This window comes from Frankia sp. CgJB1 (assembly GCF_977947065.1).
The window spans coordinates 1-43,732 of record NZ_CDWTNB010000015.1; the positions used below are offsets into that span (position 1 = coordinate 1).

45 protein-coding genes, 1 tRNA gene and 1 pseudogene are annotated in these 43,732 nt (G+C 70.9%); 22 read left to right on the top strand and 25 right to left on the bottom strand.

What is annotated here, in order from left to right:
* Both AC08OT_RS03395 and AC08OT_RS03400 read right to left on the bottom strand, forming a co-directional pair.
* On the bottom strand, positions 1–478 hold a 478-nt coding region (locus AC08OT_RS03395; RefSeq protein ID WP_476602524.1), incomplete at its 3' end, for a GAF domain-containing protein.
* A gap of 113 nt (positions 479–591) precedes the next feature.
* A complete protein-coding gene (locus AC08OT_RS03400; protein WP_476591593.1) occupies positions 592–831 on the bottom strand; it encodes a mycoredoxin in 240 nt (79 codons plus the stop codon).
* A 94-nt stretch (positions 832–925) separates the two neighbouring features.
* On the opposite strand from AC08OT_RS03400, the gene AC08OT_RS03405 reads away from it, so the two are divergent.
* From AC08OT_RS03405 to AC08OT_RS03420, 4 genes are all read left to right on the top strand, one after another.
* Positions 926–3,139 (top strand): ATP-dependent DNA helicase UvrD2, encoded by a 2,214-nt coding sequence (locus tag AC08OT_RS03405; protein ID WP_476591594.1) that lies wholly within the window; start codon positions 926–928, stop codon positions 3,137–3,139.
* A 151-nt stretch (positions 3,140–3,290) separates the two neighbouring features.
* Positions 3,291–3,554 (top strand): hypothetical protein, encoded by a 264-nt coding sequence (locus AC08OT_RS03410; RefSeq protein ID WP_476591595.1) that lies wholly within the window; start codon positions 3,291–3,293, stop codon positions 3,552–3,554.
* 110 nt (positions 3,555–3,664) lie between these two features.
* Positions 3,665–3,955, top strand: a complete 291-nt coding sequence (locus tag AC08OT_RS03415) for a WhiB family transcriptional regulator (protein ID WP_476591596.1) — start codon at positions 3,665–3,667, stop codon at positions 3,953–3,955.
* Positions 3,956–4,103: 148 nt separating this feature from the next.
* Positions 4,104–5,678, top strand: a complete 1,575-nt coding sequence (locus AC08OT_RS03420; RefSeq protein ID WP_476591597.1) for an alkaline phosphatase family protein — start codon at positions 4,104–4,106, stop codon at positions 5,676–5,678.
* Positions 5,679–5,685: 7 nt separating this feature from the next.
* Here the strand turns inward: AC08OT_RS03420 and AC08OT_RS03425 are convergent, their stop codons facing one another.
* The 3 genes from AC08OT_RS03425 to AC08OT_RS03435 all read right to left on the bottom strand — a co-directional run bounded on the left by AC08OT_RS03425 (position 5,686) and on the right by AC08OT_RS03435 (position 10,184).
* Positions 5,686–7,281 (bottom strand): ABC1 kinase family protein, encoded by a 1,596-nt coding sequence (locus AC08OT_RS03425; protein ID WP_476591598.1) that lies wholly within the window; start codon positions 7,279–7,281, stop codon positions 5,686–5,688.
* A gap of 318 nt (positions 7,282–7,599) precedes the next feature.
* Positions 7,600–8,640 (bottom strand): ThiF family adenylyltransferase, encoded by a 1,041-nt coding sequence (locus AC08OT_RS03430; RefSeq protein ID WP_476591599.1) that lies wholly within the window; start codon positions 8,638–8,640, stop codon positions 7,600–7,602.
* Between the two features lie 176 nt (positions 8,641–8,816).
* Positions 8,817–10,184 (bottom strand): zinc-dependent metalloprotease, encoded by a 1,368-nt coding sequence (locus AC08OT_RS03435; protein WP_476591600.1) that lies wholly within the window; start codon positions 10,182–10,184, stop codon positions 8,817–8,819.
* 237 nt (positions 10,185–10,421) lie between these two features.
* Here AC08OT_RS03435 and AC08OT_RS03440 point away from each other — a divergent pair, with 237 nt between their 5' ends.
* From AC08OT_RS03440 to AC08OT_RS03450, 3 genes are all read left to right on the top strand, one after another.
* Positions 10,422–10,835, top strand: a complete 414-nt coding sequence (locus AC08OT_RS03440; RefSeq protein WP_476591601.1) for a molybdenum cofactor biosynthesis protein MoaE — start codon at positions 10,422–10,424, stop codon at positions 10,833–10,835.
* A 61-nt stretch (positions 10,836–10,896) separates the two neighbouring features.
* Complete coding sequence (locus tag AC08OT_RS03445; protein ID WP_462188354.1) at positions 10,897–11,172, top strand: hypothetical protein; 276 nt, start codon at positions 10,897–10,899, stop codon at positions 11,170–11,172.
* A 296-nt stretch (positions 11,173–11,468) separates the two neighbouring features.
* On the top strand, positions 11,469–12,506 hold the full coding sequence (locus AC08OT_RS03450; protein WP_476591602.1) for a YlbL family protein: 1,038 nt from the start codon (positions 11,469–11,471) through the stop codon (positions 12,504–12,506).
* A 129-nt stretch (positions 12,507–12,635) separates the two neighbouring features.
* On the opposite strand, the gene AC08OT_RS03455 is transcribed toward AC08OT_RS03450, so the two are convergent.
* Complete coding sequence (locus AC08OT_RS03455) at positions 12,636–13,142, bottom strand: PPA1309 family protein (protein ID WP_011438157.1); 507 nt, start codon at positions 13,140–13,142, stop codon at positions 12,636–12,638.
* Positions 13,143–13,235: 93 nt separating this feature from the next.
* Here AC08OT_RS03455 and AC08OT_RS03460 point away from each other — a divergent pair, with 93 nt between their 5' ends.
* Both AC08OT_RS03460 and AC08OT_RS03465 read left to right on the top strand, forming a co-directional pair.
* Positions 13,236–16,289 (top strand): UPF0182 family membrane protein, encoded by a 3,054-nt coding sequence (locus tag AC08OT_RS03460; RefSeq protein ID WP_476591603.1) that lies wholly within the window; start codon positions 13,236–13,238, stop codon positions 16,287–16,289.
* 77 nt (positions 16,290–16,366) lie between these two features.
* Positions 16,367–16,443 (top strand) — tRNA-Met (locus AC08OT_RS03465).
* A gap of 279 nt (positions 16,444–16,722) precedes the next feature.
* Here the strand turns inward: AC08OT_RS03465 and AC08OT_RS03470 are convergent.
* Together AC08OT_RS03470 and AC08OT_RS03475 are read right to left on the bottom strand one after the other, a co-directional pair.
* Positions 16,723–17,109, bottom strand: coding sequence for a DUF6907 domain-containing protein (locus AC08OT_RS03470; RefSeq protein WP_476591604.1), 387 nt, complete (start codon positions 17,107–17,109; stop codon positions 16,723–16,725).
* A gap of 117 nt (positions 17,110–17,226) precedes the next feature.
* The gene (locus AC08OT_RS03475; protein ID WP_476591605.1) at positions 17,227–17,715 is read right to left on the bottom strand and encodes an Lrp/AsnC family transcriptional regulator; all 489 of its coding nucleotides are present in this window, start codon (positions 17,713–17,715) and stop codon (positions 17,227–17,229) included.
* A 192-nt stretch (positions 17,716–17,907) separates the two neighbouring features.
* Between AC08OT_RS03475 and AC08OT_RS03480 the strand changes: the two genes are divergently transcribed.
* From AC08OT_RS03480 to AC08OT_RS03495, 4 genes are all read left to right on the top strand, one after another.
* Positions 17,908–19,314, top strand: a complete 1,407-nt coding sequence (locus AC08OT_RS03480) for an aspartate aminotransferase family protein (protein WP_476591606.1) — start codon at positions 17,908–17,910, stop codon at positions 19,312–19,314.
* A gap of 32 nt (positions 19,315–19,346) precedes the next feature.
* Complete coding sequence (locus AC08OT_RS03485) at positions 19,347–20,777, top strand: gamma-aminobutyraldehyde dehydrogenase (protein ID WP_476591607.1); 1,431 nt, start codon at positions 19,347–19,349, stop codon at positions 20,775–20,777.
* A 249-nt stretch (positions 20,778–21,026) separates the two neighbouring features.
* Complete coding sequence (locus AC08OT_RS03490) at positions 21,027–22,070, top strand: alpha/beta fold hydrolase (RefSeq protein ID WP_476591608.1); 1,044 nt, start codon at positions 21,027–21,029, stop codon at positions 22,068–22,070.
* A 418-nt stretch (positions 22,071–22,488) separates the two neighbouring features.
* Positions 22,489–22,686, top strand: a complete 198-nt coding sequence (locus AC08OT_RS03495; protein ID WP_476591609.1) for a hypothetical protein — start codon at positions 22,489–22,491, stop codon at positions 22,684–22,686.
* 309 nt (positions 22,687–22,995) lie between these two features.
* Here the strand turns inward: AC08OT_RS03495 and AC08OT_RS03500 are convergent, their stop codons facing one another.
* From AC08OT_RS03500 to aroA, 4 genes are all read right to left on the bottom strand, one after another.
* A complete protein-coding gene (locus tag AC08OT_RS03500) occupies positions 22,996–23,712 on the bottom strand; it encodes a glycerophosphodiester phosphodiesterase (protein ID WP_476591610.1) in 717 nt (238 codons plus the stop codon).
* The gene (hisN, locus tag AC08OT_RS03505) at positions 23,709–24,554 is read right to left on the bottom strand and encodes a histidinol-phosphatase (RefSeq protein WP_476591611.1); all 846 of its coding nucleotides are present in this window, start codon (positions 24,552–24,554) and stop codon (positions 23,709–23,711) included. The genes AC08OT_RS03500 and hisN overlap by 4 nt, the downstream gene beginning before the upstream one ends.
* Positions 24,555–24,655: 101 nt before the next feature.
* Positions 24,656–25,642 (bottom strand): ribosome small subunit-dependent GTPase A, encoded by a 987-nt coding sequence (gene rsgA, locus AC08OT_RS03510; protein ID WP_476591612.1) that lies wholly within the window; start codon positions 25,640–25,642, stop codon positions 24,656–24,658.
* Positions 25,643–25,717: 75 nt separating this feature from the next.
* On the bottom strand, positions 25,718–27,049 hold the full coding sequence (gene aroA / locus AC08OT_RS03515; protein WP_476591626.1) for a 3-phosphoshikimate 1-carboxyvinyltransferase: 1,332 nt from the start codon (positions 27,047–27,049) through the stop codon (positions 25,718–25,720).
* A 121-nt stretch (positions 27,050–27,170) separates the two neighbouring features.
* Here aroA and AC08OT_RS03520 point away from each other — a divergent pair, with 121 nt between their 5' ends.
* On the top strand, positions 27,171–28,436 hold the full coding sequence (locus AC08OT_RS03520; RefSeq protein ID WP_476591613.1) for an amidase: 1,266 nt from the start codon (positions 27,171–27,173) through the stop codon (positions 28,434–28,436).
* Here the strand turns inward: AC08OT_RS03520 and AC08OT_RS03525 are convergent.
* Complete coding sequence (locus tag AC08OT_RS03525) at positions 28,433–29,221, bottom strand: methyltransferase domain-containing protein (RefSeq protein WP_476591614.1); 789 nt, start codon at positions 29,219–29,221, stop codon at positions 28,433–28,435. The two genes, AC08OT_RS03520 and AC08OT_RS03525, sit on opposite strands and share 4 nt — an antisense overlap.
* A 185-nt stretch (positions 29,222–29,406) precedes the next feature.
* Between AC08OT_RS03525 and AC08OT_RS03530 the strand changes: the two genes are divergently transcribed.
* From AC08OT_RS03530 to rsrA, 3 genes are all read left to right on the top strand, one after another.
* Entirely contained in the window at positions 29,407–30,036 is a 630-nt protein-coding gene (locus AC08OT_RS03530; RefSeq protein WP_476591615.1) for an alpha/beta hydrolase family protein, read from the top strand.
* A 62-nt stretch (positions 30,037–30,098) separates the two neighbouring features.
* Positions 30,099–30,905, top strand: coding sequence for a sigma-70 family RNA polymerase sigma factor (locus AC08OT_RS03535; RefSeq protein WP_476591616.1), 807 nt, complete (start codon positions 30,099–30,101; stop codon positions 30,903–30,905).
* Positions 30,902–31,186, top strand: a complete 285-nt coding sequence (gene rsrA, locus AC08OT_RS03540) for a mycothiol system anti-sigma-R factor (RefSeq protein ID WP_011438142.1) — start codon at positions 30,902–30,904, stop codon at positions 31,184–31,186. The genes AC08OT_RS03535 and rsrA overlap by 4 nt, the downstream gene beginning before the upstream one ends.
* 66 nt (positions 31,187–31,252) lie before the next feature.
* Here the strand turns inward: rsrA and AC08OT_RS03545 are convergent, their stop codons facing one another.
* The 4 genes and pseudogenes from AC08OT_RS03545 to AC08OT_RS03560 form a co-directional block, all read right to left on the bottom strand.
* Entirely contained in the window at positions 31,253–31,327 is a 75-nt protein-coding gene (locus AC08OT_RS03545; protein ID WP_369807823.1) for a 50S ribosomal protein bL37, read from the bottom strand.
* The gene (locus tag AC08OT_RS03550) at positions 31,327–31,575 is read right to left on the bottom strand and encodes a hypothetical protein (protein WP_476591628.1); all 249 of its coding nucleotides are present in this window, start codon (positions 31,573–31,575) and stop codon (positions 31,327–31,329) included. The genes AC08OT_RS03545 and AC08OT_RS03550 overlap by 1 nt, the downstream gene beginning before the upstream one ends.
* A gap of 21 nt (positions 31,576–31,596) precedes the next feature.
* Positions 31,597–31,644: pseudogene (locus AC08OT_RS03555) on the bottom strand (hypothetical protein); the annotation flags it as partial.
* Positions 31,628–32,053 (bottom strand): DUF5317 family protein, encoded by a 426-nt coding sequence (locus AC08OT_RS03560; protein ID WP_476591617.1) that lies wholly within the window; start codon positions 32,051–32,053, stop codon positions 31,628–31,630. The pseudogene AC08OT_RS03555 and the gene AC08OT_RS03560, both read right to left, overlap by 17 nt.
* 157 nt (positions 32,054–32,210) lie before the next feature.
* Between AC08OT_RS03560 and AC08OT_RS03565 the strand changes: the two genes are divergently transcribed.
* Complete coding sequence (locus AC08OT_RS03565) at positions 32,211–32,441, top strand: biotin/lipoyl-binding carrier protein (protein WP_462186220.1); 231 nt, start codon at positions 32,211–32,213, stop codon at positions 32,439–32,441.
* Positions 32,442–32,509: 68 nt separating this feature from the next.
* Positions 32,510–32,992 (top strand): biotin synthase auxiliary protein BsaP, encoded by a 483-nt coding sequence (gene bsaP / locus AC08OT_RS03570; protein WP_476602525.1) that lies wholly within the window; start codon positions 32,510–32,512, stop codon positions 32,990–32,992.
* A 19-nt stretch (positions 32,993–33,011) separates the two neighbouring features.
* Here the strand turns inward: bsaP and bioB are convergent, their stop codons facing one another.
* From bioB to AC08OT_RS03585, 3 genes are all read right to left on the bottom strand, one after another.
* Entirely contained in the window at positions 33,012–34,082 is a 1,071-nt protein-coding gene (gene bioB / locus AC08OT_RS03575) for a biotin synthase BioB (protein WP_476602526.1), read from the bottom strand.
* 176 nt (positions 34,083–34,258) lie between these two features.
* Positions 34,259–34,975 (bottom strand): dethiobiotin synthase, encoded by a 717-nt coding sequence (gene bioD / locus AC08OT_RS03580; RefSeq protein WP_476591619.1) that lies wholly within the window; start codon positions 34,973–34,975, stop codon positions 34,259–34,261.
* A 13-nt stretch (positions 34,976–34,988) separates the two neighbouring features.
* Complete coding sequence (locus tag AC08OT_RS03585) at positions 34,989–36,155, bottom strand: 8-amino-7-oxononanoate synthase (RefSeq protein WP_476591620.1); 1,167 nt, start codon at positions 36,153–36,155, stop codon at positions 34,989–34,991.
* Between the two features lie 100 nt (positions 36,156–36,255).
* Between AC08OT_RS03585 and AC08OT_RS03590 the strand changes: the two genes are divergently transcribed.
* Entirely contained in the window at positions 36,256–37,719 is a 1,464-nt protein-coding gene (locus AC08OT_RS03590) for a sensor histidine kinase (RefSeq protein WP_476602527.1), read from the top strand.
* 427 nt (positions 37,720–38,146) lie between these two features.
* Here AC08OT_RS03590 and AC08OT_RS03595 read toward each other — a convergent pair whose 3' ends face one another.
* On the bottom strand, positions 38,147–38,395 hold the full coding sequence (locus AC08OT_RS03595; protein WP_011438134.1) for a WhiB family transcriptional regulator: 249 nt from the start codon (positions 38,393–38,395) through the stop codon (positions 38,147–38,149).
* A 558-nt stretch (positions 38,396–38,953) separates the two neighbouring features.
* Between AC08OT_RS03595 and AC08OT_RS03600 the strand changes: the two genes are divergently transcribed.
* Positions 38,954–39,727, top strand: coding sequence for a glycerophosphodiester phosphodiesterase (locus AC08OT_RS03600; protein WP_476591621.1), 774 nt, complete (start codon positions 38,954–38,956; stop codon positions 39,725–39,727).
* Between the two features lie 27 nt (positions 39,728–39,754).
* Here the strand turns inward: AC08OT_RS03600 and AC08OT_RS03605 are convergent, their stop codons facing one another.
* On the bottom strand, positions 39,755–40,732 hold the full coding sequence (locus AC08OT_RS03605; protein ID WP_476591622.1) for a diacylglycerol/lipid kinase family protein: 978 nt from the start codon (positions 40,730–40,732) through the stop codon (positions 39,755–39,757).
* A 188-nt stretch (positions 40,733–40,920) separates the two neighbouring features.
* Here AC08OT_RS03605 and AC08OT_RS03610 point away from each other — a divergent pair, with 188 nt between their 5' ends.
* Positions 40,921–41,382, top strand: a complete 462-nt coding sequence (locus tag AC08OT_RS03610) for a hypothetical protein (RefSeq protein ID WP_462186224.1) — start codon at positions 40,921–40,923, stop codon at positions 41,380–41,382.
* A 9-nt stretch (positions 41,383–41,391) separates the two neighbouring features.
* Here the strand turns inward: AC08OT_RS03610 and AC08OT_RS03615 are convergent, their stop codons facing one another.
* The 3 genes from AC08OT_RS03615 to AC08OT_RS03625 form a co-directional block, all read right to left on the bottom strand.
* Positions 41,392–42,408 carry an RNA polymerase sigma factor SigF gene (locus AC08OT_RS03615; RefSeq protein ID WP_476591623.1) on the bottom strand — a complete coding sequence of 339 codons (1,017 nt, stop codon included), beginning with the start codon at positions 42,406–42,408 and terminating at the stop codon, positions 41,392–41,394.
* Positions 42,405–42,941 (bottom strand): ATP-binding protein, encoded by a 537-nt coding sequence (locus tag AC08OT_RS03620; protein ID WP_476591624.1) that lies wholly within the window; start codon positions 42,939–42,941, stop codon positions 42,405–42,407. The genes AC08OT_RS03615 and AC08OT_RS03620 overlap by 4 nt, the downstream gene beginning before the upstream one ends.
* Positions 42,942–43,235: 294 nt before the next feature.
* Positions 43,236–43,732: N-acetyltransferase family protein (locus AC08OT_RS03625; protein WP_476591625.1), on the bottom strand; the 497-nt coding region annotated here is incomplete at its 5' end.

A 43,732-nucleotide genomic window follows, 5' to 3' on the forward strand; every position in this document is an offset into this window, starting at 1 on the left:
GCCGGGGACCGTTCGCGGAGACCGTCGGCTGGCTCTGCACGGGAACGTCCCCGGTGGCCGCGAGTGCATCGGCCACCCCGCGCAGCAGGGCCAGGATGTCGGCCGATACGATCACCTTGCTGCGGTCCAGGCCGACGAGGAGGCCCACCAGCCGACCGTCCGCGCGGACCACCGGCATCGTGACATGACTGCGTATCCCGAGCTGGCGGTATTCGGCCGTGTCGGATCCGGCGTGCGTCGGGCCGAGACCGGACCCCGTGGCGGGCGTGCCGTCGAGCACGCGGGCGACCAGGCTGTCCCCCCGGGGGTAGTGCGTTCCCTCGTCGAGACCAGCGGAGGGACCTGTCACCCGGAGATAGCTCGCGGTCGTCGTCGATACCACGACGAAACAGGCCGTCTCCATCCGGTGAAGGGCACTGGCGGCCCGCAGCGCGGCATCGACGGTGCTCCACGCCTGTTCTGAAGGTGCTGACGACACAGGCCGAACTCTCCCACAAACTTCACGGGCAGTGACGGACACCGTCCCACGAGCCGGCCGCGTGTGCAGTGGGAAGGTAAGAACCCCCGAGATGTCGTTGCTCTACGTATCCGTTATGCGGCAGAAGTGACCTTCTCTGTGACTTGGCGAAGGCTTGGGTTCGTCATCACAGTGCCATCGGCAAAGAGCACGGTCGGTACGGTCGCGTTCCCGTTGTTCGCATCGCGGACACGTTGCTCTGCTGTCGGGTCCTGCTCGATATCAACGGTCGTGTACTCGACGCCGGCATGGTCGAGTTGGCGCTTCAGCCGAACACAGTAGCCACACCAGGAAGTCGTGTAGATCGTGAGCACGAAAGGGCCTCCAAGCCGCTGGTGACACAACGGTTCATGTAACCCCACCGCGGCGCTGTCGGTTCCCGCCGCGCGGCGGGGACTACCGTATCGGATGATGTCCGGACCGCCTGCCTTCGCCGCCCAGGCCGCCCGTGTGCGGTCGGGCAACGATCTGCTCGCCGCGCTCGATCCCGAACAGCGGGTCGCGGCCGGAGCTCCGCTCGGACCGGTCTGCATCCTCGCCGGCGCCGGTACGGGTAAGACACGCACCATCACCCATCGAGTCGCGCACATGGTCGCTCAGGGGGGGGCCGGGCCGGGTCAGATCCTGGCGGTGACCTTCACAGCCAGGGCCGCGGGAGAGCTGCGCGGCCGGTTGCGGGCCATGAGTGTTGATGGAGTGCAGGCCAGGACGTTCCATTCCGCGGCTCTCAAGCAACTGTTGTACTTCTGGCCGCCGGTCGCCGGGGTCGCGCTGCCCAGGGTGGAGAAGAGCAAGATCCCGTACGTGGTGCGGGCGGCCGCCCGCCTGCACCTGCGGCCGGACCGGGCCGAGCTGCGCGACCTCACCTCGGAGGTCGAGTGGGCGAAGGCGACGCTTGTGGGCCCGGCGGACTACGCCCGGATGGCGGCGGCGAGCGGGCGGGAGACCGCCACCCCCCCCGAGACGGTCGCCCGGCTCTACGCCGCGTACGAGGAGGTCAAGCGCGACGCCGGTGTGATCGACATGGAGGATCTGCTGCTGCTGACCGCGGCGATGATCGAGGAGCACAGCTGGGTCGCGGCCGAGGTCAGGGCCAGATACCGCCATTTCGTCGTTGACGAGTATCAGGATGTCAACGACCTGCAACAGCGTGTCCTCGACGCCTGGCTGGGGGAGCGCGACAGCCTCTGTGTCGTCGGGGACCCCCATCAGACGATCTATTCGTTCACCGGGGCGTCGCCCGAGCACCTGCTCGGGTTCCCGCGCCGGTTCCCGGACGCGGCCGTGGTGCGTCTGATCCGGGACTACCGGTCCACCCCCCAGGTGGTCGGACTCGCGAACACCCTGATGCGGGCGGCCCCGGCGGCTCGCATCATCGCTGCCTGCCCGGAGGGTCCCGCCCCGGTGTGGCTGGAGTGCGACAGCGAGCCGGCGGAAGCCGCCGCGGTGGCGTCCCGGATCCGCCGGCTGCTCGACCAGGGCGTGCCGGCGAGTGAGATCGCCGTGCTGTATCGCACGAATGCCCAGTCCGAGGCGTATGAGGCGGCGATCGGCGGGGCCGGCATCGCTTACCTGCTCCGGGGCGGGGAGAAGTTCTTCGAGCGGAGCGAGGTCGTCGCAGCCATGCGGTTGCTGCGGGCCGCGGTGCGCTCTGCCGACACCGACCGCCCGGAGGGACTCACGGCCGTCGTCGCCGACATCCTCGCGGCGCTCGGCTGGCGGGCGGACCAGCCGACGGTGGGCTCGGGCGCCGAGCGGGAACAATGGGAGAACCTCGCCGCGCTGCACCGGCTGGCCGGCGATCTCGCCGCCCGTTCGCCCGAGGCCGACCTTGAGGCCTTCGTCGCCGAGCTCGGCGACCGCGCGACCCACGAGCATCAGCCGACGGTGCAGGGGGTGACCCTGTCGACCCTGCACACCGCCAAGGGCCTGGAATGGGATGCGGTGTTCCTCGTCGGGCTGACCGAGGGCACGCTTCCCCTTGTCCATGCCAGGACCGCCGAGCAGATCGCCGAGGAACGTCGCCTGCTCTACGTCGGGGTGACCAGGGCCCGCAGGCACCTTGTCCTGTCCTGGGCGCTGTCCCGGGCAGAGGGCGGCCGGCGGTCGCGGCGGCCGTCCCGGTTCCTCGACGATCTGCGCCCGATGCGCCGGGAGCCCGCGGCCGGCGTCCGCCACGGGGGGCGAGGCGAGGGCACGAGACCCGTGGCCGGGGCGGAGGAGGCCAGCCCGGGTCGGTCCCGGAGCAGATCGGCGGTGCGGTGCCGGACGTGCGGCCGGTCGTTGACGGGTGTGCATGCGCGGGTCGGACGCTGCGAGGGCTGCCCCGGCGACGTCGACGCCGCGCTGTTCGAGCGCCTGCGGGCGTGGCGTTCGGCGCGGGCGAAGGAACAGGGGGCACCGGCCTTCGTCGTCTTCACCGACGCCACGCTGCAGGCGATCGCCGAGAGCCGGCCGAGCACGGTGGCCGAGCTCGTGCGGCTGCCCGGCATCGGACAGGCCAAACTCGACCGTTACGGGGAGGACGTACTTGCCCTCGTCGCGGGGCGCACGCCGCCGCCGGTCGGGTCGCCACCGGTGGCGGAGTCATTGGAGTCCGGCACGCCGCCCGACGCTTCGTAACTGGAAGTGTCCGCAGCGCGACACAGAAAATATGTTGTGGTTCGCGCGGCGAGCTTCTACCGTTACCGAGGACGCCTGAAGCAGGCATGTGGAGTGACACCCGTCGGCACCCACGGACTCCGGAGCCCACAGAGAAGGAGGTGATTTCGTCGTGTTCAGCATTGTGATGGACAGAGCTGTCGCCGAGATCACCCGTCCGTGGGAGAACCGGCACGGCGCGGCCTTCATGAATGCCGTCATCGGTGCGCCCGCCGGCCGTGGCACGTCCGCCGCCGTCCTCACGGTCCAAGCCAATGATCTGTCGGCCCAGGAGTCCGCGTTCCCGAACCCGGCGGGGGGCGTGGCGTCGGCGTCCGGCTATGCACACCGTCACCTCACCTTCCGGGGATCCGCCCACGATCCGCTCCTGGACTAGCGCCGACTGGAGCCGAATCCGAGGCCGCGGATCCCGATGGGGACCGCGGCCTTTGTCGTTTCGCTTCCTTCATCCCACCCGAAGACCAACCTGTCTCGGAGGTGACACCGGTGTTCGACCCCTCGATCGTTTCCCGGATCGAGCGGGATCGTCTCGTCCTGCCCTGCTGGGACGTAGATCCTGACATGTTCTTCGCTGAGTCCCCGGCGGACGTGGAGACCGCCAAGGCCGTCTGCCGGACCTGCCTCATCCGGGCGGCGTGCCTGTCCGCCGCGCTCGACCGTGCCGAGCCCTGGGGAGTGTGGGGTGGCGAGCTGCTGGTGACCGGTAGCGTCGTCCCGCGCAAGCGGCCCCGCGGCCGTCCGCGCAAGGAGCGCAAGGAAGAAGAGGTCGCCGCCTGAGCCCTCCGTGCCACCCATTGATCACATGGGGGCGGCGGTGGCATCGCCGCACCAGCACGGGCGGGACACCGGATCGTCGGTGTCCCGCCCACCGGTGTTGCCGCGCTTTTTCTTCCGGTGGTGCCCGCGGCCCCGGTACTGTTCCGGCGTGCCCAGCAGCGAGCGTGTCTACCCGGTGTCCACAGGTGCGGGTCCGGCCGGAGCGCCGGGACTGACCGCATCCGACGATCTTTCTCTGGCCGTTGCCGTCCTCACCAGTCCCGAGCTGGCCGCGATCGTGGATCTCGTGGCCTGGGTCGATTCCGGCTGGCTCTACGTGGCGAACGCGATCGGTTCGTCGCGGTTGCCGGTGGCCGATCCGGACGGTCCCCGGGAGCTCCGCTTCGGGCGTGACCCGCTCGGGTCGGAGGATCCGATGCACGGCGTGCCGCTCGCGGCGGCGCTCGCCGACCCGTCACCACCGAACGAGTGCAACTCCTACCCGTTCGCCGGACGGCGACTGCTGTCCGCCTTCGCCGATCCCAGCCGTTCACCCGATCTGATCGTCGTACACACCCCCCGGCACTACTGGCCCGACCGCGGCGGCCACCTGGGCGAGCACGGATCGTTGGATGCCGGCCAGTCCCGGGCTCCGCTGATCCTGGCCGGCGCGGGCGTGCGGGACCGGGGCCCGCGGGCCGGCGCGGCGCGGGTCATCGACATCGGACCCACCCTCGCGGCCCTCGCCGGCGTGACCATGGCGGATGTGGAGGGGACGCCGCTCACCGATCTGGTGGGCCCAGGGGCCCGGTACGTCGTCGGCCTGCTCTGGGACGGGGCAAACAGCAATGACGTCCTGCACCTCGCGCACACCGGCGAGCTGCCGGGGGTCGCGCGTCTGCTCGCCACCGGGACGGCCCTGACCGGTGGCGCGATCGCCGAGTTCCCCAGCGTCACGTTGACCAACCACACCTCCGCGCTCACCGGAGTCGGGCCGGGCCGGCACGGCATCCTGCACAACGTGTACTTCGACCGGGCGACCGGCGAGCAGGTCGTCGTCAACGACGTGCGGACCTGGCATTCCGCGTGCGATCAGCTTCGGGACGGGGTGGAGACGCTGTTCGAGGCCCTCGTGCGCGACCGGCCCGGGGCGACCAGCGCCTGCGTGAACGAACCGGTCGACCGGGGTGCGGACTACTCGACCTTCGGGCTCGTGCGGGCCGCCGGTAACCACGGCGGGGCCGGCGATATGGGGGACTACCTGCCTCCGGCCGACGGCGACCCGCACGCCACCGCCCACTGGGTAGGGGAGAGCGCCGACTATGCCTGGTCCACCCGGGTGGACGCGCTCGGCCTCGCGCAGGTCCAGCAGCTCTGGGCGGCGGACGCGGTGCCCCCGGACCTGATGTGGTGGAATACCACCATTACCGACACCGGGCATCACGGGGGCGGCCCGTACTCCGAGCAGGCCCGCGCCGCGCTGCGGGACGCGGACGCCCGGTTGTGCGCCTTCCTCGACCTGCTCGCCGAGCGGGATCTGCTGGCTGAGACCGTGATCCTGCTGACCGCCGACCACGGCTCGGAGGCGGCGGATCCCACCTGCCAGGGCGACTGGGGGGCTGCGCTGCGCGCCGCCGGGGTGCGTTTCCGGGACGAGGGATACGGTTTCCTGTATCTCGGCGTCGACATCGTCGACATCGTCAAGCAGCCGGGGGCTGACCCGTCGGGCCAGGCCCGTCAATAAGCGTCGGTCACGGTTGCGGGGTCGGAGAAGACTCCTCGTCCGGTGCCCGGCGCGGGGCGGCCTTGCGGCCTGACCGGGGTCGAGCCGCGGCGGAGCGGTTCGCCGGGGTGGAAGGCCGGCTCGGTTCGGCCGGCTCGGCCTGCATGGGCAGCGCCGCGGGGGTGGTGGCCCGGTTGGCCGCCGCCGCAGCAGTGTCGGCCGCCGATCTCCAGACCTCGTCCTGGACGAGGAGAGCGGGCAGGGGACGACCGGGCCGGTTGGCGTCCTCGGCCGCGCGGGCGGTCGCCGTCCCCGGTTCGGCGAACCCGGGTTGCCAGCGCTCCATCTCGTCCCGGAAGCGGCCGGTGCTGCCCAGTTGGCACAGGATGCCGATCGCGCCGAGTGTCACCCGGTGGATGAGCAGGTACGACGGCGGCAGATTGAGCTGGCGACCGAGCTGTGCCGCCGCCGACCGCCAGTCTCCGAGCCTGGCGGCCTCCTTGCGCAGCCAGCCTCGGGAGAAGGTGAACTCCTCCACCGCGATCGGCTCCAGCATCGGGGCCAGATAATCCAGCAGGTCCTCGGTTCGGATTTCGGCCGACGGCGGGATGAAGCCCTCACAGCGCAGTCCCTGCTCGACGGCGTCGGCGTCCCCGGCCAGGGTCTGTCGAGCCAGCCGGCCGATCGGCGCCGGCAGGCCGTCCGGCAGGCGGTTCACGGCACCGAAGTCCAGGACGCCGAGCCGCCCGTCGGACAGCAGGCGGAAGTTGCCGGGATGCGGATCCGCGTGCAGCAGACCGGCGCGACCCGGGCAGGAATAGAGAAACCGCACGAGCAGCAGGCCGGCGGCGTCGCGCTGCTCCGGGGTACCGTCCGCGATGATGACGGACAGGGGGATTCCCTCGATCCACTCGCTCACGAGCACCCGGCCGGAACCGGCCAGCGGCCAGGGGATGACGACGTCCGGGTCGTCTGCGTACGCCTCGGCGAAGGCCCCTTGCCAGGCGGCCTCCAACCGATAGTCGAGCTCCTCGGCGATCCGGGCCTTGAGCTCCTCGACCAGCGGCTTGATGTCCAGCCCGGGAGTGACCGCGCCGAACAGCCGAGCGGCCCGGCCGAGCTGGGTGAGATCGGCGAGCAGAGCGGGACCCGCTCCCGGATACTGCACCTTTACCGCGACGGCCCGGCCGTCGGCCCAGACCGCCCGATGCACCTGGCCGATGCTGGCTGCCGCCGCCGGAACGTCGTCGAAGCTCGTGAACAGCGAGCGCCAGTCCGCTCCGAGCTCCTCGGCGAGCACGCGGTGCACCACCGCCGCCGGCAGCGGGGGCGCCGCCTCTTGCAGCCTGGTCAGCGCCGCCCGGTAGGGCCCGGCGACGTCGTCGGGAAGCACCGCCTCGAAGACGGACAGCGCCTGGCCCAGTTTCATGGCGCCACCCTTGAGCTCCCCGAGTACCCGGAAGATCTGCGCGGCGGTGCGCTGCTGGAGCTCGGAGGCGACGGCCTCGGCGGGGCGACCACCGATGCGTTTGCCGACGCCGAGGGTGGCTCGGCCGGCTATGCCGATGGGAAGCGTGGCCAGCTTGGCGGTGCGGACGACAGCCCGCCGTGGGATCTCGGACACCGCTCCATCGTGCCCTGTTCCGCGTCGTCACGGGTGCCGGCCAGGCGTAATGACTCCAGGACGCCAAATGGCTCCAGGACGTCGACGCGGCGACCGCCCGCGGAGTGGAACGGTCACGCAGGTGCCACTGGCGAAGAAGCGTCCGCCGACGCGGCCGCCGATCGGGCGGTGCGGCAGGGACAGTTGGGGTGGACCGGCCAGGTGCGTCGGCGGATCCGCCAGCCGGGAACGGTGAACTCCAGCGTGCCGTCGGCGGTCACCGGTAGGCCGGCGGTCACCGGTAGGACTGTGCGCGGGGGAGTCAATGCAACGAAGGTCTCATTGTTGCTGCTTGCTGTCGGTGGCAGGTAGGCCGAGTTGTCGGGATGTTGGCCAGGGGCGGGGCCCGTGACGCCGGATAGGTCGGATAAGTCGGATAGGGCGGGTGGAGGCGAGGTCCAGAAAGGCCAGGGCCTGCATGGCGGTGAGCGCGGCGACAAGACCCGCCAGGGTGATCTCGCAGGCGTCCGGCCCGGCGGCCGGGCGGTGGGCCATCTGCATGGCGAGCACCGGCCAGACCGGGTTCCGGGAGTACCGGTGGAGATGCTGGCAGTGCAGGCACGCGGTCACGGTCGGCACGACGAGCGGACCGACGATCCCCGTGGTCTCTCGCACTCCGGCCACGAGATGGGCGGTGCCCCGGCCTTCCAGGTCGAGGCACTCCCCAGGGTGGATCATCGGCAGACCGACCGGAGCCAGCACAATCAGGTCCGCGGCGAACCCGTCCTCGTCGGGCCGGCGGTGCCCGGCGGCCTGCCGGCTGGCCCGGGTCATCGCCGCGCCGGTGGCCAGGGACCGGGGACGCCCCACATCGTCGAGGCGCAGGCCGCCCGGGGAGACGTCGGCGGCGGTCGTCACCTCGGGATCGTCGATGACGACCCGGCCGATCCCGGCCGCGGCGAGCAGGGCCGCGACCTGAGCACCGACGCGACCGGCGCCGCGTACAAGAACACGCATCGCCCGGCGGGTGGCGAGGACCCGGCGCGCACCGGCCGGATCCTCTGATACCAGGGACAGCGCAGCCAGATCGGGCGACAGGCGGTCATGCTCGACCGCGGGCAGCGGTGCCGCACCGGGAGGCGCCGTGGCGTCGTCCAGCAGGCCGGCCTCGGCGAGCAGGTCGAGCAGGACCCGGCCGGCGGGAGTGCCATCGAGACGCAGCTGCTCCAGCGTGCGGCTGCCGTCGAGGGCGTCGAGCAGGGCGGCGTCCGACGGGGCCAGGTCGGCGAGGAGGACGGCGCGTGCGGTGTCGATGCCGAGCTGCAGGGTGGAGCTGTTGTGCCAGAGCTGGCGCAGGCCCGGCTTGAGGATCGGGCGCATGGATCCTCCGGGTGTTCCCGCCGGCCGGTCGAGGCCGGGGAATCGGACCAGGATGGGCCGGTCACGGCGACCGGCGGATCCTCAGCGTGGCACGTCCGACCGGCGAAGGGGGAACGCCCGTGGATCGCTGTGGACGTGCTGTGGACGAGACTGTGGATCACCCCGGTCCGCCCGGGTTACCTGTCCGGCTTGTCTGGTCCGTCGGATCCGCCATCGGCGGGTGGGGCGCCGCGGAGTTTCTCGATTTCGCCGATCGGGTCGTCGAGCGCGCTCGACGGCGCGCCGGACACGAACGCCTCTGGGGCGGCGAGATCTGCCGCGGTGGGCAGCAGATCGGGATGCGCCCACAGCGCGTCGCGACCCTCGTGACCCCGGGCGTCCCGTACCGCCTCCCACAGGGCGGCGGCCTCCCGCAGCTTGCGTGGCCGCAGGGAGAGACCGACCAGCGTGGCGAAGGTCTGCTCGCCCGGACCGCCTTCGGCGCGACGGCGCCGCACCATTTCGCATAGTTTGCCCGCGGCCGGCAGATGACCGGCGGCCGCGGCGTCCGTTACATGATCGACCCAGCCCTCGATCAGCGCGAGGATCAGTTCGAGACGGGCGAGCGCGGCCTTCTGCTCGGGGGTGGTGGCGTCGCTGAACACGTCCTCGCCGAGCGCCTCCGACAGCCGTTCAGGATTCATCAACGCCGTCGGGTCGACCATCCGCATCACCCGTCCGACGGCCTCGGTGTCCACCGCGATGCCGCGGGCGTACTCCTCCACCGCGCCCAGGACGTGGGCGCGTAGCCAGGGGACGTGCGCGAACAGCCGGTTGGACGCGGCCTCCCGCAGCGCCAGGTAGATGCGTACCTCGTCCTCGGGGATCTCCAGGCCCTGACCGAAGGCGACGACACCCGCTGGGATCAGGGCGGCGGTCCCGACCGGTCCGAGCGGCAGCCCGACCTCGGTGGAGGAGACGACCTCGGCGGCCAAGGTGCCGATCGCCTGCCCCACCTGGGCGCCGAACAGCATCCCGCCGACCCGGTTCATCATCTGCATAATGGGGCCGCCGGTGGCCATCAGCCCGCTGAGGTTGAGCCCCGGGGGCAGCGCGCCGCGCAGCTCACTCGGCAGCTCGATCCCGCCGCCACCGAGCTGGTTCAGCCCGCTGGAGATCCCAGTGCGCATCGCCTCGACGACCTTCGTGGCGATCGGGTCGCAGAGGGTCTGCCAGACCGGCAGGGTCTTCTCGATCCACTCCTGCCGCGACCAGGCCTCGGCCGCCGTGGCTCCGGCCGGCAGCGAGGTCACCGCGTCGAGCCAGACGTCGGCGATCCGCATCGCCTCGCCCACCGGCTCCCGCTGGGCCGTGGACACCGCGGAGTCGGTGTCGCCGAGGGATCTGACGGCCACCTGGCGGGCCAGCTCCCAGTTGACCGGACCGCCATGCCAGGACAGCAGCCGTTCGAGCTCGGCAAAGAACGGGGCGCCGCCACCGAAGGGGGGTCGGGGCTCGTCGCCGCCGCCAGCGGGCGTGAAGCCGAACGGGAAGTTGCCACTCATCGGCCGTAGCCTCCTCGGGAGGCGGGCAATCGCACGCACAGTTGGCACATGAACCCACGGTAATGCGTTTTCTGCCCAACGGGCGAAACGGCGCTGGCCCCGACCGTTACGGTCGTAGCTGTGGAACCGACGTGTTCTCTGGCGGGGGCCCCGCCGACCGCTCCCGCGTCACCTTCGCCGTCTCCGTCACCTTCACCTTCACCGTCGTCCGCGCCGGACCCGGACCCGGTCGCGCGGGTGACGCTCGCCGAGATCCGGGACGGCGCTCTGTCGGTGGACGAGTGCCTGGCTGCCGTGCGGTTCCCCGGTGTGGGGGGGATCGCCCTGTTCGTGGGCACTGTCCGGGACCAGGACCAGGGCCGCGGGGTGACCGACCTGACGTATCAGGCGCATCCCCGGGCCGGCACGGAGATCGCCCGGGTCACCGGCGACGTCGCCGCGACCGCACCGGTGCTGGCCGTCGCGGTGGTTCACCGTACCGGTCACCTCGCCGTCGGGGACACCGCCGTGATCGTGGCGGTCGGCGCGGCCCACCGGGCGGAGGCTTTTGCCGCCTGTCGTCGTCTGATCGATGACATCAAGGAGCAGGTTCCCATTTGGAAACACCAGATTTTTGCGGATGGCGCGGCGGAATGGGTAAGCGCCTGCTGATCGGGGCACCCTACGATAGAAATTAAGTCATCTTCTTGCCCGTCTCGACGTCGAGGCTCCCATGTGGTTCCTGTTGATCCCCCCCGTCGCCGTGCTCATAACTCTTGCGTGGGTCGCCCTACGCAGCCGTCCCGACCGCACCTCCGAAGCCATGATCACGATTGAGGGCTACCGGCGCAGTATGGCCGCGCTGGCCCGACCGATCCCCACCCAGCACGAGGTTCGTACCGTTACCGCCCTCGACGAACCCGGCCATCCCGGCCATCCCGGGCGGTCCGCCGCGGCCGGGGCACCGCCCTCCGAGAGACACACGGCGCCGCCGTCCGAGTCCACCTGATCGTCTCCGTCCGGCGGCCGGGGCATCTCACCGGCCGCCGGGCGGCGGTTCAGGACCGAGTGGTCCTTCGAGTCCCTCGATCGTGCTTTTGATCTCGCTCTTTACTCCCCACTTCTCGGCCTGCCGCGCTGCCTTCCGCGCGGCCTTCCGGGACTCCGCCACGGCCTTCCGCTGCGCCTTTCGGGCCACCGAATGCCTTTCGGCACCGATCATCGCAACCCCGGGCCGTCGTGGCGAACCTCGGTTCCCGGACGCTGGGACGAGGGTTGTGAGCCCTGGTACTATGGACTGTGAGCATGGTCCGGCGCACCCAGACCCTCGTGGTCGCGTCGGTACTGGCTTTGGTTCTCGTGGTCGCGGGGCTGTGGATGCCGGTACCGTTCGTCACCTTGGCCCCCGGGCCGGTCACTGACACTCTCGGCAGCGTCGACGGGACGTCCTTGATCACTGTGGAAGGCCGGCGGACCTATCCGACCGCCGGCAAGCTCGAGCTGACCACGGTCGAGGAGACGCCCCGGCTCAACCTCGTCACCGCGCTGCAGGACTGGTCCGACTCCGACCGGGCGGTGGTGCCCAGCGAGCTGATCCGGCCGCCCGGTTTGAGTCAGGAGCAGATCCAGCAGGAGAACGCGCAGGCGATGCTCGACTCGCAGGACCAGGCGACCGCGGCAGCGCTCGCGCAGCTCGGTATCGCGCCCACCGGCCGTTCGGTCGTGGTCGCCGGGGTCCCCGCGGGCTCCCCGGCCACCGGCAAGCTGACGCCGGGCGATGTGATCACGAAGGTCGGCGGGGTGGCCGTGGCCAACCAGGAGGAGCTGCGCCGGCAGGTCGGGAAGGTGACTCCGGGCCATCCCGTGACGGTCACCTATCAGCGCGACGGAAAGACGGCCACGGCCACCGTCACGACTCGGGCCGCCACCGACGACCCCGCTCGCGCCATGATCGGTGTCACCACGACGGAGAAGCGGACCTACCCGTTCACGGTTCGTATCCGTATCTCGGATGTCGGCGGGCCGAGTGCCGGGCTGATGTTCGCGATGGGCATTGTGGACCTTCTCACCCCCGGCGCGTTGACCGGGGGAAAGATCATCGCTGGCACCGGGACGATCACCTCCGCCGGTGAGGTGGGACCGATCGGCGGTATCCAGCAGAAGATCCTCGGGGCCAGGGTGTCCGGGGCATCGATCTTCCTGGTCCCCGCGGGGAACTGCGGCGACGCCCGCGCGATCGACTCCGGCGGTCCGCGCCTGGTGAAGGTTGAATCGCTGGCGGGCGTGCTGAAGGCCGTCGACGCCCTCCGGGCGAATCCGGCCGCGGCGGTGCCGTCCTGCTGAGCGCGCCCCAAGCGCGCCCCATCCGTGCCATGCGCCATCCGTGTGCGCTCGGTGGCGCTGTTGTGCCCGGTGGCGCCGGTGCCGGAAGGGGACGGGCGGCTGCCGTGCGCCGCCGCCCACCGGGTCGACTCACTGGAAGGTCGCGAGCAGCCCGTCGACGAGGTTGTCGGCCAGATCCGGATCGATGACGAGTTCGTCGTCTCCGCGGACTCGCAGGCAGGACGCGTGCAGCCCGCTGCGGGTGACTCCGACGGCGAGGCGGACGTCCTGGCGTTCGGGATGGTTCGCCGCCCAGTACTCGATCTCGTGATCGGAGTACGGAGCCTCCTCCTCCGCGCTGGGCGGCAGGACGACAAGCTCGGTGACCAGCACGCACCCGAGCACCTCCGGCGGCCATCCGATCCCCGCCAGCACCTCGTCGAGCCGTCCCACCGGCAGCGGTTCCTGCTCGACCGGGGTCAGTGACCCAGGCGGGGAGTCGCCGATGTGGGGGGCCAGCGCGGGTTCTCGCGCCAGCAGGTCGGCGGTGTCGGCCAGCGCGTAGACCTGGCTGGGCTGATCCCACCCGGAATCGGCGACGTGCCGCTCGACCTCGAGTACGACGGAGGTCAACTCCGTGATGTTCGGGCTGTTCACCGACCCATCCTCTCCGATCTCCCCAGAGCCCTTGGCGTAGGTTGCCGTACTAGCGCGGTACGCGCCCCGAATCACCGACGCACGGAGGAACCTGTGGCAACCACCAGTCGCCGCCCGGTGCTGACCCGCACCAAGGTGCTCGTGCCGGTGCTGCTTGTCATCGTCCTCGCGATCACGATCATCGCCGTCTTCACTCAGCTATACACTGACCTGCTGTTCTACCGCTCGATCGACTTCAGCAGGGTGTTCACCACAGTCCTCTACACCCGGATTTTGCTGTTCGTCCTCTTCGGCGCGGTAATGGCGATCATCGTCGGAACCAACATCGTACTTGCGTACCGGCTACGGCCGCCGCTTCGGCCGTTGTCGACCGAGCAGCAGAACCTGGAACGTTACCGGTCGGCGATCGAGCCGTACATGCTGCTGATCCTGCTCGCGGTCACGACGCTGTTCGGTCTGGCCGCGGGCCTGTCCGCCGCCGGCCAGTGGCGGACGTGGCTGCTGTGGGTGAACGGCGAGTCTTTCGGGACCCCTGATCTGCAGTTTCACCGGGACATCAGCTATTACGCGTTCAGCTATCCCTTCCAGCGGTTCCTACTTGGCTTCCTGCTGACCGCGGTGCTGCTGTCGTTGCTCGTCACCCTGCTGACCCACTACCTGTTCGGCGGAATCCGGATGCAGACCCCGGGGGAACGGGTGACCCCGGCGGCGAAGGCGCACATCTCGGTGCTGCTCGGGCTGCTCGCCCTGCTCAAGGCGTGGGCGTATTACCTCGACCGGTTCGGCTCGGTGTTCTCCTCGCGCGGGGTGGGGACCGGTGCGTCCTACACCGATGTACACGCCGTGCTGCCGGCGAAGCTGATCCTGCTGTTCATCTCGCTGGCCTGCGCGGTGCTGTTCATCTACAACATCTTCCAGCGGGGCTGGACGCTGCCGCTGCTCGGCGCGGGCATCCTCGTCCTGTCCTCGGTGGTGATCGGCGGAATCTACCCGGCGATTGTCCAGCAGTTCCAGGTCCGGCCGAACGAGGCGACCCGCGAGGAGCCCTACATCGCGCGCAACATCGCGGCGACCCGGGCCGCCTACGGCATCCAGGACGTCGAGCCGCAGGACTATGCCGCCAGCACCGACGTCACCGCCCAACAGGTCGCCGCCGACACCGGCACGGTCCCCAACATCCGCCTGCTTGACCCCAGCAAACTCTCCCGGACGTTCCAGCAGCTCCAGCAGTTCCGCGGCTACTATGGTTTCCCGCCGACTCTCGACGTCGACCGGTACACCGTCATAGGGGCGGACAAGAAGCCGACGACCCAGGACTACGTGGTATCGGTGCGGGAGCTGAACCAGGCCGGGCTGGGAACGCAGCAGCGCAACTGGATCAACGAGCACCTGACCTATACCCACGGCAAGGGATTTGTCGCGGCGCCGTCGAACACCGTCGACGTGGGGCGCCCCGACTTCGATCACGGCGTGAGCGGTTTCCCGCAGGACGGTACCTTCGGTATCAAGGAGAACCGCGTCTACTTCGGGGAGATGTCGCCGTCGTATTCCATCGTCGGCACCAGGCAGATGGAGATCGACGGGCCGGGGCCGGGAGAAACCCAGGTCACCACGACCTACCAGGGCGACGGTGGGGTCTCGATCGGCTCGACCTTCCGTCGGGCGCTGTTCGCGCTGCGGTTCGGGGAGAAGAACATCCTGCTCTCCGGCGACATCACGAAGAACTCCCGGATCCTGTACGAGCGAAACCCGCGGGACCGGGTCAGCAAGGCAGCGCCCTGGCTCACCCTCGACGGAGACCCGTACCCGGCAATTGTCAACGGCCGGATCACCTGGATTCTCGATGGTTACACAACCTCCGACGGCTATCCCTACTCCGCCCGGCGCACTCTGGGTGACGTGACCGCCGACTCGGTGACCACCCAGAGCGGCAACCGCACCCGGCAGGCCTCGAACCAGGTCAACTACATCCGTAACTCGGTGAAGGCGACGGTGGACGCCTACAACGGCACCGTCACCCTCTACGCCTGGGATGAGTCCGACCCGGTGCTACGGACCTGGATGAGGGCGTTCCCGGACACGGTGAAGCCGAAGAGTGACATCCCACCGTCCCTCCGGGCACACCTGCGTTATCCGGAGGACCTGTTCAAGGTCCAGCGTGATCTGATCGGGCAGTACCACATCTCCAACCCGCGGGACTTCTACTCCCAGGAGGACTTCTGGGATGTGTCCGACTCGCCGGATGGAAGCGGGCAACCCCAGCCGCCGTTCTACGTCTACAGCCAGCTTCCCGGGCGCAAGGGCCCGTCCTACAACCTCACCTCACCGTTGATCTCCGCCCGGTCCTCGAAGCTCGCGGCATACATGGCGGTGTCCAGTGACTCCGCCAACTACGGCCGGTTCACTCTGCTCAAACTGCCGGCGGGGAACACGATCAACGGTCCGGTCCAGGTGCAGAACGCCATCGAGGGCAACGGCGACGTGGCCAAACAGCTGTCACTATGGCGCAGCGGGGGAGCGACCACGATCGAGGGCAACCTGCTGACCCTGCCCGTGGCCGGCGGGCTGCTCTACGTCGAGCCCTACTACGTCCAGGCCAGGGGGAGCACCGGCTACCCGACCCTGCAGGGGGTCGCCACGGCCTTCGGTGACCGCATCGGTTTCGGTACCTCGCTGGGTGAGGCCTTGGAGAAGGTCTTCGGCGCCGGCGCCGGTGCCGCGGCGGCCGGGGCCGGAACCGGGGCCACGACCACGGACACCGGTCAGGACAGCACGCCGGCCCCCAGATCAGGGCAGGGCGGGACAGGCGTCCCGCCGCCGGGGCAGACCGCGCTGCAGGACGCCGTGGGCGACGCTGACCGCGCCTACCAGGCGGGGCAGGACGCCCTGGGCAAGAGCCCGCCGGACTTCACCGCCTACGGGAAGGCCCAGAGCGAGCTGGCTGATGCGCTGGGTCGCCTGCGTACTCTGTCGAGTCCGGCGGCGACGCCACCCGCTGCCACGGCATCATCCGGTGCATCGGTAGCCGCGTCACCGGTCCCCGCGTCACCGGCCGCCAAGCCACCGGCTCCGTCCCCTTCGGCGACCGTGGCCGGCGGCGACACTCCCGGTCCACCGGGTGCCCGGGCCGCCCCGGCACCCGGCTAGTCCCGAAAGTCCCACATTGGGGCCGCCATCGGTTTGACAGCTACCGATGGCGGCCCTGTATAGTGAAGACACACCGACGCGGGGTGGAGCAGCTCGGTAGCTCGCTGGGCTCATAACCCAGAGGTCACAGGTTCAAATCCTGTCCCCGCTACCAGTCGAAAGCACCCTCGGAATTTTTTTCCGAGGGTGCTTTCGCATTTATGCAGGCATCATTATCACGAGCCGTTTTCATCGGAATCCGCCCGGTCCTTCCCCCGGTCGGCGACCCGGGCGCCCGGCCGGGATGCGCGCCGACACCCGGCGGCGCGACACCCCGCGGCGCGGGCCCGGATCGGCGGTCGTCCACGCCCGGGACACACGGTGGCGGCCTGGGACCCGCCCCCGGCCTGGCGGCCATCGGCGGCGGGTTCTCCCGCGGCGGCCCGTCCCGGGATCAGCGGGGGGTGGTTCCCGGGGTTCGCCACGGGCTCGCCGGACGCACCGCCTCGGCCGCCCGCACCAGCGCTTGGGCCAGCCGGCGGGCCTCGTCCGGATCCAGGTAGGCCGCGGCAAGGGTGTCGAGCATGGGCGCATCCAACCGGAGCAGGATGACCGGAGCCTTCCCGGCGCTCGCCGGTGGCTCGGGACGCACCGTTATCTCCGCCTGCCCGATCCGGGTAACCATAATGCCGTCCTGCGGGTCATGGTGGACCAGCGCCATGTTCACCCCATCGTGTGTCCGGGCCAAGGTATTTGAAGTTCGTTGCGCATGTTGGACTCTTGTTGTGGCCGCTTGGTTGTTCCCATCGGCGGTACAAACGGTGACACCCCCGAACCGCATACCCGCCCGCGTCGCCGCATCCGGCAACCCGTCGGCAGGTCCTGCGCCCTATCGATGTTCGACCCGGCCCGGCTTCCCCTCCGGCCTGGCGGCCCGCGCTGTCGGCACCCGGACGTTTCAGCGTGCTCCCCACGTGTAGGTCTGCTTGACCAGCCGCAGGTAGACGAACGTCTCGGTGGCGAGGACCTGTGGCAGGGCGCGGATCTGCTTGTTGATCAGTTCGAGCAGGTGCTCGTCGTTCTCGGCGACGATCTCCACGATGAGATCGAAGGATCCGGCCGTCAGGACGACGTAATCGACCTCGGGCAGCGCGGCAATCGTGTCGGCGACGACGCGGGTGTCCCCGGTGACCCGTACCCCGATCATCGCTTCCCGGTGGAAGCCCACCCGGAGCGGGTCGGTGACGGCGACGATCTGCATGATGCCGGCGTCGAGCAGACGCTGTACCCGTTGGCGCACGGCCGCCTCGGAGAGCCCGACCGCCGCCGCCATGGCCGCATAGGACCGCCGGCCGTCCTGCTGCAGTTGCTCGATGATGGCCTTGTTGACATCGTCCAACAGGGTGCCGGAGCTGAGTCGCTGGCCGGGCGACCGTCGCGACTGCACCCGGCGTCCTCCTCGGTCCTCCGTGGCGGTTCCCCACGCCCGTTCACGCTGGCCTGTCCCTGCTGCCATCGTATGGCCGTCGATGAGTGAACTGGGAAGCGAGCCTTATCCACGCAATCTTCGACGGATTCCATCGTCAAGCTGCCGATCAGGCTACTCTTTCAGTGGCTGATCGGTGGAAAGGATGCGTGGATGGCGTCGAATGTGATCGCTTCCGGGAGCGGTGTGACCCGGGCCGTGCCGCAGGCCAGAGCCGCGGAGCTGGCCGCGCGCGAGTCCGCCCGCCTCAACGCCCGCACCCGGGGCTCGGCGGCGCTGCATGCGCGGGCGGTGCGGTCGATGACCTCCGGGGTGCCGTCGTCCTACCAGGTACGTGATCCCTGGCCGATCTACCTCACCCGCGGTCTCGGGCCGAAGGTCTGGGACGTCGACGGCAACGAGTACGCCGACTTCCACAACGGGTTCGGTTCGATGGTGCAGGGGCACGCCCACCCGGCGATCGTGCGGGCCGTGACCGAGCGGGTGGCGCTCGGTACGCACTTCGCGATGCCCACCGAGGACTCCGTGGTGGTCAGCGAGGAGTTGGCCCGCCGCTTCGGGCTGCCGCAGTGGCGCTACGTCAACTCCGGCTCCGAGGCGACGATGGACGCGATCCGCATCGCCCGCGGCGTCACCGGCCGCGACACGATCGTCAAGATCTTCGGTTCGTACCACGGGCACCACGATTACGTGATGGTGTCGATCGGGACCCCGTACGACGACATCGGCCCGGCCGAGCATATGAACTCGCTGGGTTACGGTGCCGGGATCCCCCGGGTAGTCGTCGACCTCACGGTGCCGGTCCCCTTCAACGACGCTCCGGCGATGGAGCGGCGGATCGCCGCGCTCGCCGCTGAGGGACGCCTGCCCGCCTGTGTGATCATGGAGGCGGCGATGATGAACCTCGGCGTCGTCCTGCCGGAGCCCGGTTACCTGGCGGCGGTCCGGGAGATCACCTCCCGGTACGGGGTCATCCTGATCTTCGACGAGGTCAAGACGGGGCTGTGTGTCGCGGCCGGTGGGGCCACCGAGAGGTTCGGCGTGCGCCCGGACATGGTGACCCTGGCCAAGGCGCTCGGTGGCGGGCTGCCGTCCGGGGCGATCGGCGCGACGGCGGAACTGATGGAGGTCGTGGCCTCGGACCGGGTGAAACAGGTCGGCACGTACAACGGCAACCCGCTGACCATGGCCGCCGCCCGGGCGAGCTTGTTCGAGGTGCTCACCCCCGACGCCTACACCCACCTCGACCGGCTGGGTGGCCGGTTGACCGCCGGCTGCGACGAGATCCTGGCCCGCCACGGCATTCCCGGCTACACCGTCGGCATCAGCTCGAAGGGATGCGTGCACTTCACCGACGCGCCGATCCGTGACTACACCTCGTTCATGGCGCACCAGAACGCCGAGTTGCCCGAACTGGCCTGGCTCTACAACGCCAACCGCAACGTCCTCATGGCGCCCGGGCGCGAGGAGGAATGGACATTGTCGGTGCAGCACACCGACGCCGACGTCGACCGTTACCTCGACAGCCTCGACCAGATGGCCCGGGACCTCGTTGGCTGAGCCGGCCCGATCCCCCAGGAGGGACTAGAGACATGGATGCGATCTTCGCCAATCTCATTGGTGGCGTCTCCACCCCGGCCGTCGATGGCGAGACAATGCCCATCCTGAACCCGTCGACGGCGGACCTGCTGGCGCAGGCACCCCGGTCGGGGCCGGCCGACGTCGACGCAGCCGTGCGGGCCGCGAGCGCGGCGTTCGAGGGCTGGCGGGACACCACGCCCGCGCAGCGGTCCCGGGCACTGCTGCGGGTGGCCGACGCGCTGGAGGACCGGGCCGACGAGGTCGCGGCGGTGGAGAGCGCGAACACCGGCAAACCGCTGCGGCTTACCGTGGACGAGGAGGTCGGGCCGTCCGCCGACCAGATCCGGTTCTTCGCCGGGGCCGCGCGGCTGCTCGAGGGCCGGTCGGCCGGCGAGTACCTGGCGGGGCACGCCAGTTGCGTCCGCCGCGAGCCCATCGGGGTCTGCGCCCAGGTCACGCCCTGGAACTACCCGCTGATGATGGCGGTCTGGAAGGTCGCGCCGGCGATCGCGGCGGGCAACACCGTCGTGCTCAAGCCCTCCGACACCACCCCGGCCTCCAGTCTGCTGCTCGCCGAGATCGCCGCGGAGTTCCTCCCGCCCGGCGTGCTCAACGTGGTGTGCGGCGATCGTGACACCGGACGCGCGCTGGTGGCCCATCCGGGCCCGGCGATGGTCTCGGTGACCGGCAGCGTGCGGGCCGGGATGGAGATCGCCCGGGCCGCGGCGGACTCCTTGAAGAGGGTGCACCTCGAACTCGGGGGCAAGGCGCCGGTCATTGTCTTCGACGACGTGGATCCGGCGGTGGTGGCGCGGCAGATCGCCGAGGCCGCGTACTTCAACGCCGGCCAGGACTGCACGGCAGCGACCAGGGTGCTGGCCGCGCCGGGCGTCCACGACGACCTCGCCGCCGCCCTGGCCGAGGCGGCCGGGAAGACGGCGACCGGATCGCCGGAGGAGCCCGACGTCGACTACGGGCCCCTCAATAACGCGGGCCAACTGGCCCGGGTGAGCGGTTTCGTGGAGCGGGCACCTGAACATACCGAGGTGCTCGCCGGCGGTGCTCCGCTGGACCGGGCGGGCTACTTCTACCCGGCCACGGTCATCTCGGGTCTGCGCCAGGACGACGAGCTTATCCAGTCCGAGGTGTTCGGCCCGGTCATCACGGTGCAGCGGTTTGACTCGGAGGACACCGCGGTCGTCTGGGCCAACGGGGTCGAGTACGGCCTGGCCTCCAGCGTCTGGACCCGCGATCACGGCCGGGCCCTGCGGGTCGCCCGCCGGCTGGACTTCGGCTGCGTATGGACCAACACGCACATCCGGCTGGTGGCGGAGATGCCGCACGGTGGGTTCAAGAAGAGCGGGTACGGCAAGGATCTGTCGGTCTACGGCCTGGAGGACTACACCAGGATCAAGCACGTGATGAGCAACATCGAGTTCTGACCACCAGGTCTGACCACCGGGGTGGAACCGAGTTCTGGCCACCAGGTTCTGGCCGCCAGGTCGGAGTGGTCGGGCGCGGGGAGCCGGGTACGAGTCCCGGGCCGGCTCCCAGGGTAGGCCGTGGAAGTAGGATGGTGTGCTTCGAGCCGGGGTGATCGCCGGTCCGGGGCGGGTGGGTGGCGGCGAGTCACGGGTGGGTGGTGGCGAGTGAGGAAGAATCCAGCCTCGGTCGTGGCATCGGCAGACGGGATGACGAGCACCGAAGGCGGCCGTGCCTACGGCGTGCCCCGGGTGAGCCCGCTGACCTCCCGCTTCGTCACGGTCCACGGGTACCGGCGGTGCTATCTGCGGGCCGGGCGCGGCCCGGTTCTGCTGCTCATCCACGGCATCGGGGACAACGCGCGCACCTGGGCCTCGATCATCCCGGAGTTGGCCCGCCGGCACACCGTCATCGCCCCCGACCTGCTGGGACACGGGGAGTCGGACAAACCGCGCGGTGACTACTCGGTGGCCGGCTACGCGTGCGGGATGCGTGACCTGCTCACCATCCTCGGGATCGAGCGCGCCACGGTCGTCGGGCACTCGCTGGGCGGCGGGGTGGCCATGCAGTTCGCCTACCAGTTCCCGGAGCGCTGCGAGCGGTTGGTGCTGGTCGCCACCGGCGGGGTCGGGCCACACCTGCATCCCGCGCTGCGGGCGGCGGCCGTGCCCGGAGCCGGGGCGCTGCTGTCCCTGATCGGCATGCCGCCGGTGCGGGTCGCCGGCTGGGCCGGAATGCACGCGCTGCGCCTGCTGCACACCGATCTCGGGCGGGACGCCGACGATCTCCTGAACGTCTTCGACTCGCTGGGCGTACCCACCGCGCGGGCGGCGTTCCTGCGCACGCTACGGTCGGCGGTGGACGGGCATGGGCAGTCCATCACGATGCTGGACCGGTGCTACCTCGCCGCTGGGATGCCCTCGCTGATCGTCTGGGGTGACCGGGATGCCGTCATCCCGGCTGAGCACGCGTGGATGGCGCACGAGGCGATGCCGGGGAGCCGCCTGGAGATCTTCGCTGGTGCCGGGCATTTCCCCCATCACACTGACCCCGAACGCTTCCGGGCGGTTCTCGAGGATTTTCTGGCGACCACCCGGCCGGCGAGTCACTCCCCGCAGCAGTGGCGGGTGATGCTGCGTGAGCACGGCCGCTCGACCAGGACCACGGAAGCATCCGGGGCCGCCGCCCAGCCGTCGGGCGCGCGTTCGACCCCGGCGGAAGCCGTGGGTCGTGGCCTCACCCGGAGCCGATAAACGGGCACGGCCGCCGGCCATGGCAGGGCCGGGATCCGCCGTTATACGTTCACCGAGGTGACCCGTCGCATCGGGGTGGACCCGCTATGCATCGACGACCCAGTTGGCCATCCATAGCCATGCCTTGCGGGAAGTCGCCCGGCGAGATGCGTCGGTGCCGTTCTCGGCTGAACCGCTCTCGCGGAAGGTCTTCCCGGTCACCGATGGATCCGGCCAGCCGAGGATCAAGGGCTCTCGTACCTCTTGCCGTGTCGCCTGTTCGGGCCAGGGTCTTCGCGTGATGCGCTGTCTTCCGGCGCGGGTCTGCATTAACTGGTCGGCACCCGCTATCGTGGAGTTCAACGGGCAGGCCGGCGTCAATATGGCCTATCCTTGGTGGCGTAACATCAAAGTCCTCTCAAATCTCGGAGGTCGACCCTTGGCACGCCGTGCACGACTCAGCTGGCCCCAGGAACGGCGCCAGGCGAGTGAGGTGGTTGTCCGCCGGGTCGACCCCGGTCGGGGCTGGACCCTGGAACAGGCTCGTGACCTGGTACGACAGGGATACTCCGTCGAGCATGTGGCGGAACGCACCGGGTTTCCGGAGCAGATGCTGAAAGTCGCAGAGGAGGACTGAGTGCAGCCTCCCGCCATCCCGGTGCCAAGAAAGTGCCACGGTGCGCCATCGTCGGCCGCCGGCGCGGGAGTGAGTGTTATCCCTTTCGTGGGTCAATCCGCAGGTTCGGGGAACCGATCTTTCCCTGGCGCTCGAGGATGACGCCGGCTATAGCCTGCGCGACGCTATCCTAACCAGCAGTTATATGACGGTGTGCCGGAGTCGCGTCACTCTGCGCACAACTGAATCAACGACTTCGCCTGGTTGGCTACCCAATTCGTCTGACCTCGGCGCACCTACGACAGTCGCGTTGCCGGGCACCCCTGCTGGCTATGCCCGGGTGGCACCCGTCACGCGTACCAGCCGGCGTAGATGGTCGCTGTAGACCGCATCGAGCCCGTATCCGGCTAGCCGGGTCAGTGTGGTTGTTCGTTGCGCATCCCACCCGAACGCGGCGATACCCAGGTTGTGGAGAACACCGACGATGCCGGCCCGGGGCGGGGTCCATTCACGCGCGTGCAGGTTGAGGGCGGTGACTCCGACGGCCCGGAGTTCATCGCCGTACGCGGTCATTCCGCCACCGGCGACGATATCGCGGATCGACGTCGAGTTCACCAGCCGGACATCGTCATCCAGCGGTCGGTATTTCGCGAGGTCCGTGAGCCCGCCGCACAGCCACAGCCGCCTCGCCGCCTCGCCGCCACCGGCCTCGCGGGCGACGGCGACGGCCGCCGCCGCGTCCGCCCAACTGCCTGGCGGGCCATTCAGGTCAAGACTGAACTCGAAGGACGTACCCAGCTCCGCGTAGAACTCCGCGAGGGTCGGCAGCCACCCCGGCAGGCGGTCGGCGGTCAGGTCGGGAATCCGCCGACGCCGCCCGGGCGGGCCGAACACACCGTCATGATGCAGGACCGGAACGCCGTCGGCGGTGAGCCAGACGTCCGACTCCAGCCCACTCGCCCCGCCGGCCAGGGCACGACGGAACGCGGGCAGGGAGTTCTCCCGCTGGCCGGGGGCGGGAGAACCACGATGCGCAAAACCGATCATGAAGAGCCGCTGAACGACTGCAGCGCGACGTCGTGGAGATGCCCGTTGGTGGTGAGCACCGTGCCGTGTCCCGGTCCCCGGCGTCCGCCCAGGTCGGTGAACCGGCCGCCGGCCTCCTCGACGATGACCTGGAGCGCGGCCATGTCCCAGAGCGACACTTCGGGTTCGCAGGCGAGGTCCACGGCGCCCTCGGCCACCATCATGTGTGACCAGAAGTCGCCGTAGGCGCGGGTCCGCCAGACCTGGCCGGCGAGGTGGAGGAACTCCTCCAGCCGGTCGGCGGTCTGCCAGCCCTCGACGGAGGCGAAGGACAGGAAGGCGTCACCCAGGCTGGCGACCGAGGAGACCTTCAGGGCACGGGTGTCGCCGGTGGCGTCGCGAGTGAAGGCACCGGTGCCCCGGGCTCCCCACCACCGTCGGCTCATCGCCGGGGCGCTCGCGACCCCGACGACCATCTCGTCGTCCACCTCGAGCCCGAGCAGGGTGCCCCAGACGGGCACGCCGCGCACGAAGTTTTTGGTGCCGTCGACGGGGTCCAGGATCCAGCGCCGGCGGGCGCCCGATCCGACGAGACCCTTCTCCTCGCCGAGCACGGCGTCGCCCGGCCGGGCCACAGCGAGCCGTTCGCGGATCATGGACTCGACGGCGGTGTCGGCGTCGGAGACCGGGGTGTTGTCCGGCTTCGACTCGACATGCAGGTCTACTGCCTGGAATCGGGAAAGAGTGATCCGGTCGGCGGCGTCCGCGAGGCTGAGCGCGAGGGCCAGATCGTCGGCGATGGCGACGGTGTCGGAGTCCGCGGTCGGTTCGATGCTCACGGAGGTGGGGTTAGGCGGGGTCACGCCTGCGAGACTACGAGCCGGGCCCCACCGCGCGTCGGTGGTCCCGGGCGGCGGGCACCGGGTGGCGGGGTGAGTGTGACTAATCTCCCGATCTATTGCGATCAAGGCGATGCTCCGCAGGCGCCGAGCAGCCGGCGCAGGCTCGCCAGCCGGGCAGCGTCGGCATGGCCGTCCCGCACCGCCGAGTCCAGGGCGCAGTCGGGGGACGGCGCCAGGTGCTCGCATCCGGGCTGACAGTGCGCGGCGGCCGCGGCGAGGTCCTCGAAGGCCCGCAGCACCCGCTCCGGGGACACCGCGCCGAGCCCGAACGACCGGATACCCGGGGTGTCCACAACAGTGCCCCCCTGGGGCAGCAGCAGTGCGACAGCGGCCGACGAGGTGTGCCGGCCGCGGCCGGTCACGGCGTTGACCTCGCCGATCGCCCGGTCCGCCGCCGGCACTAGCCGGTTCACCAGGGTGGACTTGCCGACCCCGCTGTGCCCGAACAGCACACTGACCCGATTGGTCAGCAGCTCCAGCAGCGCGTGCAGGTCCCCACCGGGGCGCGTGGTCACGACGGGGAGCCCGAGCGGGCGGTACAGCTCGACCAGCGGTGCCGGATTCGCGAGATCCGTCTTGGTCAGGCACAGGACCGGGGAGAGCCCGCCGTCGTAGGCGGCGACCAGGCACCGGTCGATCAGGCCGGGCCGCGGCGGCGGATCGGTGACCGCGCAGACGATGACCAGGACGTCGGCGTTCGCGACGATCGGGCGTTCCACCGGATCGCTGTCGTCGGGGGTGCGCCGCAGGACGCTCGTGCGTTCCTCGCGGCGGACGATGCGCGCCAGGAGGCCCGCCGCCCCGGAGACATCCCCCACGAGGGCCACCCGGTCACCGACTATCACGGAGGTCCGGCGCATCGATCCACCGCGCACGGCCGCGACCAGGCGGTCGGCCATCGCGTCGAGTCGGCAGGTGTACCGGCCGCGGTCGACGCCCACCACTACCGCCACAACCGCCTCGGCATGGTCGGGCCGGTCCCGGGTCCGGGGGCGCGATCCCCGGCCCGGCCGGACCCGGACGTCGTCCTCGTCCAGCTCGCGGGCCATCGGACTAGCCGCCGGCGCCGTCGGTCGGACCCGGGGGGCCGCCGGCCCGGCCCGGGGGGCGTCGCGTCGCGCCGCTCATCGGGCCAGCATCGCCGTCCACATCCGGGGGAAGTCCGGCACCGTCTTGCCGGTCGTCGCGATGTCGTCGATGACGATCCCGGGCACCACGAGGCCGACCACCGCGTAGGCCATCGCCAGCCGGTGATCGGCGTGCGGGTCGAGCCGGGCGCCGTGCAGGGGCGCCGGACTGATCGCTAGCCCGTCGTCGGTGACGGTGACCCGTGCGCCCAGGCGACCGAGTTCGAGGGCCAGGGCGGCCAGCCGGTCGGTCTCCTGCAGCCGCAGGTGCGCGATGCCCCGTAGCCGTGACGGCGAGTCGGCGAGCACGGCGAGCGCGGTCAGTGTCGGAGCGGCCTCCCCGAAGTCGGACAGATCGATGTCGATCCCGTGGACGGCGCCGCCACCGGTGATCTCCAGGCCCGCCGGCGTGCGCCGGGCCGTGCCTCCCATCGCCACCAGCAGATCGGGCAGCAGCCGGCCGGGCTGCTCGGTCGACTCCGGCCAGTCCGGGATCACCACCCGCCCGCCGGTGGCGACCGCCGCCGCGAGGAAGGCCGCCGCGCTGTTCATGTCCGGTTCGATGGTCCGGTCCGCGGCGGTCGGCCTGCCCGGTTCGACGCGCCAGCGCCGGGTGCCCGCCACCGGGCCGGCTGCGGGGGAGCGCACGGCGTCGACCTCGACCGTGGCGCCGGCGGCCCGTAGATCCGCGACGGTCATGTCCAGGTAGGGAGCCGATGGCAGCCGGGACCCGCGGTGGACGACCGTCACCCCGGTGTCGTAGCGCGGGGAGGCGAGGAGCAGCCCCGAGACAAGCTGGCTGGAGTGGGAGGCATCCACGATCACCTCGCCGCCGCGCAGCCGCCCTCGGCCGTGCACGGTAAAGGGCATTCGGTCGCCGTCGATCTCGGCGCCGAGCTCGCGCAGCGCGCCGAGCAGCGGGGTGAGTGGGCGCTCGCGCATCCGCGCGTCTCCGTCAAAGACGACATCGCCGCGGGTCAGCGTGGCCAGCGCCGGGGTGAAGCGCGCCACGGTGCCCGCGTTTCCGCACTCCGCGCGCGCGGCGCTCGGCGTCGGGTGGCCGTGGACGACCCAGTCGGGCCCCTCGGTGGATACCTCGGTACCCAACGTCCTCAGCACCCCGGCCATCAGCAGGGTGTCGCGGGAGCGCAGCGCACCCCGCAGCCGGGAGGTTCCATTCGCCAGCGCGGCGAGCACGAGTGCCCGGTTCGTGCCGGACTTCGAGCCGGGCACCGCGACGACGGCCTCGACCGGTTGCCGTGCGAGTGGAGCCGGCCACGGATCGGACTGCGTTCCGGTGGCTTCGGTACCCGTCAGGATGCTCACCATGACAGCATGCCGGACGACGGCCCGGGTCAACCGCGTCCTCGCGACATGCGCCGGCCGGCACCCGATTCCCGCCGGTCGGGTCGGGTGCCGGTCGGGTCGGGCGGGCGCGGCGGGAGGCCGGGTGGCGACGAGAAGATCCTTTGAGCGTGCCTATCCGTCGTGCGGCGCGGTGGTGGTGGCCGACCTGGTCCGTCGCGGTGAGATCGCCGCGCAGGAGGCCGTCGATGCCGCGTTCGCCCGCCTGCGCGCGGTGGACGGCGTCCTGCGGGCCTTCACCGAGCTCTGGCCGGAGGAAGCCGGGCGCACGGCCAGCGCGGTGCAACGCGCCCTGGCTCGCGGTGCGGACCTGCCCCTCGCCGGCGTGCCCGTCGCCGTCAAGGCAGGGGAGGGCGTCGACGCCCCCGTGACCCAGAAGCTGATCGCGGCGGGAGCGGTCGCGATCGGAATGACCGCGGTACCGGTGCGGGCCGCGCACGTCTGGCAGACCTGGGGCCACACCAGCCGTGGCCCGACCGTCAACCCGTGGCGGGTCGACCGCGTCCCGGGCGGATCGTCGGCCGGCTCGGCCGCGGCGGTGGCGGCGGGGATCGTCCCGCTCGCCACGGCCAGCGACGGCGCCGGCTCCACCCGCCTCCCGGCGGCCTGGTGTGGAGTGGTCGGCCTCAAACCCACGAACGGACGGCTGCCTACCCGGGACCCGGCCGGGTTCACCGTGCCCGGTCCGATCACCCGGACGGTCGCGGACGCCCAGGCCTGGCTGGAGATGGTCCTCGGCGACCCCGGGTCGCGCCCCGCGGCCGGCCCGCGCGGCGCGGATCGCGTGCCGGGTGCCGCCTGGTCAGCGACGCTCGGATTCGCCACCCCCGAGCCGGAGGTGGTGGCGGTCAGCCGCGCCGCCGCCGAGCGTCTCGTCCGCGCCGGTGCGCTGACCTGGCGTGCGGTCCCCGTCGAGCTGGAGGATCCGGAGGAGGCGTGGACGGCGCTGCGGGCGGCCACCGCGGCCACGGCCACCGCGGTCACGACGGCCACTGCCCCGGTGGACCGCGGCCGCCGTGACCGGAGCAGCGCGGCGTCGCGGGAGGACAACGACGCCCGGCTCGCGGCCATCCTGGCCCGGGTCGATCTGATCATCACGCCCACCACGCCGAACCGGCCGCATCCGCACAGCGGCCCCGGCCAGACCCGGAGTGTGAGCCTCACCTGGGCGTTCAACCTCAGCGGCCACCCCGCGGTGAGTGTCCCCGCCGGATTCACCGACGACGGCTGCCCGGTTGGCCTCCAGATCGTCGGCCGGCACGGGGACGAGGCCCGGCTCCTGGGAATCGCGGCCGCCCTCGAACGCCTCGCCCCCTGGCCCGCATGGACCGACCGTCGCGCCGGATCTTAGGCGGACCGGCGGGCCGAGGCGATGAGATGGATGCCGATGGACTCACCCTCACGCTCGGCGGAGAGTTCCACCTCCGTGCGTACCAGGGTGGGGAAGCACGAGACGGCCTCGGCGACCGCACGCTTGACCGCCTCTGCGGAGAGCACGGTGCGCGGGCGGATCCAGTCCACGTCGAGCCCTGCGCTGGTCAGCAGCGCCCGAAGTTCCTCAGGCCAGAAACACCGGGTGATTGTTCCGTCTTCCGCCGGCACGAGCACCACGTCCGCCCGCGGGACGTCGGACAGCTCCGCCCAGCGGTGCTGTTCGGCGAGCCGGGCGAGCCCGAGCAGCAGGGAGTCGACGCAGAGCAGCAGCTGGCCGCCCGGCCGCAGCATCCGGTGGATCTCCTCCAGGATGGTCTCGGTGGCGAGGCAGAACGACAGCGCCCGAGCCTCGGCGAGGACGGCGTCGAAGGAACCGGGAGCGAACCAGTCCAGCGAGCGGGCGTCTCCCACCACCGGCAGAAGCGTCCCGGGACCGCTCCCCGGATCGGGCGACAGGGCGCTGGTGACCACCCGGACGACCTGATGGCCGGTGCTCACCATCTGGCGGGCGAAGCGGGCCCGCGGGCCGGAGACGTCGAGCACCCGCGTGGGCCGGGACGGCAGCCATTCGCGGAGCTGGACCGCCGCGACCTCTTCGTAGAACGCCCAGTATGGGTCGTCACTGTTGGCTGGAGCCTCGCAGACCAGGGTGTTCGCTCGTCCGCGAGACGGACCCGGATCGGCGTCGGGGCCAGGCGGCATGAAACGTTCCTACCCTTCGAGGGGCGATGATGCGAGGTAAGTCACACACTCAAGGCGGAAGTCTGACAGATTCCAGGCTCGACCACGTCGTGTCCTTCCCCGTTCGCGCGGATAGATGCGCGCCGGATTCGCCGTCCACCGCCGCCGGCCCCGGGCAGGTCCCGGGTGATGGACCGCCCACAGCTGTGGACGGCGGGCGGCTGCTGGTGGTTCCCGGCACGACGGAGTCGACGGTGCTCTTCCTGCACGGAGCCGGGACTGGCACGGACACGCCGCTTTTCGTACAACTTGCGGCATATCTCACCTCTGTCGGGGTGCAGGTGGCGCGGCTGGAGATGCCGTACCGCGTCGCCGGACGGCGGGCGCCGGACCGGCCGGCCCGGCTCGACGCGGTCGCGATCGCCGCGGTCGGGGCGCTGGGCCCACCGCGCCTGTTGGCCTTCGCCGGCGCCTCGATGGGATCGCGGGTGGCCGTGCGGGTCGCGGCCGGGCTCGAGGCGTGCGGCGTGCTCGCCCTCGGCTTCCCGCTCCAGCCACCGGGAACCACGCCGGCAGGCAGAACCAGGCCGTCGAGGCAGGACGAACTTGACGGCGCGGGCGTCCCGGTGCTCGTCGTCCAGGGCGAGCGGGACTCCTTCGGGCGATCGGTGCCCGATCCGGAGCTCGGCCGCGAGGTCCATCTCGTCGCGGGAGCCGACCACTCCTTCCGGACCCGCCGACAGGATGCGCGTCCGCCCGGCGAGGCCGTGGCCGAAGCGGCCCGGGCCGGCGCATTCTGGCTGCGGGGCCAGCTGCGGGAATCATCCGCGGGCTGACCCGGTTGTGCGGGCAGTCAGCCGACAGTTAACCGGCAGCCCGACGACGTCGTGGAGGCTTCATGACTCCTGGGAGCAGCACCGGCCGGCGGTCCGCGCAGTCGCGGACCGCCGCCGCCTGGCTTTTGCCGAGCGTCGCGCCGATGCGCGCCCCGGCTTTGGCCGGGGTATCGTCCGCTCTGGAAGGACGGTCGCATGTCGCCCGGTCAGGTATGGTGGATGCGGGGCGGGCCGCCGGGGAGCATGACGGTGAGGAAGTGATCCTGGTCGACGAGACCACCGAGGAGCGAGGCGCCCGTTTCGAGCAGGACGCCCTTCCCTACCTCGACCAGTTGTATGCGGCAGCCCTGCGCATGATCCGTAATCCCGCCGACGCGGAGGATCTCGTGCAGGAGACCTTCGTCAAGGCGTTCGCGGCCTTCCACCAGTTTCAGGCGGGCACGAATCTTAAGGCCTGGCTCTACCGGATTCTGACGAACACGTTCATCAACACGTACCGCAAGCGGCAGCGCCAGCCGCTGCAGAGCCCCACCGAGCAGGTGGAGGACTGGCAGCTCGCCGAGGCGGGGTCGCATACGTCCAGTGGGCTCAAGAGCGCGGAGACCGAGGCGTTGGAACACCTGCCGGACAGCGACATCAAGGACGCCCTGCAGGCACTGCCCGAGGACTTCCGCATGGCGGTGTACCTCGCCGACGTCGAGGGCTTCGCCTACAAGGAGATCGCGGAGATCATGGGTACGCCGATCGGGACCGTGATGTCCCGGTTGCACCGCGGTCGCCGGGGTCTGCGGAAGTCCTTGGAGAAGTATGCCTTGGACCGTGGGCTCGTGGCGGCCGGTTCCGCCGACGGCGAGGGCGGTGCGTCGTGAGCTGCGGCGGTCCACACGAGATCGATTGCCGGAAAGTACTCGACGCGGTCTTTCTGTATCTCGACGGTGAGTGTGAGGGCGGGCAGCAGAATCTGATTCGGGCCCACCTTGACGAATGCTCTCCCTGCCTGCGCGAGTTCGGGGTGGAGCACGAGGTGAAGATGCTCGTCGCCCGCAAGTGCGGCGGGGAGCGGGCGCCCGAGTCGCTGCGGGCGAGTCTGCTCGCCCGGCTGCGGGCCGCCCGGGTGGAGATCGACGCCGCCGAGTACCGGCCGGAGTAGCTGGGGCCGGGTGGAGCATCGGGCTGCCTGGGGGCGGGCCGTGGCAGCCACGGCCCGCCGGGTGGCTCAGGTGTTCGGGCGCTTGCCGTGGTTGGCCTTGTTCTTCGCCCGTGCGCGCCGCTTGCGCTTCTTCTTCGCCATCAGGAATCTTCCTCCGTTCCGCTTCGACGTGCAGTCATCGTGCCAGTCCGCGCCGACGGGAGGTGACCGGCGGGTCCGTCGAGGCCCTCGTCCTCGTCGGCGTCGCCGAACCCGTCCGGTGAGCCATCGCCGAGGTTCCCGCGGGCCGGGGACTGCACCGCCCTGGCATGGCGGCGGGCCTGCAACGTGCGCCACGCCTGCACGGGGGCTATCGCTCCGAACAGTCCCAGCGCTGCGGCGATCGCCACGTCGCCGACGCTGACGACCGCGGGCGTCCAGGGCAGGGGCAGCGGGATGATGTCACTGAGCAGGCGCAGGGTCGTACCGTCCCCGGCCGGCGTGTGAAATGCCGAGGCCAGGATGTCGGAGAGAGGCCAGGATGTCGGAGATCGGTACACCGGCGCGGTCGGCCCCCCACCGCGACACCGGCATCTGGCCGCCGTTCGCGGTGATGACGGCGGCGTTGGAGATGAGACCGGTGACCAGGAGACCGAGTCCGGGCAGGCGGTTGTTCGCGCTGGCGAACAGGGCTGTGACCACGGCGGCCGCGATCCACGCCGGGCCGTGCAGGGCGGGCACGAGTCGGCCGATCGCGAGCACCAGGACCGCCGCGGCGAGCAGCCATGGTCGGGAGACATGGATGCGGGCGAGGGCACCGAGAGTTCCGCCGTGGGCGAGGCCGACGCCCAGACCGCATAGCAGGGTCAGCACCAGAAGTACGAGCACATGCGTAGTGTGCGGCGTTATGAGCGACAGTCCCAGCACCGGGCGGTCGCGTCGTCCCAGCGTGCCGGCCCGGATACATCCGGGGCCCAGGGACGTTGGTCGGACAGCCTCGGCACACTACGCTCTTGCCAGATTCACCGCCGCTGAAGGGAGCCTGATGGCCGAGGAAGTCCGCGCTGAGATGGTGGCCAACGTCTGGAAGGTCGTCGTCGGTGTGGGAGACCCGGTGAGCGCTGGTGACGCCCTGGTGATCCTCGACTCCATGAAGATGGAGATCCCCGTGATCAGCGAGGACGGCGGGACGGTCGCCCGGATCGCGGTACAGGAGGGCGACGTCGTCCAGGACGGTGACCTGATCGCCGTGGTCGAGCCGCTCCCCACCGCCTGATCGTCCTTGTCCGGCGGGATAGCGGCTGAGGGATCCGATGCCTCAGGCGATGTCCTAAGCTGCCCATTATGGACGCCGCGTTTTGTGACCGTTGTGGTCAGCTGGCCAGTGTGGGCAGCCACGAGGCGTGCCGGCGGGCCCGCGAGCTGGAGCCACCCCGCTACTGTCGAGCCTGCCGGCGGCGGATGGTCGTCCAGGTCACCCCGGTGGGTTGGTCGGCCCGGTGCGCGGAGCATGGGCTGCTCTCTCGGTCTGAGCTCGTCGGTCACGTCCACCGTCGTCACGCCGACCGCGATCCTGGCCCCGGCCGAGTGCCGGCGGGTCCGGCCACCCGGGCCGAGGCGTACGAAGACCGCTGCGCGCCCGACCACCGGACTCGGGCTGCGGCGTCGGGTTCATGTCGGGACCAGTCCTGCCGGGGCCAGAGCCGCCGGTTATCGTCGGTGACCAGGGCGGGTAGAGACGCATCCACGTGTGAAGCAGGTCCACCTCCTGCGCGAACGGGAGCATCAGCACCGGGCGCGAACCAGCCGGGCACGAACCAGCGCTGAAGCGGAACGGATGGGGGGCTTAGAGGGTGGCCTGCAGGGACTTGATCGGCATGCTCAGCTCGGCCAGCATCTTCAGGTCGGCCTCCGCGGAGCGGCCCAGCGTCGTCAGATAGTTTCCGACGATCATGGCGTTGATACCACCGAGCATCCCCTGCACGTCGAGATCACCCAGGGTGATCTCGCGTCCGCCGGAGTAGCGCAGGATCGTGCGCGGCATGGCGAAGCGGAACGCCGCGATCGCGCGCAGCGCGTCACGCGGCTCGACCAGCGGAAGATCCCCGAAGGGCGTCCCCGGCCGCGGGTTGAGGAAGTTCAGCGGAACCTCGTCGGGCTCCAGGGCGGCGAGCTCGGCACGTTGCTCGAGGCTCTCGCCGACGCCCAGAATGGCGCCGCAGCACAGCTCCATCCCCGCGGCCCGCACCATCTCACAGGTCTCCCACCGCTCCTCCCAGTTGTGGGTGGTGACCACGTTCGGGAAGTGCGAGCGGGCCGTTTCCAGGTTGTGGTTGTAACGGTGCACACCCATCGCCGCGAGTTCGTCGACCTGCGCGGAGGTCAGCATGCCCAGCGAGCAGGCGACGTTGATGTTGACCGCCGCACGGATGGCGGCGACCCCCTCCCGCACCTGCGCCATGAGCCGGGCGTCCGGGCCCCGCACGGCCGCGACGATGCAGAACTCGGTGGCGCCTGTCGCCGCGGTCTGCCGGGCGGCGTCAACGAGCGAGGGCACGTCCAGCCAGGCGGACCGTACCGGCGAGTCGAACTTGCCGGACTGCGAGCAGAAGTGACAGTCTTCCGGGCATCCGCCGGTCTTGAGGCTGACGATCCCCTCCACTTCGACCTCCGGACCACACCAGCGCATCCGCACCTCGTGGGCCAGGGCGAGCAGATCGGTCAGCGTCTCGTCCGGGAGCCGGAGCACGGCGAGCACGTCGGCCTCGTCCAGCCCTTGTCCGCCCTCGAGGACCTCGCGCCGTGCCACGGTGAGGATGCCGGCACCGTCCTGGTCCGCCGGCGGCCGCGGTGACGCCGGTGCAGGTGGAGGTGCGGTGGGGTGCGCGGTCACGGACGTGGTCACGGATGCAGTCACAGGGGTCTCCAGACGAGGGTCGGTGGGTGCGGTGGATGCGTGGTGGCGGTGGGCATCGTGGTAGGGACTGATGCACATGCACCCAGGTGCATGCGCACCCATTGTCGAACCGGCGCGCGGATGTGGGGCCGGATTCCCGAACACCATCGAGCCCCGAACACCATCGAGCATGGTGGTTATGTCTCGTAGCGAGCCCTGAACTCCTGGGCACGGAACGTGCCGCCCAGTGCCGGTTGCAGCGAGGCACGCGCCACGGCTAGGAACTCGGGCTGGGCCAGCAGGCCGGCTCCCGCCGGGAGGACGCCGGCCAGCGGCCGGGCGGCCAGGCTTTCCAGGTCGGTGAGGTTGCACCGGCAGGCCAGGTCCGGTTCGGCCGGCCAGGACCCGACCACCACACCGACGAGGTCCAGGCCGCGGTGCGCCAGCGCCTCCAGGGTCAGCGCCGTGTCGTTCAGAGCGCCTAGGCCCGCGGCGGTCACGACGAGCACTGGCGCCCGCAGCACCCGGGCCAGGTCGGCGAGGGTGGCGCCGCCCGCGTCGTAGCTGACCAGCAGGCCGCCGGCGCCCTCGACGAGGACGAGATCGCGGCTGTCGGCGAGTATGCCGATCCGGGCGGCGAGCTCGTCGAGGTCGACGGCCCGGTGCCCGGACCTGCGGGCGGCGGTGGCCGGAGCGAGCGGGTCGGGGTAGCGGGCCAGCTCGTGGACGTCGGTAATCCCGGTCAGATCGCGGACGAGGTCGACGTCACCCAGCTCGCCGGGGCCGACACCGGTCTGGGCCGGTTTTACCACCGCGACCGCGCGGCGTCGGTCGTGCGCGAGCGCGCCGATCGCGGCCGTCACCACCGTCTTGCCGACCCCGGTGCCGGTCCCGGTCACCACCAGGACCGTCATCGGGCTAGGACCGTCATCGGGCCAGGACCCCGGCGGCGGCCAGCGCGTCGGTGACGATCGCGAGGTCGGCATCGGTGAGATCGGCCCGGGCGGCGAGGCGCAGCCGGCTGGTCCCGACCGGCACCGTCGGTGGCCGGAAGCAGCCGACGGCCACCCCGTGCCCGCGGCAGGTCGCCGCGGCCGCGGTCGTGGGTTCGGGATCCCCAATGATCACCGAGACGACGGCCCCGGCGGGATCCGGCGCGCCGGTCAGGTCGGCGAGCTGACGGGCCCGGCGCCGGACGGTGCCGGGCAGCTCCGGGTGGGCTCCCAGAAACTCCAGGGCGGCCAGCGCGGCGCCCACGTTCGCCGGGGCGAGGCCGGTGTCGAAGATGAAGCTGCGGGCGGTGTCGATGAGGTGATCGCGCACGGCCACCCCGCCCAGCACCGCACCGCCCTGGCCGCCCAGCGCCTTGGACAGGGTGGCCGTCGCCACCACATCCGGCTTCCCGGCGAGGCCTGTGGCGGCGAGTGCCCCACGACCGGCGGGCCCGACCACCCCAAGCGCATGGGCCTCGTCGACGACCAGGACCGCTCCGTGGGCCCGGGCGGCCGCGTGCAGTTCGGTCAGCGGGGCGAGATCGCCGTCCGCGGAGAACACCGACTCGGTCACGACGAGTGCCCGCCGCCAGGGGCGTCCAGCGAGGGCCGCCGCGACCGCGGCCACATCGGCATGCGGCGTCACGACGACGTCCGCCCGGGACAGCCGGCAGGCGTCCACGATCGAGGCGTGGTTCAGCGCGTCCGAGACGACCAGGTCGCCGGGGCCGGCCAGGGCGGTGACCACCGCGAGGTTCGCCGTGTAGCCGGAGGAGAAGACCAGGGCCGAGGCGAATCCGGCGTGCGCGGCGAGCGCGTTCTCCAGCTCCCCGTGCAACGCGGTCGTCCCGGTCACGAGCCGGCTCCCGGTGGCCCCGGCACCCCAGGCGCGCAGGGCGCGGATCCCGCCGTCGACGACCGCCGGATAACGACCGAGCCCGAGGTAGTCGTTGCCCGCGAGATCGACGAGCACGCCCGCGCCCGGCTTGTCCGGGCCGCCCCGCGGGCGTAGCTCGCGGCGCAGCCCGGCGGCGACCCGGGCCCGGGCGTGGCCCGCGAGCCAGGCGAGCGGCGCGGCCGCCGCGGCATCATCGACGGTCACGACGGCCAGCGTACGGGTATCGACCACTGTGATGGGGTGCCCGCCACCTCACGAACCCGGCCGGTCTGGCAGTCTGCGAGCCGTGGGAACCCTCGCCGACATGCTGCGCGCGAGCACGGATCTCAGCGACGACGACATCGACCACCTGCACGCGCTCGTCGCGGACTGGGCTCTGCTCGCCGACCTCTCCTTCGCTGATCTGTTGCTGCTCGTGCCTATCCGCTCCGGCTCGGAGGCCAGTCGGGGCGGCCACGCCAGCGGAGCCGAATTCCTCGTCGTGGCCCAGGTCCGTCCCACCACCGGTCCGACCGCGTACCACAACGACGAGGTCGGCAGCGTCGTGATCAATCGCTGGGTGGTCCAGAACGCCTGGCGGGAACACCGGATCGCGCGGGAGGGCGAGCCCGAGTGGGACGGCGGGGTCCCGGTGCGGACCGAGGCGATCCCGGTCCGGCGGGGTGACGAGGTGATCGCCGTCCTCGCCCGGGACACCAACCTCGCGACCACCCGGACGCCGAGCGCGCTGGAGTCGGCTTATCTGCAGGGTGCCAACAACCTGGCCCTGATGATCGCCGAGGGCGCCTTTCCGTTCCGCGGCAGCTCGGCGGAGCTTCCCGAGTCCCCCCGGGTGGGCGACGGCATGATGCGGCTCGACGGCGCCGGAAAGGTGATCTTCGCGAGCCCGAACGCGCTCTCGGCGTACCGCCGGCTCGGCTACACCGGCAATGTCACGGGCGAGGACCTCCGCTCCGTGCACCGGGCGCTGAACCTGTCCGCCGCGACCCCGGCGGTCTGGCACGCGCTCGGCCGGCGTCGGCCGGTGGAGGTGGAAGCCGCGGTCGGGAGCACGGTGGTGCTCTTGCGGGCGATCCCGCTCTTCCCCGGGGCGACCCGGGAGGTGCTGGTGCTCGTCCGGGACGTCTCCGAGCTGCGTCGCCGCGAGGCGCTGCTGCTGAGTAAGGATGCGACGATCCGTGAGATTCATCACAGGGTCAAGAACAATCTACAGACCGTAGCCGCCCTGCTGCGGTTGCAGATGCGGCGGACGAAGGCCGACGAGGCGCGCTCGGCGCTGCGGGAGTCGGTGCGCCGGGTCACCTCGATCGCGGTCGTGCACGAGACGCTGTCCCAGAGTCTGGGGGAGAGCGTGCCGTTCGACGAGATCGCCGACCAGATCACCTCGGTCACGGTGGATCTGGCCTCCACCGGGGCTCGGGCGAACACCCGCCGGACCGGGTCGTTCGGGCGGCTTCCCGGCGAACTCGCCACCCCGTTGGCTCTTGTGCTTTCCGAACTTCTACAGAATGCTGTAGAACATGCGTTCGACGGTTCGGCGGGTTTCATCGAGATCCGGGTCAGCCGCCTGGCAGACCGGCTTGATGTTGTCGTGGCCGACGACGGTGCCGGGCTGCCCGAGGACTTCCAGCTCGAGCACTCGCCAAGGCTGGGGTTGCAGATCGTCCGCCAGCTGGTGCTGGGCGAGATGCACGGCACCATCCGGCTCCAAGCCGGTCCAGAGTGCGGGACGGAGGCGCTCCTGTCGATCCCACTTTCTGAAAGTTGAGTGTTTAGGGTGCCCGGGAGGGGGTATCCCCCAAGATGTGTCCCTCGTCCATGGCCGTCGTGCCGATGTGGCGTGCTCGTGGGGGCCCGGGTCGGGAGCGTCCCGGGCGGTGGCTCGCCTGAGCGGGCCCGATCGCCGGGAGGCGCGGTCGGGGGCGGAAAACATTACGGCCGCCCCGTCCGCGTCGCGCCGCATTGCTGCGGCGGGCGCGCGGACAGAACGGCCGATGCTGCTGCCAGCTACCCCCGTGCTGCGGTACGGGTTGTGGCATGACCTCATGCGGCGACCACTGTGGTCCGCCGGTGGATGCCGGTGGTGCCGGTTCCGGCGGGCAGGGCCTGCCCCGAGCGGGTGTTGTTGTTCGGACCCGGGACGTGGTGCCGGTTCCTCGGGCGCTGTCGGCCCGCCGTCGGGGACGGTCTTGCGGTCAGGCGGTTCGAACCCGGAGTCGGACCTGGCGCTTAAGCGCCCGGCGTTCGTCCTCGCTCATCCCGCCCCAGACACCGGAGTCCTGCCCGGTGTCCAGTGCCCAGTTGAGGCAGTCACTCGTGACTGCGCACCGCGCGCAAACGGCCTTTGCCTCTTCGACCTGGCGTTCCGCCGGACCGGTTGTACCGATCGGGAAGAAGAGCTCGGGATCCTCGTCACGGCAGAGCGCTCTGTGGCGCCAGTCCATGCGTACAACTCCCTCTCTCGTCTCGGGCCACACTGCACATGAGACGCTTTGTGAGCCGCTACGGTTGTGCCGAGGTGAAAATAAATTGAGCAGGATGTCTGCTCGGCCTCGGCGGCGGGCCGTAGAGCGGGTTGCCGGGTGTCGGTGAGCCCGGGTGCACGTGCATCCACCTCGGACATTCGCCACCCTCCCACCCGAACAGGCAACGGCGCAAGAACCTGCAAGCCTCTTCACAGCCTGGCTGGCCTGCACTTGTCCGGCAGGGACACAGGCGGACCACGGGGGGCGACCGTCTCCTTAGCTGGCCGAAGTGTCACGGGAGCCCCGATTGCCAGGGGATGTCACACTCCGTCGCACCGATCGTCACCGGTGCGGCCGGTGGGCGGCCCGGATCCTCGGCGATCAAGCCGCCGATGTCAGGCCAGTCGGTCATGGATCCGTTCTGTGCTGTCCGGGGGCTGCCCGAGGGCTGTCTGAGGGCTGCTCCGGCGCCGGTGTGCGCCGTCATCCCGGCCCGATCTGACCCGCTCGCGCCGCCGGAGCTGGCAGGGTTGGAGCATGGAGGTTCTCGGTCATCGTGGCAGCAGGGTTCCCGGCCCGGAGAACACGGTCGAGGCGGTGGATGCCGCGTTGCGGGTGGGCGCCGACGGTGTCGAGGTCGACGTGCGGCGCAGCGCGGACGGCGACCTGGTCTGCGTGCACGACGCGCGGCTGTCCCGCCCCGCCGGCCGGGCGGTGGTCCGGCAGACCACGGCGGCGCTGCGGGCCCGGGGCATTCCCCTGCTCGATGAGATCCTTGACGTGTGGGATGGTCGCGGTCGGCTCATCTGTGAGATCAAGAACCAGCCCGGGCAGCCGGACTTCGACGCACCCCGGGAGCAGACCGCGCGCCGGCTCGCCGAGACGCTGCGGGCCCGGGGATGGGCCGGCCGCCGGCCGGACGCCGCCGACCTCGACGCCGGTGCCGGCGGCATCACGGTGTCGTCGTTCGACTGGTTCGCCATCGAGGCGGTGCGTGACGCCGGCCTCGCGGTCACGACGGCGTTCCTCACCATGCCCCGGATGTCGGTGAGCGGCGGCCTCGCCTACGCACGGTCGGCGGGCCACACCGAACTGCATGTGCACACCAGCGCGGTGCTCGGCACCTCCGACGCGGCTGGACGGGCGCGCGAGGCCGGCGTCCGGTTGATCACCTGGACGGTGACCAGCGTCGAGGACGCCCGGCGGATCCGCGACGCGGGCGTCACCGGGGCGATCTGCGACGACCCCGTGGAGATCCGCCAGGCACTGTCCCGGCCGGACGGGACCCCCACCACGGCGCTCGACGTCTGAGCGGACATTCTCCCGGGCGGGCAGCCGTCAGGCGACGACGCGCAGCGCGTGCGGATGGTGGGTCAGCAGCACCTCGGAGAACATCCCGAGATACTCGCCGTCCATCTGCACCGGCAGGGGTGTGTCCGTGGAGAAGCGAATCGACGACGTGTCGTGGCGGCGCACCACGTTGCGACCGCGCGGACCCTCGCCGTCGGTGAGTATCCGCGAGGCGGCCCACAGCACGCTGGGCAACCGCACCCGCCGCAGCGCGAGAAGGTCCAGACCGGTGTCGAAGGACGCGTCCGGGCAGGCGAGGACGGGACGGGAGTTGAGGTAGGTCCACGGGCGGGTGTTGCAGACGATGCAGAAGGCGATGTGCTCCTCGGCCCGCCCGCCCGCTGGGTCGGTGCTCCCGGGGTCGAGGGCCGAGCCGGCGTCGGTGGTCGTCAGGGTGATGGGCGAACCGCGGCGGTCGGTGCCGTGGAGGATCTGACCCGCCGCGGTCCGCAGGAACAGGCCGGCGGTGTTGCGCCTGCCCTCGCCACGCTTCTCCTCGACCCGCGCGACGACCTGGGCATCCAGACCGATGCCGAAACAGAACGTGAACCAGCGCCGTTCGTCGCCGTACTGAGCCTGGCCGAGGCTGATCCGCCGGGTGCGGCCCTCGCGGAGCGCGCGCAGCAGCTCGCCGGTCGCCTCCACCGGTGACGCAGAGTAGCCTAGCGCGCGGGCGAAGACGTTGGTGCTGCCACCCGGGACCACGGCGAACGCTGGGCCGCCCGGTACCGGACCGTTCTGGAGCAGTCCGTTGATGATCTCGTTGACGGTACCGTCCCCACCGAGCGCAATCACCACGTCGACGCCGAGTTCGACCGCTCTGGCCCCCAGCTCCACCCCGTGCGCCCGCCCCTTGGTGACCACAGTCTCCAGGGCGAGGTCCGCGGCGAGCGCGCTGGCGAGGACGTCACGAACACGTTCGGTCGTAGCAGTGGCGACGGGGTTGACGACCAACAGCCCTCGCATGCCTCCACCGTAGTCCGCCTGGTCATCCGGGTCGCCGGCTGGGAAAACTCTCACACCGTTGGAATCCGGCGGACACCTCGCGAAGTGCGACGGGTGATGGCGCGGTGGACACCGTCCGGAGGGTCCCCGGGGGCACTGGCCGACGGCCCCGGGAACGCCGACGGCCCCGGAAACGTAGTGTCGGGGATATGGGATCCACGAGTCATCCCGATCAGCCGGCGGCCGGCCGCTTCGGCACACTGCGGCAGGCTGCTCGCGCGGCGTCCGTGCCCACTCGGGTGGCGTCCGTCCTGCTCGCCATCGAGGCGCTGACCCTGCTGGCCCTCGGAATCCTGCAGGTGCTGCGCGGCTTCGGGCCGGACATCGACGACGTGGGTCGTGCCGAGAGCGGTGGGGTGCTCGCCATCGTCGGCGGGCTCGGTGTGGCGGTCCTCGCGGGAGGCGTGCTGCGCAACGGCGCATCCTTCCGCTCGCCCACCCTGGTCGTGCAGATCCTGTGCCTGCCGGTGGCGTGGGGGCTGGTGCAGTCCGGCCGCTACGGCTACGGCATCCCGCTGCTCGTCGTGCCCCTTGTCATCGTCGTCGCGTTGCTGCTGGCCGGTGGGCTCGGGCCGGCGGTCCCGCCTCGGCGCGGCGGCGGGACCGGGTGACGGGTCCGCTCAGCCGTCCTCGAGCAGGCCGCGCCGCAGTTGGGCCAGCGTCCGAGCCAGGAGCCGGGACACATGCATCTGGGAGATGCCGAGCTCGGTCGCGATCTGGGACTGGGTCATGTTGCCGAAGAACCGCAGCAGCAGGATGCGCTTCTCCCGCGGCGGGAGCTTCTCCAACAGCGGCTTGAGGGACTCGCGGTACTCGACGCCCTCCAGGGACTCGTCCTGGACGCCGAGGGTGTCCGCGACGGCGGGTGCCTCGTCGTCGCCGGAGTCCGGCGCGTCGAGGGAGACCGCCGAGTAGGCGTTCGCCGACTCCAGCCCCTCGAGGACGTCCTCTTCGCTCATCTGCAGATGCCGGGCGATTTCACGCACCGTGGGGGAGCGGCCCAGCGTCTGGGAGAGCTCGGAGGTCGCCTTCGTCAGGGAGAGTTTGAGCTCCTGAAGGCGGCGGGGGACCCGGATGGCCCAGCCTTTGTCCCGGAAGTGCCGCTTGATCTCACCGACAATGGTCGGGGTGGCGTAGGTCGAGAACTCCACCCCACGTTCCGGATCGAATCGGTCCACCGATTTGATCAATCCGATGGTGGCCACCTGGATGAGGTCGTCGAGCGGCTCGCCCCGGTTGCGAAAACGGCGGGCGAGGTACTCCACCAGCGGCAGGTGTATCCGGACGAGCTGATCGCGGACGGCGGAGCGTTCGGGATCGTCCTCGGGTAGCTCGGCGAGGCGGACGAACAGCGTGCGGGCCAAGGCCCGGTCGGGCGAATGCGCGCGGTCGGGCCGATCGCTCTCCCCGTCGATCGCCGTACCGTCCACCGCCGGGTTCGGTAGTGCCTGGGTCGTCACCTCGGGGCCGAGATCGCTGTCGATCCCCGGGTGGTCGTCGAGCACGGATCCCCGTTGACTCAACGCCGCTACCGGGTCCACGGTGGACACCGGGTCATGATCAGATGCGTCGCGACCGGATACGTCGTGATCAGGTACCGTGCGCGGTGGGGTCGGAGTTCTCCCGGTCGACGTCACGACGTACCTACCGTGTCGCCCAATGGAGTCTCTCTGGACGCACCCGACCCCCGGACGTGGCCGGCCGGAGGCTCACCGAGGCTGGCGCGCACGCCCCTGCGCTTCTGCAGGGCAATGCTCACCCGCGACCCCGGGCCCGTCGAGGTCTGCACGTCGCCCGCCAGCGCCTTGAGCACGGTCCAGGCAAAGGTGTCCTCGGAGGGCTGCTCGCCGTCCAGGCTCTCGACCGTCACCAAGACGTGCATTACCCCCGGCGAGAGGGTGAACGTGCAGTCCAGCGAGGAACCCGGCACGGCCGAGACGAGCAGCAGGGCGCACGCCTCGTCCACGGCGATCCGGAGATCCTCGATGTCGTCGAGAGTGAAGTCGAGGCGGGCCGCCAGCGAGGCCGTCGCCGTGCGCAGGACGGTGAGGTAGGCGCTCGCGGCGGGCAGGGTGAGCGCAACCACGTCGCGTAGGCCGCCTGAGTGGGCGGTTTGGCTGTCGATGGTGTCGGAGCTCTCCGCGCCGCCGGTCGAAGGCGTCGGATCCACGTTCCTACCCCCAAAGAGCCTGCGTCGTGCGAGGACGGCGCCTCGCGGGTGTCCTGCCGACCAAGATCGATCAGATGATGATATTCTCGGCGGTTCCTCTCCCACCCGTCGACGGGTCGAGTATTCCGCTCCCGACCATGACGTCCCGCATGGGCGGATGGTTTCCGCTCCGTCGGCGGCCGGGCGGCGGCCACCGACTCCACCGTACCCAGCCGCCGATGGGTACCGCAGGTCGGGTGATCGTAAGCTGCTGCATCCGGCCTGTCTGGCCGTCGCCGGCTCTGGCGGTGCGGCTCAGGTAGTGCCGGCTCTGGCGGTGCCGGCCGCAGCGCTGCCGGCACCGACGCCGGCCAGTGCAGTGATGGCGCCGGCGCCCAGGCGCCAGGTCGTCCAGCCCTCGATCGGCCCCGCGCCGAGGGAGCGGTAGAACGCCTGCGCCGGGGCGTTCCAGTCCAGTACCGCCCATTCCATGCGCCGGTAGCCGCGGTCGGCGCAGATCGCCGCGAGAGTGGTGAGCAGGGCCTGCCCGTGACCACGGCGGCGGTGGCCCGGCCGGACGAACAGATCAACGAGGTACATCCCGGTCTGGCCGGTCCCAGTGGAGAAGGTCGGGTGCCAGAGCGCGAAGCCGACGACCTGTGGTGGGGTGACGACCTGTGGTGGGGTGGAGTCGCCGGTAGGGTGGTCTGCGGTGGCCACCAGGCAGTGGGCGGCCGGCACCGGTCCGAACAGGGCCGTGTCGAGATCGGCGGGAGTCATGGCAACGGCGGCCGGCTTCTTCTCGTACGTCT

Coding starts and splice junctions, on each gene's coding strand:
- AC08OT_RS03605 (WP_476591622.1), bottom strand. CDS start 40,732: ATGCGAGGGCTGTTGGTCGTCAACCCCGTCGCCACTGCTACGACCGAA.
- AC08OT_RS03470 (WP_476591604.1), bottom strand. CDS start 17,109: ATGCGGTTCGGGGGTGTCACCGTTTGTACCGCCGATGGGAACAACCAA.
- AC08OT_RS03430 (WP_476591599.1), bottom strand. CDS start 8,640: ATGCGCCCGATCCTCAAGCCGGGCCTGCGCCAGCTCTGGCACAACAGC.
- AC08OT_RS03525 (WP_476591614.1), bottom strand. CDS start 29,221: ATGCCGCCTGGCCCCGACGCCGATCCGGGTCCGTCTCGCGGACGAGCG.
- AC08OT_RS03445 (WP_462188354.1), top strand. CDS start 10,897: ATGTGGTTCCTGTTGATCCCCCCCGTCGCCGTGCTCATAACTCTTGCG.
- AC08OT_RS03595 (WP_011438134.1), bottom strand. CDS start 38,395: ATGGACTGGCGCCACAGAGCGCTCTGCCGTGACGAGGATCCCGAGCTC.
- AC08OT_RS03450 (WP_476591602.1), top strand. CDS start 11,469: ATGGTCCGGCGCACCCAGACCCTCGTGGTCGCGTCGGTACTGGCTTTG.
- AC08OT_RS03600 (WP_476591621.1), top strand. CDS start 38,954: ATGGAGGTTCTCGGTCATCGTGGCAGCAGGGTTCCCGGCCCGGAGAAC.
- bioD (WP_476591619.1), bottom strand. CDS start 34,975: ATGACGGTCCTGGTGGTGACCGGGACCGGCACCGGGGTCGGCAAGACG.
- AC08OT_RS03480 (WP_476591606.1), top strand. CDS start 17,908: ATGGCGTCGAATGTGATCGCTTCCGGGAGCGGTGTGACCCGGGCCGTG.
- AC08OT_RS03565 (WP_462186220.1), top strand. CDS start 32,211: ATGGCCGAGGAAGTCCGCGCTGAGATGGTGGCCAACGTCTGGAAGGTC.
- AC08OT_RS03535 (WP_476591616.1), top strand. CDS start 30,099: ATGACTCCTGGGAGCAGCACCGGCCGGCGGTCCGCGCAGTCGCGGACC.
- AC08OT_RS03405 (WP_476591594.1), top strand. CDS start 926: ATGATGTCCGGACCGCCTGCCTTCGCCGCCCAGGCCGCCCGTGTGCGG.
- rsgA (WP_476591612.1), bottom strand. CDS start 25,642: ATGGCCCGCGAGCTGGACGAGGACGACGTCCGGGTCCGGCCGGGCCGG.
- AC08OT_RS03610 (WP_462186224.1), top strand. CDS start 40,921: ATGGGATCCACGAGTCATCCCGATCAGCCGGCGGCCGGCCGCTTCGGC.
- aroA (WP_476591626.1), bottom strand. CDS start 27,049: ATGGTGAGCATCCTGACGGGTACCGAAGCCACCGGAACGCAGTCCGAT.
- AC08OT_RS03490 (WP_476591608.1), top strand. CDS start 21,027: ATGACGAGCACCGAAGGCGGCCGTGCCTACGGCGTGCCCCGGGTGAGC.
- AC08OT_RS03590 (WP_476602527.1), top strand. CDS start 36,256: ATGCTGCGCGCGAGCACGGATCTCAGCGACGACGACATCGACCACCTG.
- bsaP (WP_476602525.1), top strand. CDS start 32,510: ATGGACGCCGCGTTTTGTGACCGTTGTGGTCAGCTGGCCAGTGTGGGC.
- AC08OT_RS03435 (WP_476591600.1), bottom strand. CDS start 10,184: ATGAGTGGCAACTTCCCGTTCGGCTTCACGCCCGCTGGCGGCGGCGAC.
- AC08OT_RS03485 (WP_476591607.1), top strand. CDS start 19,347: ATGGATGCGATCTTCGCCAATCTCATTGGTGGCGTCTCCACCCCGGCC.
- AC08OT_RS03500 (WP_476591610.1), bottom strand. CDS start 23,712: ATGATCGGTTTTGCGCATCGTGGTTCTCCCGCCCCCGGCCAGCGGGAG.